Origin of the sequence: Archangium sp. (assembly GCF_036277355.1) — a bacterium.
Taxonomy (GTDB): domain Bacteria; phylum Myxococcota; class Myxococcia; order Myxococcales; family Myxococcaceae; genus Archangium.
This window is the reverse complement of the sequence record NZ_DASUNC010000003.1, coordinates 1-49,303: the sequence shown is the minus strand read 5'-3', so window position 1 is coordinate 49,303 and position 49,303 is coordinate 1. Positions and strand designations below refer to the sequence as shown.

39 protein-coding genes are annotated in these 49,303 nt (G+C 69.7%); 18 read left to right on the top strand and 21 right to left on the bottom strand.

Features of this window, described 5'->3' with window-relative positions:
• Positions 1 to 97 precede the first annotated feature (97 nt).
• From VFZ09_RS00400 to chrA, 4 genes are all read right to left on the bottom strand, one after another.
• Positions 98 to 3,136 carry an ATP-binding protein gene (locus tag VFZ09_RS00400; protein ID WP_329725420.1) on the bottom strand — a complete coding sequence of 1,013 codons (3,039 nt, stop codon included), beginning with the start codon at positions 3,134 to 3,136 and terminating at the stop codon, positions 98 to 100.
• Entirely contained in the window at positions 3,133 to 3,747 is a 615-nt protein-coding gene (locus VFZ09_RS00395) for a DUF4194 domain-containing protein (RefSeq protein ID WP_329725419.1), read from the bottom strand. The genes VFZ09_RS00400 and VFZ09_RS00395 overlap by 4 nt, the downstream gene beginning before the upstream one ends.
• Entirely contained in the window at positions 3,744 to 5,180 is a 1,437-nt protein-coding gene (locus tag VFZ09_RS00390; RefSeq protein ID WP_329725418.1) for a DUF3375 domain-containing protein, read from the bottom strand. The genes VFZ09_RS00395 and VFZ09_RS00390 overlap by 4 nt, the downstream gene beginning before the upstream one ends.
• A gap of 231 nt (positions 5,181 to 5,411) precedes the next feature.
• Complete coding sequence (gene chrA / locus VFZ09_RS00385; RefSeq protein WP_329725417.1) at positions 5,412 to 6,560, bottom strand: chromate efflux transporter; 1,149 nt, start codon at positions 6,558 to 6,560, stop codon at positions 5,412 to 5,414.
• Positions 6,561 to 6,866: 306 nt separating this feature from the next.
• On the opposite strand from chrA, the gene VFZ09_RS00380 reads away from it, so the two are divergent.
• Positions 6,867 to 8,942 carry a M13 family metallopeptidase gene (locus VFZ09_RS00380; RefSeq protein ID WP_329725416.1) on the top strand — a complete coding sequence of 692 codons (2,076 nt, stop codon included), beginning with the start codon at positions 6,867 to 6,869 and terminating at the stop codon, positions 8,940 to 8,942.
• Between the two features lie 107 nt (positions 8,943 to 9,049).
• Positions 9,050 to 11,290: a prolyl oligopeptidase family serine peptidase gene (locus VFZ09_RS00375; protein WP_329725415.1), complete on the top strand. Its 2,241-nt coding sequence runs from the start codon at positions 9,050 to 9,052 to the stop codon at positions 11,288 to 11,290.
• Between the two features lie 8 nt (positions 11,291 to 11,298).
• On the opposite strand, the gene VFZ09_RS00370 is transcribed toward VFZ09_RS00375, so the two are convergent.
• The 4 genes from VFZ09_RS00370 to VFZ09_RS00355 all read right to left on the bottom strand — a co-directional run bounded on the left by VFZ09_RS00370 (position 11,299) and on the right by VFZ09_RS00355 (position 13,687).
• A complete protein-coding gene (locus VFZ09_RS00370) occupies positions 11,299 to 11,958 on the bottom strand; it encodes a hypothetical protein (RefSeq protein WP_329725414.1) in 660 nt (219 codons plus the stop codon).
• 49 nt (positions 11,959 to 12,007) lie between these two features.
• The gene (dps, locus tag VFZ09_RS00365) at positions 12,008 to 12,535 is read right to left on the bottom strand and encodes a DNA starvation/stationary phase protection protein Dps (RefSeq protein WP_329725413.1); all 528 of its coding nucleotides are present in this window, start codon (positions 12,533 to 12,535) and stop codon (positions 12,008 to 12,010) included.
• Positions 12,536 to 12,598: 63 nt separating this feature from the next.
• On the bottom strand, positions 12,599 to 13,126 hold the full coding sequence (locus VFZ09_RS00360; protein WP_329725412.1) for a carboxymuconolactone decarboxylase family protein: 528 nt from the start codon (positions 13,124 to 13,126) through the stop codon (positions 12,599 to 12,601).
• A gap of 6 nt (positions 13,127 to 13,132) precedes the next feature.
• A complete protein-coding gene (locus VFZ09_RS00355) occupies positions 13,133 to 13,687 on the bottom strand; it encodes a peroxiredoxin (RefSeq protein WP_329725411.1) in 555 nt (184 codons plus the stop codon).
• A gap of 225 nt (positions 13,688 to 13,912) precedes the next feature.
• Between VFZ09_RS00355 and VFZ09_RS00350 the strand changes: the two genes are divergently transcribed.
• On the top strand, positions 13,913 to 15,511 hold the full coding sequence (locus tag VFZ09_RS00350) for a sigma 54-interacting transcriptional regulator (RefSeq protein WP_329725410.1): 1,599 nt from the start codon (positions 13,913 to 13,915) through the stop codon (positions 15,509 to 15,511).
• Complete coding sequence (locus VFZ09_RS00345) at positions 15,508 to 16,347, top strand: DUF3014 domain-containing protein (RefSeq protein ID WP_329725409.1); 840 nt, start codon at positions 15,508 to 15,510, stop codon at positions 16,345 to 16,347. Before VFZ09_RS00350 ends, VFZ09_RS00345 begins: the two co-directional genes overlap by 4 nt.
• Before the next feature lie 9 nt (positions 16,348 to 16,356).
• On the opposite strand, the gene VFZ09_RS00340 is transcribed toward VFZ09_RS00345, so the two are convergent.
• The 5 genes from VFZ09_RS00340 to VFZ09_RS00320 all read right to left on the bottom strand — a co-directional run bounded on the left by VFZ09_RS00340 (position 16,357) and on the right by VFZ09_RS00320 (position 22,258).
• On the bottom strand, positions 16,357 to 17,163 hold the full coding sequence (locus tag VFZ09_RS00340) for a GNAT family N-acetyltransferase (RefSeq protein WP_329725408.1): 807 nt from the start codon (positions 17,161 to 17,163) through the stop codon (positions 16,357 to 16,359).
• 7 nt (positions 17,164 to 17,170) lie between these two features.
• Positions 17,171 to 19,609, bottom strand: coding sequence for a transglycosylase SLT domain-containing protein (locus VFZ09_RS00335; protein ID WP_329725407.1), 2,439 nt, complete (start codon positions 19,607 to 19,609; stop codon positions 17,171 to 17,173).
• A gap of 226 nt (positions 19,610 to 19,835) precedes the next feature.
• Positions 19,836 to 20,498 (bottom strand): hypothetical protein, encoded by a 663-nt coding sequence (locus VFZ09_RS00330; protein ID WP_329725406.1) that lies wholly within the window; start codon positions 20,496 to 20,498, stop codon positions 19,836 to 19,838.
• Between the two features lie 2 nt (positions 20,499 to 20,500).
• The gene (locus VFZ09_RS00325; protein WP_329725405.1) at positions 20,501 to 21,202 is read right to left on the bottom strand and encodes a DUF2339 domain-containing protein; all 702 of its coding nucleotides are present in this window, start codon (positions 21,200 to 21,202) and stop codon (positions 20,501 to 20,503) included.
• A 147-nt stretch (positions 21,203 to 21,349) separates the two neighbouring features.
• Positions 21,350 to 22,258: a type VI immunity family protein gene (locus VFZ09_RS00320; RefSeq protein WP_329725404.1), complete on the bottom strand. Its 909-nt coding sequence runs from the start codon at positions 22,256 to 22,258 to the stop codon at positions 21,350 to 21,352.
• Positions 22,259 to 23,039: 781 nt separating this feature from the next.
• Here VFZ09_RS00320 and VFZ09_RS00315 point away from each other — a divergent pair.
• A complete protein-coding gene (locus tag VFZ09_RS00315) occupies positions 23,040 to 24,152 on the top strand; it encodes an AAA family ATPase (protein WP_349257903.1) in 1,113 nt (370 codons plus the stop codon).
• Positions 24,153 to 24,234: 82 nt separating this feature from the next.
• On the opposite strand, the gene VFZ09_RS00310 is transcribed toward VFZ09_RS00315, so the two are convergent.
• The gene (locus VFZ09_RS00310; RefSeq protein WP_329725402.1) at positions 24,235 to 24,729 is read right to left on the bottom strand and encodes a hypothetical protein; all 495 of its coding nucleotides are present in this window, start codon (positions 24,727 to 24,729) and stop codon (positions 24,235 to 24,237) included.
• A gap of 204 nt (positions 24,730 to 24,933) precedes the next feature.
• On the opposite strand from VFZ09_RS00310, the gene VFZ09_RS00305 reads away from it, so the two are divergent.
• Complete coding sequence (locus VFZ09_RS00305) at positions 24,934 to 26,577, top strand: R3H domain-containing nucleic acid-binding protein (protein WP_329725401.1); 1,644 nt, start codon at positions 24,934 to 24,936, stop codon at positions 26,575 to 26,577.
• A 175-nt stretch (positions 26,578 to 26,752) separates the two neighbouring features.
• Here VFZ09_RS00305 and VFZ09_RS00300 read toward each other — a convergent pair whose 3' ends face one another.
• Together VFZ09_RS00300 and VFZ09_RS00295 are read right to left on the bottom strand one after the other, a co-directional pair.
• Positions 26,753 to 27,073 (bottom strand): hypothetical protein, encoded by a 321-nt coding sequence (locus VFZ09_RS00300; protein ID WP_329725400.1) that lies wholly within the window; start codon positions 27,071 to 27,073, stop codon positions 26,753 to 26,755.
• On the bottom strand, positions 27,070 to 29,373 hold the full coding sequence (locus VFZ09_RS00295; protein WP_329725399.1) for a nitric-oxide reductase large subunit: 2,304 nt from the start codon (positions 29,371 to 29,373) through the stop codon (positions 27,070 to 27,072). Before VFZ09_RS00295 ends, VFZ09_RS00300 begins: the two co-directional genes overlap by 4 nt.
• Positions 29,374 to 29,520: 147 nt before the next feature.
• Between VFZ09_RS00295 and VFZ09_RS00290 the strand changes: the two genes are divergently transcribed.
• From VFZ09_RS00290 to VFZ09_RS00260, 7 genes are all read left to right on the top strand, one after another.
• Positions 29,521 to 31,161: an AMP-binding protein gene (locus VFZ09_RS00290; RefSeq protein WP_329725398.1), complete on the top strand. Its 1,641-nt coding sequence runs from the start codon at positions 29,521 to 29,523 to the stop codon at positions 31,159 to 31,161.
• Positions 31,162 to 31,222: 61 nt separating this feature from the next.
• Positions 31,223 to 31,807 (top strand): DUF2378 family protein, encoded by a 585-nt coding sequence (locus VFZ09_RS00285; RefSeq protein ID WP_329725397.1) that lies wholly within the window; start codon positions 31,223 to 31,225, stop codon positions 31,805 to 31,807.
• Positions 31,808 to 31,817: 10 nt separating this feature from the next.
• Complete coding sequence (locus tag VFZ09_RS00280) at positions 31,818 to 32,891, top strand: NAD-dependent epimerase/dehydratase family protein (protein ID WP_329725396.1); 1,074 nt, start codon at positions 31,818 to 31,820, stop codon at positions 32,889 to 32,891.
• A gap of 22 nt (positions 32,892 to 32,913) precedes the next feature.
• Positions 32,914 to 33,993: an NAD-dependent epimerase/dehydratase family protein gene (locus tag VFZ09_RS00275; RefSeq protein WP_329725395.1), complete on the top strand. Its 1,080-nt coding sequence runs from the start codon at positions 32,914 to 32,916 to the stop codon at positions 33,991 to 33,993.
• A gap of 122 nt (positions 33,994 to 34,115) precedes the next feature.
• The gene (locus VFZ09_RS00270; RefSeq protein ID WP_329725394.1) at positions 34,116 to 35,381 is read left to right on the top strand and encodes a hypothetical protein; all 1,266 of its coding nucleotides are present in this window, start codon (positions 34,116 to 34,118) and stop codon (positions 35,379 to 35,381) included.
• 83 nt (positions 35,382 to 35,464) lie between these two features.
• Positions 35,465 to 35,992, top strand: coding sequence for a hypothetical protein (locus VFZ09_RS00265; RefSeq protein WP_329725393.1), 528 nt, complete (start codon positions 35,465 to 35,467; stop codon positions 35,990 to 35,992).
• A 23-nt stretch (positions 35,993 to 36,015) separates the two neighbouring features.
• Positions 36,016 to 36,402, top strand: a complete 387-nt coding sequence (locus VFZ09_RS00260) for a hypothetical protein (protein WP_329725392.1) — start codon at positions 36,016 to 36,018, stop codon at positions 36,400 to 36,402.
• Between the two features lie 38 nt (positions 36,403 to 36,440).
• On the opposite strand, the gene VFZ09_RS00255 is transcribed toward VFZ09_RS00260, so the two are convergent.
• Entirely contained in the window at positions 36,441 to 39,317 is a 2,877-nt protein-coding gene (locus VFZ09_RS00255; RefSeq protein ID WP_329725391.1) for a carboxypeptidase regulatory-like domain-containing protein, read from the bottom strand.
• 161 nt (positions 39,318 to 39,478) lie between these two features.
• On the opposite strand from VFZ09_RS00255, the gene VFZ09_RS00250 reads away from it, so the two are divergent.
• A complete protein-coding gene (locus VFZ09_RS00250) occupies positions 39,479 to 40,162 on the top strand; it encodes a GIN domain-containing protein (protein ID WP_329725390.1) in 684 nt (227 codons plus the stop codon).
• Positions 40,163 to 40,177: 15 nt separating this feature from the next.
• Here the strand turns inward: VFZ09_RS00250 and VFZ09_RS00245 are convergent, their stop codons facing one another.
• From VFZ09_RS00245 to VFZ09_RS00235, 3 genes are all read right to left on the bottom strand, one after another.
• Positions 40,178 to 41,518 (bottom strand): alkaline phosphatase family protein, encoded by a 1,341-nt coding sequence (locus VFZ09_RS00245; protein WP_329725389.1) that lies wholly within the window; start codon positions 41,516 to 41,518, stop codon positions 40,178 to 40,180.
• 4 nt (positions 41,519 to 41,522) lie between these two features.
• Positions 41,523 to 42,215: a hypothetical protein gene (locus VFZ09_RS00240; protein WP_329725388.1), complete on the bottom strand. Its 693-nt coding sequence runs from the start codon at positions 42,213 to 42,215 to the stop codon at positions 41,523 to 41,525.
• A gap of 156 nt (positions 42,216 to 42,371) precedes the next feature.
• On the bottom strand, positions 42,372 to 44,315 hold the full coding sequence (locus tag VFZ09_RS00235; RefSeq protein WP_329725387.1) for a serine protease: 1,944 nt from the start codon (positions 44,313 to 44,315) through the stop codon (positions 42,372 to 42,374).
• Positions 44,316 to 44,412: 97 nt separating this feature from the next.
• Here VFZ09_RS00235 and VFZ09_RS00230 point away from each other — a divergent pair, with 97 nt between their 5' ends.
• Both VFZ09_RS00230 and VFZ09_RS00225 read left to right on the top strand, forming a co-directional pair.
• A complete protein-coding gene (locus VFZ09_RS00230; RefSeq protein ID WP_329725386.1) occupies positions 44,413 to 44,901 on the top strand; it encodes a YqaA family protein in 489 nt (162 codons plus the stop codon).
• Positions 44,902 to 44,965: 64 nt separating this feature from the next.
• Positions 44,966 to 46,591 carry a pre-peptidase C-terminal domain-containing protein gene (locus VFZ09_RS00225; RefSeq protein ID WP_329725385.1) on the top strand — a complete coding sequence of 542 codons (1,626 nt, stop codon included), beginning with the start codon at positions 44,966 to 44,968 and terminating at the stop codon, positions 46,589 to 46,591.
• A gap of 54 nt (positions 46,592 to 46,645) precedes the next feature.
• On the opposite strand, the gene VFZ09_RS00220 is transcribed toward VFZ09_RS00225, so the two are convergent.
• Positions 46,646 to 47,821, bottom strand: coding sequence for an AI-2E family transporter (locus VFZ09_RS00220; protein WP_329725384.1), 1,176 nt, complete (start codon positions 47,819 to 47,821; stop codon positions 46,646 to 46,648).
• Positions 47,822 to 47,938: 117 nt separating this feature from the next.
• Here VFZ09_RS00220 and VFZ09_RS00215 point away from each other — a divergent pair, with 117 nt between their 5' ends.
• Together VFZ09_RS00215 and VFZ09_RS00210 are read left to right on the top strand one after the other, a co-directional pair.
• A complete protein-coding gene (locus tag VFZ09_RS00215; RefSeq protein WP_329725383.1) occupies positions 47,939 to 48,352 on the top strand; it encodes a DoxX family protein in 414 nt (137 codons plus the stop codon).
• A gap of 113 nt (positions 48,353 to 48,465) precedes the next feature.
• The coding region (locus VFZ09_RS00210; protein ID WP_329725382.1) for a 2Fe-2S iron-sulfur cluster-binding protein at positions 48,466 to 49,303 on the top strand (838 nt) is incomplete at its 3' end.

Below are 49,303 nucleotides of genomic sequence, written 5' to 3'. Positions count from 1 at the left end.
ACCCTTTCCAACCGTCCTGCTTGCTACCCGCGCCCCCGGGAGGGCCGACGTCTGTTCTGTGCTCGAAATCGCTCACAAGAGCCCCTGGTTCCTGCTCTCATGCATGAGTTGGGCCAGTTGTCATGAATATGATGGGCTCACGCCAGCGCTCGGAAGCCGAGAAGCCGAACCAATTGCGCACGTCCGTCACCCGGCGGGTCCACCGGGCATCCAGCTCCGCATGGCCCTCGCGCCCGCGGAAGCGCTCGATGATGCGCTTGACCTCGAGGAACTTCTTCTCCGAGTACGCATCGTCCTCCGAGCCCGTGAGCGCCCCTTCCGTGCAGGCGCGCAAATCCTGTTGGAACTCGCGCACGTCCGGGTCGGCGCTCGAAGCGGTCTCCAGGACGATGTATCGCCCCGGGTTGTAGTCGATGCCTTGGAGTGAGCGGTTGATGAGCTGGATGCGCTCGAGGATGTCCTGGCGCTCGCGATGAAGCTGGGCCTGGAAGTTGGCCACCTCGCGGATGGTGTTCTCGTTCAGCAGGCTCTTGAAGCGCGCCTCGAAGGCGGGCAGGCCGTCCTTGCGCAACGACTCCAGCATGCCGATGTATTCGCCCGCGGCCTCCAGCCGGGCGTCCACTTCCTGGGTGTCCAGCGGAAAGGCCGCCCGGTAGGCCTCCATGGCGGAGATGATGGCGTCACGCACCGTGGTGAGCTTCCGGTTCTCGGCATCGATGCGCTTCTGGAGTTCTTCGCGCACCTCCCGTTCGCGCTCGTCACAGGTCTCCACCTCGAGCGTATCGCTCCCCCACCTCTCCGCGTACAGGGCCGCGACACGCGGGTAGTGCGAGCGCAGGGGCTCGGGAGTCTGCTGCTGGAGCAGCTCGCACCTGGCCAGCTCCTTGCGTGCGCTCTCCTCGTGCGTTTCCAGCCGGCCTTGGAGCTTCTCCACCTCCTTGAGCTTCGTTTCCGTCCGCTTCAGCTCGCCCTCGAGCTTCTCGAGCTGGCGCTGGAGGACGCGCAGCTTGTTGGACCCGGACTCGAGCTCGCGCAGTTGCTCCTCCAGGCGCTGGAGGTTGGCGGCGACGGATGGCCAGTCCAGCTCGCGGAAGGAGTCGAAGACGGCGAGTTGGCTCAGCACCTCGCTCCGGCCTTGCAACGCCTTGCGCCGGGAGTCCAACGCCTGCCAGCGCTCGAGCACCTCGTGGATGTGTGTCTCCAGCTGACGCGCCCCGGCTTCCAGGACGGTCCGCTTCTGTTCGTTCGTCCAGCCGAGTACCCACTGGGAGCGGTCATCGAGCCGATGCCGGTCGTCCTTCTCGTGCCGCCCACCCGGGTTCTTCATCTGGCCCGTGGCGGTCAGCGCCTGACGCTCGCGCCGGAACTGCTCCAGGGTGTCGCAGCACACGTAGTCGAAGCGCCGCGCGAGCTCCGCCTCCAGCCACCGGTACATGCCCGAGTCCGGTTTGATGGAGAGCTTGCGGAGCAGCGATTGGGGATGAGGCGTGTGCGCCCGTGCCGCTGGCTCTTCGTGGACCCGGTAATAGACGAGCCGTCCGCCCAGGTGGGTGCGATTCACCCACTGCGTCACCTGCGGGTAATGCGCGTCCGGCACCAGGAGCGAGAGCCCGAAGGCGTGCAGCACGCGCTCGATGGCTCCCTGCCAGGCGTGTTCCTCCTCCCGCACTTGCAGGAGCTCGCCCGTGAAGGGCAGTGTGTCCACGGGAAGCTCGAGCCCGGCACACAGCCGCTCGCGCAGCTCCAACATGCGGTGGGGGAGGTTGGAGCGCCGCCGCCGCAGCGACTCGAGCTCGGCGGTGACCTCTTGATGTCTGCTCTTGAGGTCGCGCAGCTCGACCCCCAGGTCGGTCAGTGCGTTCTGGGTCTGGGAGAGCTCGCCTTCCGCTTGCTGGCGCAGCCTGGGGAGGTCGCGGCTATTGGCCAGGAAGCGCTCGACGTCCGTGGCCTCCGGCAGCCCCAACTCCCGGGCCATGCGTGCATACCGCTCGGCCTTCTGGCGGCGCTCCTCCTTCTCCCGGTGGTGCTGGGCCAGCTCCGCTTTCAGCGACTCGATGCGCTCGCCACCATTGGCCGCGATGTCCTGCTTGAGCCGGTCTCGCTCCCGGCCCTGGTGACCGCGCTCCTCGGTCAGCTGCTCGGCTTCAATCCGCGCGCTCTCGCGTCTGGCCTTCAGCTCCGCGAGCTGGACCTCGACGAGCCGGGCCTTCTGCTCGGAGAACCACGGGCGCAGCGCCTCGCGGCAGTTCCGGAGTACCTCCACTTCGGCCACCAGCGTGCCGTGGCGCTCACAGTCCCGCACCAGCGGCTCGAGCTGGCTGACCTGACGCTTGGCCTTGAGCACGGCTTCGTGCGCGCGGTGAAGGTGCTCGAAGTGGGCAATGAGTGCCTCCAGGCGCTGCTCGGTGGAGGACGGCTGCAACATGTGCTGGCGCACGAAGTCCGTGAGGTTTCCCACGGACTTCATCGACACGGTCTGATGGAAGAGCTCCAGCGCCTGCTCGTTCCCGATCGCGAAACGCCGCCGGAAGGCGGCCTGGTAGGGCGGGAACGTCTCGTGCACCTCACGGGTGAGCCCCTTGAGGCGCTTCTTCAGGGTTCCGAGGTCCGCTCCAAAGCCAGCGAAATGCTCGGCAATCGAGAGCCGTGCGTCCGCCACCACGAAGAGCCGCTGGGGCTGGCCCTCGGCTTCGCGCATCCAGAGCACCTGCGCCAGCGTGACGTGCTGCGCATACCCCTCGTTGTAGAAGTGGCCGAGCAGGACGGAGTAACTCGTCCCGTTGCGCAGGAAGATGGGGCGGGCGCCATGTCCTGTCTCACCCCGCTCGGACTTGTACTGTCCCAGCACATAGGAGCGCGGGGTGCGCTCGCGCGACTCCGCCCCCGCCGCCTTGTTGTAGGCGAGCTTCTGCGGGGGGACGAGCAACGTCACCAGCCCATCCACCAGGGTTGATTTGCCCGAGCCGATGTCGCCGGTCAGCAGCCCGTTGTCGCCACCGAGGTCCAGGTGCCACACCCGCTCGTGGAAGGTCCCCCAGTTGTAGACCTCGAAACGGTGGAGCCGGAAACCGCTCCGCTCGCTGGAGGTGTGGGAGTCGAACAGGTGGCCTTGCGTGATGGGAATTCCGGTGCTCATGACCTGTCTCCCCCTTCCTGCACGAGGTGGGCGTGGTAGTCCGCGAGCCGCTGTTGGAAGGTGTCCAGCCACTGCGCATCGACGAAAGCCTTGAGGATGCGGCGGACCTCGAGCGCATCGTCGGTGCCCCTCATCCGGCGAAGGAAGCCCAGCTCCACCACCTTGGCGATGTCCGCATCGAGCCGGTCCTCCAGACGCGCCTGATTGGTTCCGTCTGGCAGGAACAGACGCACCATCTCCAGGATGTCGTCGCGCCGGAGCACGAGCCGGCTGTCACCTCCTGTCGCGTCCGCCTCCGCCAGCTTCTTGCGCAGGAGCGCCAGGAGCAGGCTCACCCCGTAGCCCAGCTGCCGGCGTGGGACGAGGCGCGGCAGCTCCGGCTCGCCCTCCACGGCGGGCCGCTGGCGCAGGTAGGCGTAACCCTCGGCCTCGTCGAGCATCAACTGCAGACCCAACACCGTTACATGGTCACGCACGCGCGCCTGCAACTGGAGCAGCTCCTGCCAGAGGGAGGGATCGCTCTCCTGGTAGAGCACCCCCTTCATCAGGGAGACGAGCACATGGGAGAGGGAAGGGGCGGAGCCCGTGGGGTTCGAAGTGGGGAGCGTCATCGGTGGAATCGCACCAGGGGAAGGATGGCGCGGCGCACGTGGCCCCGCGCGTCCGTCCAGAAAAGGGTCTGTGAGGTGTCCTCCTCGACCGCGGCGCGCCGGTCCTCGGCGGCGAGACTCAGGTAGGCCACCAGCTCGGCGAGTCCGTGCTGGAGTGGGTGCTCCCGCACGAGCTCCGCGAGCGACACCTGCTCGCGGGCCTGGAGCGCGTGACGGACGTTTTCACGCAGCTGCGCCTTGTCGATGAAGGTCTGATGGAAGAGGGCCTCGGCGGGGACCTCCTCGCTTGCCTCGAGCACCGTGGCGTCCGCCATGCACGGCCGGAAGGGGGGCGAGAAGAGGGGCCGCTCCAGGGGCAACTCCACCGCGGGGGCGGGCTCATCCAGCTCCATGAAGGCGCGCTCGGGCGGGTGGGCCCGCACCGCGAGTGCATGGTGCTCGACGCCCCGTAACAGCTGCATGATGCGGCGGTTCTCCAGCCAGACACGGTCGTCGAGATAGCGTCTCAACTGCTCGGAGAGCCGCGCCACGGTGCGCTGGGTGTGCTCACCCGCCTCGAGCCAATCGAAGTGGATGCGCATCAACCGTGGGTCCGGGTGGAGCGCCTGGACCGCCGGCTGGGCAAACACCCGCTCGAGCTGGCGGGTGAGCTCTTCCTGGCGTGTGGGCGACATGAGGAAGTCCCAGAAGGCCCGGAAGCTGCGTCCCTCGGCCGAGCCACTGATGGTGTCGCGCTCGCCAAAAACCGTTTCCAGCAGCTCTCCCTTGGCGCCTTCCCAGGTCGCGACCCGCTCACGCAGGGAACGGTCATGGTCGACGAACCTGTGCTCCAGCTCGCGGAAGTCGGACAGCAGTCCGCGGGCGGTGTCCGCCATTTGTTGGAAGCGGTCCTTGAGGGCGGACTCGTCCATCAACTCCAGGTGCCCGGCGCGCAGGCGAGCCATCTCCTTCTCGAGCTCGCCTTTGCGGCGCTCCAGCTCCGCGAGCCGGGCCTGGGCGTCCAGCTCCGTTCCCTCCGTCATCTGCTCCAACAGGTGGAAGATGGTGAGCAGCCTCGATTCCGTTCCCACGAAGGCCCGTTGGTGGAGCTGAACGAGCCAGTCCATGGCGCGCACGGTCGCCGGAGTCAGGTCGAAGTGGGGCTCGTCCGTGTCAGGTGGGTAGAACTTGCGCAGCCAGCCCCGGCCGTCCGCCGCCCAATCATCGAGGTAGGCCCCTGCCGTCCGTGGAAAAGCCTCTTCCCCCCATCGCTCGCGCAGGGCATGCAGGTGGTCCTCGAGCCTCGTCACCAGCTCGCGTTGGGACAGTGCCCGCGCGTTGGCCTGGAGGAAGACGCCGTGGAGGAAGCTGATGATGAGCGGAGCGTGGTCCGCGACGAGCAGCCGCCAGGCGGGATGTTTCTGTCGCAGGGTCTCGAGCGTCGCGAAGTCCATGGCGTCTGCCTCGGACGCGGGGCAAGGACACCCGCGTGAGGCCGCTCAGGGTAGGAGCCAGGAAGTCACTTCCCAGGCATGGCTCCGCATGGAGAGCGTCTCTCATTGGTAATGAGGACAGGGTGCTTTGTCTGTACCACTCGAGGGGTAGACAGGAACCTGCCTGGTGGGGAGGCGAGCAGCTCTGGCCGGCGTCCCCGTGGTTCCGCGATAGCCGCGTCGCGTTGGCCATCAGCCCACCAGCAGCCCCACCAGCGCGCCACCCAGCACGAGCCACGCGGAGTTGACGCGGTAGCGGATGAGCAGCACGGCGCTGACGAGCGCGAGGCCCACCGTCCACACGTCCACCAGGGCCGCGCGCCCGAGCTGCCAGGTGACGGTGGCCATCAGCGCCAGGGAGGCCACGTTGACGCCGTCGAGGAACGCGCCCGCCACCCACGAGCGGCGCATCCGGGGCACCAGCGGTCCGCTCACCGCGACGAAGAAGAACGCGGGCAGGAAGATGCCCACCGTGGCCACCACCGCGCCCGGGGCGCCTCCCAGCACGTAGCCGATGAAGGTCGCCGTGGTGAAGACGGGCCCGGGCGTCACCTGGCCCACCGCCACCGCGTCCAGCAATTGCGCCTCGGTGAGCCAGCCCCAGCGCTCCACCAGGTCCGCGCGCAGGAAGGCCAGCAGCACGTAGCCACTGCCGTACAGGATGGAGCCCACCTTCAGGAAGAAGAGGAACAGGCCGCCGAGGCTGAAGCCCGGAGCCGCCGTCGCCGCCATCACTCCGCCCAGTGGCAGGCCCGGGAGCAGTGCCTTCACCGACGGGGGCGCCATGCCTCCGCCCTCGCGCCGCCGGGCCACCCACCGGCAGAGCGTCACGAAGCCCCCCGCCAGCAGCAACAGGAGCAGCTCGTTCACTCCCAGGACGCCCAACGCCACGCAGACCACGCCCACCGCCGCCAGCAGCTTCGTCTTCGCCGCCCCGCGTGTCAGTCCCCAGATGGCCTGCAGCACCACGGCGATGATGACGGGCTTCACGCCATACAGGACATGCCCCACCCGCGGCAGCTGCCCGAAGCGCGTGTACACCCAGCCAATGGCCGACACGATGAGGAACGCCGGCAGGATGAAGCACGTGCCCGCCACCACCAGCCCGCTCCAGCCCGCCCGCCGATGGCCGATGTGGATGGCCAGCTCGGTCGAGTTCGGCCCGGGAATGAGGTTGGCGGCTCCGAGCAGATCCAGGAACTCCTCGTGCGTGAGCCACTTCCGGCGCCGGACGACCTCGTCCTCCATCAGCGCGATGTGTGCCGCCGGGCCTCCGAAGGCCGTCGTCCCCAGCCGCAGGAAGAGCAGCGCCAGCTCCCTCAGTGCCCCCGCCTGGCTCACTTCCGCCGCTCCGCTCCGACGAGCAGCGTCGCGGGTGGAGCCTCGCTGGACAGAAGGCGATCGAAACGCATCGCGTCACACCCTCCCTTTCCGGCCGCTCTTCGCACGGATTTCCCTCGCTGTCGCGGCTCATTCGCGTCACGACGCTGCGTGTCGCCGGGTGCACCAGGGGCCGGTGGACGCCCGGAGCGCTGCTCGGGCAGCATGCGCGACCTGAAGGAGGAGCATCCAGGCAGCCATGGGAATTCCCAGCCGCTCCTGGGGTTACCTGCCTTCGTCTCACCCGATACCGCACAGCGAGAACGCATGAACAGCAAGAAGCCCCTCCGTCTTTCCTGGGCTCCCACGCTCGGGGCCTGCCTCCTCCTGGGATGCACGGCCACCTCGCGCACCACCCAGCCGGACGCGGCCGTCCAGGCCTCCACGCCCCGCGCCCTCGGCGTCGACACCCAGAACTTCGACCCCAGCGTGCGCCCGCAGGATGACTTCTTCCGCTACGTCAACGGCACGTGGCTGAAGACGGCGGAGATCCCCGCCGACAAGGCCCGCTACGGCTCCTTCATCGAGCTGCGCGACAAGAGCGAGGCCGCCCTGCGCGTCATCATCGAGGAGGCCGCCTCCACCCAGGGCAAGAAGCCCGGGACGGATCCGCAGAAGGTCGGTGACCTGTACCAGAGCTTCATGGACACCGAGCGCATCGAGTCGCTCGGCCTCCAGCCGGTGCGCGGGGACCTCGAGCGCATCTCCGCGCTCCAGGACAAGCAGGGGCTGCCCGAGCTGTTCGCCGCGCTCGCGCGCATGGGCGTGCAGACGCCGCTCACCGTGTACGTGAGCCAGGACGCCAAACAGGCCACGCGCTACATCGCGCAAGCCAACCAGAGTGGCCTGGGCCTGCCGGATCGCGACTACTACTTCAAGCAGGAGCCGCGCTTCGCCGAGACGCGCGCCGCGTACCTCACGTACATCGAGACGCTGCTGGGCCTGGCGGGGGAGAAGGACCCGGCTGGCGCGGCCAAGGCCGTCCTGGCGTTCGAGACGTCGCTCGCGGAGAAGCACTGGGACCGCGTGCGCAACCGTGATCGCGAGGCCACCTACAACCTCAAGAGCGTGGCCGAGCTGGATCAGCTCACCCCGGGCTTCTCCTGGTCGCGCTACCTCAAGGCCCTGGGGGCGGAGAAGACGCCGGGCGTCGTCGTGCGCCAGCCGGACTACTTCCAGGCCATGGACGCGGTGCTCGCCCAGACGCCGCTGCCCACGCTCAAGCAGTACCTCGCCTTCAAGCTGCTCGACGACATGGCGCCCCTGCTCAGCTCCAGGTTCGAGCAGGCCGAGTTCGTCTTCCGCGGCAAGACGCTCCAGGGCCTCCAGGAGAACCGCCCCCGCTGGAAGCGCGGCGTGGAGACGGTGGACGGCGCGCTGGGCGAGGTGCTCGGCAAGCTCTACGTGGAGCGCCACTTCAGCCCCGAGAGCAAGGCCCGCATGCAGCAGTTGGTGAAGAACCTGCGCGTCGCCTTCGAGAAGGGCATCGACCAGCTCGAGTGGATGAGCCCGGACACGAAGACCCAGGCCAAGGCCAAGCTGGCGAAGTTCAACGTGAAGATCGGCTACCCGGAGAAGTGGCGGGACTACTCCGCGCTCACCGTCAGCAAGGACGACCTGGTGGGCAACGTGAAGCGCGCCACCGAGTTCGAGGTCCGCCGCAACCTCGACAAGCTGGGCAAGCCCATCGACCGGCTCGAGTGGATCATGACGCCGCAGACGGTGAATGCCTACTACAGCTCGACGATGAACGAGATCGCCTTCCCGGCCGCCATCCTCCAGCCTCCCTTCTTCAATCCCGAGGCGGATGATGCCGTGAACTACGGCGCCATCGGCGGCGTCATCGGCCATGAGATCAGCCACGGCTTCGATGACCAGGGCAGCCGCTCCGACGGTGACGGCAACCTGCGCGATTGGTGGAGCGCCGAGGACAAGTCCGCCTTCCAGCAGCGCACCGGCATGCTGGCGGACCAGTACTCCGCCTTCACCCCGCTGCAGGGGATGAACCTCAACGGCAAGCTGACGCTGGGAGAGAACATCGGCGACCTGAGCGGCCTGACCGTGGCCTTCAAGGCCTACAAGCTGTCGCTGGGCGGCCAGGAGGCTCCGGCCATCGAGGGCTTCACGGGAGATCAGCGCTTCTTCCTCGGCTGGGCCCAGGTGTGGCGCACGCTGCACCGCGACGATGCCCTGCGGCAGCTGCTCCTCACGGACACGCACTCGCCCGGCGAGTACCGGGTGAACGGCGTGGTGCGCAACATGCCCGAGTTCTACTCCGCCTTCGGTGTGAAGGAGGGTGACGGCGTGTACCTGCCTCCCGAGAAGCGCGTGAAGGTCTGGTAGTTTTTCAGTGACGGCGTGCTCCCGGGGGCGCTTCCGACGCGGCGAGTCATGTGACTCGGTGTCTGTTTCGGAAATACGCCCCCGGGCTGATAGGTTCGCGCGCCACCATGAAACTCCGCGCTTTCTCCGCCGCCGCGTGTGCCCTCTGGCTCACGCACTGCAGCCATGCTCCCGCGCAGCTGGAGGCCCAGTCCCCCAGCGCGTCCCAGCCCTCCACCGCGCCCTCCGCTTCCAGCTCGGCGAGCGCTTCCTCCCAGGCCTCCTCGCGCCCGAGCTATCCCGCCGCGCGCAAGGACGACGTGGTGGACGACTACCACGGCACGAAGGTGGCCGATCCGTACCGCTGGCTGGAGAACCCCGACTCCCCCGAGTCCCGTCAGTGGATCGAGGCCCAGAACCAGCTCACCTTCGGCTATCTGGAGAAGCTCCCCCTCCGCGCTCAAATCAAGCAGCGGATGACCGAGCTGTGGGACTACGAGAAGTACGGCGTGCCCTGGCGTGAGGGCAATCGCTACTTCCTCTTCCGCAACAACGGCCTGCAGGCCCAGTCCGTGCTCTACACGGCCGACTCGCTCGCGGCCGAGCCCCGCGTCCTGATCGATCCGAACACGCTGTCCGCGGATGGCACGGTGGCCCTCTCGGGCCTCGACATCACCGAGGATGGCAACCTGATGGCGTACGGCGTGGCCTCCGCCGGCAGTGACTGGAAGGAGATCCGCGTGCGGGACGTGCGCACGGGCAAGGATCTGCCGGACATCATCAAGTGGGTGAAGTTCTCCGGCTCGTCCTGGACGAAGGACGGCAAGGGCTTCTTCTACAGCCGCTATGACGAGCCCAAGGCCGCCGAGGCCATGAGCGGCGCCAACTACTATCAGAAGCTCTATTTCCACAAGCTGGGCACGCCGCAGGCCGAGGACGTCCTCGTCTACGACCGCAAGGACCAGAAGGAGTGGGGCTTCGGCGGCTTCGTCACGGATGACGGGCGCTACCTGCTCATCAACGTCTCGCGCGGCACCGAGCCGAAGAACCTCGTCTTCTACAAGGACCTGAAGGACTCCAGGTCCCCGGTCGTCGAGCTGCTCAAGGACTGGGAGGCGGAGTACGAGTACGTCGGCAACGACGGCACGGTCTTCTGGTTCAAGACGGACCTGGACGCGCCGCGCGGCCGTGTCGTCGCCATCGACCTGCGCAAGCCGGAGCGCAAGAGCTGGAAGGAGATCATCCCCCAGGGCGAGGAGACGCTGGCGCACGTCAACCTCGTCAACAACCAGTTCATCGTCAGCGTGATGAAGGACGCGCACTCGCAGGTGAGGCTGTACTCGCTGGAGGGCAAGGCGAAGGGCGAGCTGGCGCTGCCCGGCCTGGGCACCACCTTCGGCTTCGGCGGCAAGCGCCAGGACACGGAGACCTTCTACGCCTACTCCAGCTACACCACGCCGACGACCATCTACCGCTATGACCTGAAGGCCGGCCAGACCCAGGTGTTCAAGGCGCCGCAGGTGAAGTTCGACCCGTCGCAGTACGAGACGACGCAGGTCTTCTACACGAGCAAGGATGGCACGCGCGTCCCCATGTTCCTCAGCCACAAGAAGGGGCTGAAGCTGGATGGGAACAACCCGACGCTGCTCTACGGCTACGGCGGCTTCAACGCCCCGATGACGCCGGGCTTCAGCGTGGCCAACCTGGTGTGGATGGAGCAGGGCGGTGTCTACGCCGTGGCCAACCTGCGCGGGGGTGGCGAGTACGGCCGCGAGTGGCACGAGGCCGGCACGAAGCTGAAGAAGCAGAACGTCTTCGACGACTTCATCGCCGCGGCCGAGTGGCTCATCGCCAACAAGTACACCTCGACCCCGCGTCTGGCCATCACCGGCCGCTCCAACGGTGGCCTCCTGATTGGCGCGGCGGTGACGCAGCGTCCGGACCTGTTCGGCGTGGCCCTGCCGGGCGTGGGCGTGATGGACATGCTGCGCTTCCACAAGTTCACCATCGGCTGGGCGTGGACGAGCGACTACGGCTCCTCGGAGAACCCGGAGGAGTTCAAGGCGATCCACACGTACTCGCCGCTGCACAACCTGAAGCCGGGCACGCGCTACCCGCCCATGCTCGTCCACACCGCGGACCATGATGACCGCGTGGTGCCGGGCCACAGCTTCAAGTTCACCGCGGCCGCCCAGGCGGCACAGGCCGGTGACGCCCCGGTGCTCATCCGCATCGAGACCAAGGCGGGCCATGGTGCCGGCAAGCCCACCGGGAAGATCATCGAGGAGTACACGGACCTGTGGGCCTTCACGCTGCAGCAGATGGGGCTGGGCGTGGGTCAGGCCGTCGCCGGTGACCAGGCGCGCTGAGCCGGGCGTCAGGCGGGCTTGCGGAGCACGTCCAGGGCCGCGACGAGCACGGGCGTGTAGTCGGTGAAGCCCTCGGGGGTCTTCCCTCCGGGGAGCAGCACCGCGCCCTTGCCGCCCACCGCGCCGAAGCGCACGCCGGGGGCCTCGAAGTACCCGCCATGGAAGGTGTCCTGGATGAGCTGGGCCTGCTGCTCGGGGTTCATCTTCGTCCAGGGCTTCCCCGCGCGCAGCGCCTTCACGTAGTCGTAGCCCTCGCCGAAGCTCTGGGCCCACAGCGACTCGGCCACGTAGCCGATGCCGCGGTGCTGGTACTGCCAGACGTGGGTGCTCTCGTGGACGAGCAGCCACGCCTTCGCCCTGTCCCCGCGCCACAGGGCGTCGTAGTCGATGGAGGGCAGGTGGAGCGTGTTGCCCAGCACGAAGGCCCGGCTCCCGTTGAGGCCCGCGATGAAGGGGGCCATCCGCACCAGGCGCATGGGCTTGTAGTCGAGGCCATCGCCGAACACCTCGCGCAGCAGCCGCACCTCCGCGTCACTCAGCGAGCGCTTGTCGCCGCCCGGAGCGGCCGCCTTGGCGTCCGCCGTTCCCACCGCGCGGAGGCCTGGCGCCTCCTGCTCCCGTCCCTCGGGAGGCACTGCCTGGGGACGGGGTGAATCCCGGCCTGACATGTCGAGGCTCCTCGCGTTGACCGCCGCGCGAAGGTTAGCCCGGCCCGCTTCAGCTCTCCAGCGAGGCGCGCAGGAACCAGGCGTGCTTCTCGAACTCGGTGATGATGCCGGTGAGCAGGTCCACCGTGTCCGTGTCCTGGTGCTGCTCGGCCACCTTGCGGCTGTCGCGCGCGCCCGTGAGGTAGGACTCGATGCGGTCGGCCAGCAGCCGCACGTGCTCCAGGTCCTTGGACGTGTCCTGCGGGTAGTCCGGCAGGCGGCTCGTCTTCGCCACGTGCCGGGCGGTGCCGTACGCCTTGCCTCCCAGCGTCACCGCGCGCTCGGCCACCGAGTCGTTGTGGGCCGCCAGGCTCACCGCGAACGTCTCGAAGAGCGGGTGGAGCGCCGCGAACTGCGGGCCCTTGATGTTCCAGTGGGCGACCTTGATTTGACTGTGCAGATCCAGACCATCGGCCAGCCGCTCGTTGAGGGTGGCGGAGACGGCGGAGCGGGTCTGCTCGGAGAGGGGGCTCGGGCTGCGGTACATGCGTTCGTTCCTTTCGTGTGTGTTTGAAGAGAGAGATGCGCGGGCCCGCAAAGTGACGCGCCCCCCGGTGTTGCCACCGGAGGGCGTGTCTGATGTCAGCGTGAAGCGGAACGCCTACGACTCGAGGCCCACCGCCGCCGCGTGGACGACCGCGGCGATGCGGACCGCGTCGTGCACCTGGTCCTCGGAGAGGCCGCCCTCGATGACGACCTTCTCGTGCGACTGGACGCACGTCTCGCAGCCGTTGATGGCGCTCACCGCCAGGCAGACGAGCTCGAAGTCCACCTTGGTGGTGAGGACCTGCACCAGCCGGTTCATCCGCAGGCCGGCCCGCTTGGAGGAGTAGGACTCCTTCCCCACCATGTGGCGGAACCGGTAGTAGACGTTGTTCATCCCCATCAACGAGGCCGCGGCGCGCGCGTCCTCGATGACAGGCTCGGCCTTCTCGCCCAGCGCCTGACGGGCCTCGTGCAGCATGGCCTCCTTCAGCCGCTCATTGCGAGCCGCGAAGGCGCTGCCCACCGCCACCCCCCAGCGCTGCTCGGGGGTGAGGCTGTTGTTCTCCAGTACCGCCTGGAGGTTCAGCCGGGTGTCCCGGTGGGCATCCGTCAACTCACCCCGAACGACTTCGAGCGACGCCATGACGCCTTACCCCGCCTTCGCCAGCTTCTTGGTGAGGGTCTCCTCGCCCTTCTGCCAGTTGCAGGGGCACAGCTCGTCCGTCTGGAACGCGTCCAGCGTGCGCAGCGTCTCGGAGACGTTACGGCCCACCGACAGGTCGTTCACCGACACGTGCCGGATGATGCCCTGGGGGTCGATGATGAAGGTCGCGCGCAGCGCCACGCCCGCGTCCTTGTGCAGGATGCCCAGGCCCGCGCTCAGCTCGCGCTTGATGTCCGCCAGCATCGGGAAGGGCAGGTTCTTCAGGTCCGGGTGGTGCGTGCGCCACGCGTGGTGCACGTACTCGCTGTCGGTGCTCAGGCCCAGCACCTGCGCGTTACGGTCCTGGAAGTCCTTCTCGCGCTTGCCGAACTCGGCGATCTCGGTGGGGCAGATGAAGGTGAAGTCCTTGGGCCAGGAGAAGAGCACCAGCCACTTGCCCTTGTAGCTGTCCTGGTTGATCTCCTTGAACTCCTTGCCCTTCTCCAGGCTCACGACGGAGGTGAGGTTGAACGCGGGGATCTTGTCGCCAACGGTCAGCATGTGATTCGACTCCTTGGGGGTTGAGGCCTGCCTGCTGGCAGACCGGACAGGGTTTCTTCGCGTACTACCGAGAGCAGCGTCCGTGCCAGGGAAACTCCACCTGTGATTCCAAAGGGTTGACTCCTCCCCAGTCCCTGGACGACGCCGCCGGACCGGTGCATACCGAAATATCGGTGCCCGGCGCCACTGACATTTCGGTGGCGCCCCGGTTATCTACAAGGACGCATGGCGGATGACATCGTTTCTGTGACGCGAAGTGGATTGCGGCAGGAGGCCCGGGACCTGGTCGAGCTGGCGGCCTCGGAGGAGGCCGTGGCGGAGCTGCTGCGCCGGGGCCTGGACTGGCTCACCCGGGTGGTGCGCTTCGATCTGGCCACGCTCTTCTTGTTGCGAGAAGGAAAGCTGGTGGCGGTGGCGGCACGGGGGCCATTGGCCTCGGACAAGGTGCGGCGCCACGAGCTGAAGCTGACGGACTTCCCCACGCTGCGCCATGCGCTGGAGACGCGCCGGGCCCGGGCCTTCACGCACGAGGACCACGCGCACGGGGATGGAGATCCGTTCGACGGGGTGTTGGACCTGCCGCCCGGGCACTCGTGCATGGTGGTGCCGCTGTGCGCGGGGGAGAGCTGCTACGGCCTGCTGACGTTGGACCGGACGGAGTGCGAGACGTACCCGCGGGAGCTGGTGGAGCTGGTGGAGGTGTACGGGCAGATGCTGGCCACCACGCTGCAGGAGACGCAGCAGAAGAGCACCCTGGAGCGGCTGCACCGGCGGGAGCACGAGCACGCGCGGCTGCTGGAGGCGCAGCTGGGCGGGGACGAGGTGGGGGTGCTGGAGACGTCGCGCAGCGCGGCGGTGCGCGAGCTGGCGCGGCGGGCGCGGCAGGTGGCGGAGACGGAGACACCGGTGCTGCTGCTGGGCGAGACGGGCACGGGCAAGGAGCGGCTGGCGCGGGCGGTGCACCGCTGGAGCCCCCGGGCCGAGGCGCCCTTCGTGACGCTCAACTGCGCGGCCATCCCCGCGGGCCTGCTGGAGAGCGAGCTGTTCGGCCACGTGAAGGGGGCCTTCACCGGCGCCATGCGGGACAGGGCCGGGCGCTTCCAGATGGCGCACGGGGGCACGCTCTTCCTGGACGAGGTGGGGGAGCTGCCCGTGGAGCTGCAGGCCAAGCTGCTGCGCGCCCTGCAGGAGAAGACCTTCGAGCCGGTGGGCAGTGACAGGACGGTGCGCGCGGACGTGCGGATTCTGGCGGCCACGCACGTGGACCTGCAGCAGGCCATCGCCCAGCGGCGCTTCCGGGAGGACCTGTACTACCGGCTGAGCGTCTTCCCGCTGCGGCTGCCCCCGCTGCGCGAGCGGCTGGAGGACCTGCCCCAGCTGTGCGCCGCCCTCCTGGAGGAGCAGGCCCGGCGCACCGGCCGGCGCGGGGTGAAGGTGACGGCGGAGGGCATTGCCCGCCTGGCGGCGTACGACTGGCCGGGCAACATCCGCGAGCTGGCCAACGCGCTGGAGCGCGCCACCATCCTGTCGCGCAAGCCGGAGCTGGGGGCCGAGGCGTTCGATCTGCCCCTGCGCGCACCGGGGGCGAAGGTGGCCGTGGAGGCGCCGCCGCTGGTGGAGGGCTCGGTGCCCACGCTGGAGCAGGTGCAGCGCCAGCACATCCTGCGTGTGCTGACGTTGACGCAGGGCCGCATCTACGGCCCGGGCGGCGCGGCGGCGTTGTTGGGTCTCAAACCCTCCACCCTGCAGAGCCGGATGAAGAAGCTGGGCATCACCCGGCTGGAGCAGTACGTCGCGGTGACACCCGAACCGGAGGAGTCATGAGCGATCCGCAGCAGCCCCAGGGGACACCCACCGGCGCACCGGTGCCCGGTCCCTCGCGCAAGCCCATCGTGTTGGCCATGGCCGCCCTCGCCGTGCTGGGCGCGGGCCTCCTGTGGTTCGCCCTGCGCGACAAGCCCCGGCTTCCGGAGTCCGTCGCCCCGTCTTCCCCGCCCGTGGCCGCGGCCCCTGCGCCCGACGCGCAGCCGGCGGCGCCCACCCCGCCCACGGTGCCCCTGCCTCCGCTGGGCCAGAGTGATGCCCGCGTGCGCGAGCTCGTGGGCCCCCTGTCTCCCATCCCCGAGCTGGCGAAGTGGCTCGCCTCCACCGAGGACCTCGTCCGGCGCTTCACCACGGCCGCCGGCAACATCGCCGAGGGCGAGAGTCCCCGCGCCGCGCTCTCCTTCATGGCGCCCGTGGGCACCTTCCAGGTCGTCGAGCGCGAGGGCCACACCTTCATCGCCCCCGAGAGCTACGCCCGCTATGACGGGGTGTCGCGGGTCGTCGGCTCGCTCGACACGCAGGCCAGTGTGAGGGCGTACCAGACGCTCGAGCCGCTCATCGACACGGCCTACAAGGAGATCAGCCGCCCCGGCCAGCGCTTCGAGCAGACGCTCGCCAATGCCATCCAGCGGCTGCTCGACACGCCGGTGCCCGAGGGCGAGCTGGAGGTGGTGGACACGCCCGGGGTGAACTATGCCTACGCGGCCCCGGAGCTGGAGCAGCTCAGCGCCGCGCAGAAGCACCTGCTGCGCATGGGGCCGGCCAATGCCCGCGCCATCCAGACGAAGCTGCGGGAGTTGCAGGGCGCGCTCGCGCTGCCCCGCGCCAGCCGCTGACGCTCCGGCTCACCGGCTCCGCGCGGGCTCCGCCATGTAGAAGTGGAAGCGCGTCACGGGCCGGTAGCCCATGCGGCGGTACACGGGCAGGCCCGCCGGGGTGGCGTGCAGCACCGTGCGGTGAATCCCCCAGGCGCGCTCCGCCTCGGCGAGCGCGTGGCGCATGACGGCCTCGGCACAGCCGAGCTGCCGGTGCGAGGGCAGGGTGGCCACCATGGAGATGTAGGCCACGCCGTCCACCCGGATGACGGCCGCGCCGGTGGCGGCCTCTCCGGAGCGGTAGCCGACGAAGCCCTTGCCGTCCCCCTGGAAGAGGCCCGGCACGTCGAAGGTCTCGCGCCCCGTGGGAATCGGCATGTCGTAGCAGCGGGAGTTGACGTCGGCGAGGTCGCACCGCCCCCGGGAGTCCTTCGCCTGGCGGAGCTCCATCACCGGCTGGGGCCGCAGGGAGGGCACGAGGCGCTCGGCCACCATGCCGGTGGCCACCATGGACAGCTTCAACCCGTGGGGGGCGAGCAGCTCCCCGGCCCGCTCCCGCAGCCGGGGCGGCACCTGGTCCTCGCACAGGGCGAGCATCCAGCCCCGTCCCTTGGGGGCCAGGTGCCGGGCGGCGGTGGTGGCCGCCCGCTCCAGGGCCTCCTCCGTCTCCACCGGGGCGGGGAGGAAGGCCGCGTTCATCATCGGCCAGGAGACGTTGCTCGACGCGATGCTCACCTCGGGCAGGTCGAGCACTTCTCCGGCGACGCTGTTCCTGGCGAAGAAGCGCCAGGAACCGTACAGCTGGGTGTTGGACTCGTGGATTTCGTCGTGGGACATGCCGGGCTCAGCGAGAGCCCGCATTATTGGAGCCGCGATCCCCGAAGGCCAGCGTGGTCATCTTGTCCGACGCGTAGAGCAGCTGGTAGGCCGAGGCGCTGCCCAGCACCCGCTTCACGTAGAGGCGTGTCTCCTCCACGGGAATCTGCTCCACCCACTCGTCCAGCTCGGCGCCGGGGTAGCGCGACAGCCAGCGGTCCACCGCGCCCGGGCCGGCGTTGTAGCTGGCCACCGCGTAGGCCGGGTTGCCCGAGAAGCGGCGCTGCAGGCTGCCCAGGTACGCCGAGCCCAGGCGGATGTTCTCCCGGGGCTCGAGCAGCGCGGCGGGCGTGGCCAGCGGCACGTTGAGCTGGCGCGCCACCGCGAAGGCCGTGGCCGGCATGAGCTGGGCCAGACCCAGTGCACCCGTGGGCGAGCGCGCGTTCGGGTTGAAGGCGCTCTCCTCGCGGATGAGGGCCTGCATCAGGTCCGGGTTCACCCGCGCCGCCCGGCTGTGCTGCACCACCAGGTTGCGGAAGGCGTGCGGATAGGCCGCCGCGTAGATGAGGCGCGTCTCGGCCTCGGTGGGCGCCGCCAGTCCCTCCCGGCGCAGCGCCCAGGCGATGGAGCGCGCGTACCGCTCGTAGCCGGAGGCGTGGAGGATGTGGAAGAGCAGCCGGATGGACTCCTCGCTGCGGCCCTTGCGGTCCACCGCCAGCAGCTCCGAGGCCGCCTCGCGGTGCTCCAGCTTCAGCAGCTCGATGCCGGTGACGAAGTGCGGATCCTCCGCGAGGTTGCCCGCGTCCAGGGGCCACACGCTCATGGCGCCCGCGGGGCTGCGCAGCCGCTCGTCCACGGCGCGGGCCCGCTCCGGAGCCTCCACCGCCAGGCGCGAGCGCGCCATCAGCCCGTACCACGTGGCCGCTCCCTCGGCCGCCACGCGCTCCATCAGCACGTTGGCCTCCTCGGCGCGGCCCAGCGTCCGCAGCGTGCGCGAGCGCCAGTAGCGGGCGCGCTGCACCGACTCGTGCGTGGAGCCCTTGCCCCGGAGCTCTTCAATCCGCGAGAGGGCCTCGAGCGCCGCGTCCTGCTGGCCCTCGGCGCGATACACCCAATAGCGCTGGAAGAGGGCCTCGGCCGCGAAGTTCCCATCCGGGTGGTGGGAGATGAGCTGATCCAACGCGGCCATGGCCGCCGCCTTGTTGCCGCGGTCCAGTGCCTTGTGCGCCGCGTAGAAGAGCGCGTCATCCGCGTACGGGTGCTGGGGGTAGTCCTGCGCCAGCTTCAGGTAGGTGGGGATGGAGCTGTCCGGCTCCACCACCGACTCCGAGTAGCCCAGCACGTAGAGGGCGCGCGGGCGCAGCGCCTCGTCCTGGCACTGCTCGACGACGGGCCGCAGCGCGCGGATGGCCAGCGAGTGCTTGCGCTCCTTGCGCAGCGCCGTGCCGTAGGCGAAGTGCGCGCGGCAGGCGAGCGGATCCGGCAGCTCCATCTTCGGGAGCATCTTCTCCAGCATGTCCAGCGCTTCGCGGTTGTGGTGCAGGGAGAGCAGCGTCTCCGCGCGCGCCACCTTCCACTTGGGCACGTAGGGCAGGTCCCTCAGGCCCCGGATGGCCGCGGGCACCTGCTTGGAGAAGGGGTGGAGCGCCCAGACGGCGAGGTGCGCCCGGTGCTCGCCGTTGTAGTCGGCCTGGTAGCGCGCCAGCCGGGCGATGGTCAGCCACGCCTCGGCCTGCCGGGGATTGTTCGGCTTGGGCGTGTCCGTCTGGACGATGGGCGTGAGCGCCGCCACGGCCCCGGCGTAGTCCCGCTTCTTCTTCTCGAGGATGGACGCCATGCCGAAGCGCGCCTCCTCATAGCGCCGCGCGCCGGGAGACACGGCCCCGTAGTGGGTGACGGCCTCCGTCCACTTGCGCATCCGCTCGTAGGCCTTCGCGGCCTCGAAGTGGCAGTAGTCGCGCAGGGGCGGGTGGATTTCCGCCAGCGCCGAGAGCTCCTCGGCCGCCGTGGCCCACTGGCCCATGCGCAGCGCGCTCATCGCCCGGAGGTAGCGCACCGGCGGCGTGGCCTCCTCCGTCTCCAGCAACTGGCGCGCGGTGCGGTAGCGGCCCCCGTCATAGGCGTCCTTCGCCTTCGCCAGCAGGCCCTCGGCGAAGTAGGACTTGAGGTCCGCGAGCTCGAACCTGCGCACCCAGCGGCGCTCTCCGGGCGCCACGGGCTCGGTGGGCCCGATGGTGAACTCGGGCTCCGCCTCCTCGTCTTCACTGTCCAGCGAGGAGGGAAGCTGATGCTTGGAGGAAGCGCTCTCGGCGAGGTTGGAGATGTCTCCCGCCGGAGGCTGTTGTTGCTGCTGCTGGGCCTCGGCCCGGGCAGCGGGCGCCACCCAGAGGGCCGCCACGAGCGGCCAGCTCAGCAGCCGGTTCGTGTACCGCAGGAGGCCTCGGAGCGTCGCGTGTTCCAGTCCCACACCCATTCCCCTTGTTCGAGGCACGCACCGCGCGTGAGCACCACGAGATAGGAATGGTGCAATGGGACCGGGAGTGTGGGAGCACGGCGCCTTGCTCGCCTGCGTTGTCTCGTGCACGGCACACATGCACGCCAGGGAGCAGGCGGGCGAGCTACGCGACACCGCGTGCGGGTGGCTCGCCCGCTCTCAAAACCTGGGAGCGGTGCTTCTCATGGCGCGTGAGTCTTCACGGCCGGCGCAGTGTCACCTCGTCGGCGTTGGCGCTCTCGGGCCAGCGGGAGAGCCGCGGCGTGCGCCCCGGCGCGTCGCACAGCTCCAGCCGGCGGCCTCCCGGGTGGAGGAAGTAGAGCGAGCGCGGCGCGCGGAAGGACGCGGGCAGGGCCGGGTCCTCGGTGGGCTTCATCAGGCGGCCCACGCGCCACGTGCGCACGACCGGCTTCTCGCGCAAGTGGTGGTGCACGGACACCACCACCTGCTCCACACCCTCCATCGTCCAGTCCAGCGCGAGCTGCGTCCCGGCGAGCCGCTTCTCGTCGAGCAGCGGGAAGGAGCGGCCGCCCGCATACGCCACGGCGTCCACCTTCGCGCCGCGCAGGTCTCCGAGGAAGCCGAGCTCCAGCCGGCGTCCGTCGCGGGGCACCCGGAAGGCGTAGGCCATGCGGCCCGGGCGCTCCGAGTCCGCGCCGGTGTACGCGGTGGCGTCCTGCTCGAGGAGGAGCGCGGGCTCGCCGGAGCGGAACCAGTCCACGTCCGCCGGGGCGGCGAGCGCCGGGGTTTCCTCGGGCAGCACCACGCGCTTCCACCCCGCCGTCTGGTCCGAGGGGACGAAGCAGCGGCCTTCGGGTGTGCCCGTGGCGAGCATCATCACGAGTGCGGCGAGGGGGGGCATGGTCACGCGCTCCGGGCCGTGCGGGGAGTGGACAGCCACGCGCCGCCGAGCATGAGCGCGCCCGCACCGGCGAAGCAGGCGACGCGCAGCGTGCCGCTCAGGTGCGTGGTGTCGTAGGCGAGCGCCTTGCCGAGGGCCACGGCGATGAAGGCGAAGCCCGCGTCGCGGATGACGCTCTCGCCGCGCAGGCGGCCGTACACCACGAGCCCCACGCCCGCGCCGAGCCAGCCGAGGGTGAGCACCAGCCGGCGGCCGAGGTCATCGGCGGCGAAGCCCAGGGTGAAGAAGTGGAAGTAGAAGGCCCACGAGGCGGCGAGCACCGCGGCCGTCAGCCCATACCAGAGGAGGCAGGCCTGCACCTTGTCCTCGCGCGCCTCGGTGCGGCGCCAGGTGCGCGCCACGGTGACGGCCGAGGCGAGGACGGTGAGGCCCAGGCCCGCGAGCAGCAGCCCGGACTTCGTGGCCGCGTACCAGAGGCCTCCCGAGAGGCCGGTGAGGAGCAGGGCGATGGGGCCGACGAGCGGGCGATGGCGGGGCACCTCGGCGAGGGCCAGCATGGCGGCGAGCACCGCGGCCACCGCGAGCAGCAACTCGTGCGGCACCTGCAGGTCGCGCCACAGGAACACGCCCGCGAGCCCCATCATCCCCGCGCCCGCCACAGCGAGTACCCGCACATCCCACTTCGTCGACATCGTTGCGTTCATGCGTTCGGACCCTCCGGGGTGAGGGTCCTCTGCACCGCGCGCGCCAACCGTGGCGCCCTGCGTCATGCAGAGGGAAGAGGAGGGCGCGGTGTGTAGCGGCTGTGCAACGGAGCACACAGGCTCCGGGCGACAGTGTGCAGCGGGCCGTCAGTCGAGGAAGCGGCGTTGCCAGCGACGCATGTCCTCCTCGCTGAAGCCGTCCAGGATGCAGCGGTTCATGTACAGCCAGGGCTCCAGGACGCGCGCCAGTTCGCGGTAGGCGGGCAGTGTGTGGCCCTGTTCCGTGTCGCCCGCTTCAGGCCATTTCCCCAGCGTCACCAGCACCTGCTCTCCATCGAGCTCCTGTACGGTGGTGTCAGGCGAATGCAGGCGTTCACGCAGGCCCGCGGCGCCTCCCAGTTCTCCCAGCACGGGTGGGCCCAGGAAGTTCAGCCAGTGCACCCCGTCCACCCGCGTACCGATGGCACTGGCGGAGGAGCGCGCTCCTGGGATGTCCATGCCGGGGTGGAGGAAGGCCAGGTCACGGATGGGGCGCGTGGCACCGAGGATGGTATCCGGGAAGTGGAAGCAGAGCCCCGCGTGGCCAGAGTTGAAGGGCAGCACTGCCGCCAACTCCAGTGCCAGTTCCTTGACGCGCCCCGGACCATGTTCCTCAAGGTATTCCGTGGGAAGATAGAAGGACACCTGACTCGCGGGAGCGCCTTGGTAGACCTCGAGCAGAAGCCCGTCATAGAGGATCTCGTACCCCAGGTTTTCACTGGCTGACTTTTGCAGCCAGAGGTAGGTGGCGGGTTCTTCGAGCATCTCCCGTCGAATGTATGCCCAGCCCTTGTCATCGAGTTCATCCCAGTCGCCGCTATAGGGATCGGCGTACCAACCCAGCGTTTGGAGTCCTACCGCACGGCGGTAGGCGTCCATGGCTCGCATCACGTGTTGCACCACCTCCTGGTGAGAGCGCTTCATGTAGAAGGTGATGCTCACGCTCTCCCGGATGCACAGGAGTTGTTTCTCCCCAACGCTCCTGTCGATTCGTATGCGCGGGTAGTGCTTGCTCATCGCTTGACTCCACCAGGAGTGACGGGACTGGGCGCGCCCTTTCGGTCAAGAAGCAGCTCCTTGTACATCTCTCGCTGGTCCTTCGGAAAATGCGGGTGGCCCTTGGCGTATTTCCCCCAGGAAGGAGGGTTGGTTGACTCTTCAGTCCAAGCTGGAGCCACTCCTCTACCTGCGCGGGATCAATCCATCGCCACAATCCAGTGGAAGGGTCCTTCTGGTAGGTGGGCTCCACGCTGACGTTGTCCGAAAAGCGTTCCGCGAACGCTGCCTTGACGCAGTCGAGCGCCAGCTTGTGTTTCCTGGCCCCGAGTTCCATGGCCCGCGTCATCTGGGTCTTGCCCTCCTGGCGGACGACCTGGCGGCACTGCTCGAAGGTGGGCTCCCGTCCCTGTAACTCCTCGTCCTCCTTGTTGACCCGTTCGTTCGCGGCCTGGGCGCACTGAGTCAGCGTCCGTTCGACGAACTGGATATCCGTCTCCTGCAGCATCATCGTCACATGGGTGGCGGTGCGGGCAGCGTCCACGGCACGAGACACCCAGGGGATGATGGCCTCCTCGCCCGGCTTCGTGATGTAGCAGGAGGGGTTGCGCAGACAGCCGTTCGTCGCCGAGTCCACCGTCTGCGCGTAGGCGCCCGGTGCGCGGGGATTCATTCCGGCATATCCCGGTAGCAGCACGAGCAGGACGGGGAGTCCGAACAAGGGTGGGGCAGTGAACCGGGTGGACACGTCGTGGTCTCCTGTGTTGACGGCGGTGAAGTCCCCATGAGAGCAGAGTCCGCCATGCCCATCACCCAGCTCGAGGTCTCCGGGTACCGCTCGGTGCGCCAGCTCGTGCTCCCCGTGGGGCCGCTCACCGTCATCGTGGGGCCCAACGGCAGCGGGAAGACCAACCTCTACCGCTCGCTCTACCTGTTGTCCGCCGCCGCAGATGGCCGGCTCGCCCAGGCACTCGCGGAGGAGGGCGGTGTGCCCAGCGTGCTGTGGGCCGGCTCGCGCGACAAGAAGCCCGTGCGCATGACCGTGGGCGTCACCCTGGATGACCTCGCCTACGAGCTCAGCCTCGGCCCCGTGCCGCCCGCCGCGGGCAAGGACCGCGAGTCCCCGAGCCTCTTCAACCTGGACCCCGAGGTGAAGGAGGAGCACCTGTGGACCGTGGAGTCCAAGCGCCGCGCCGTGTTGATGGAGCGCAAGGACCGCACCGCCTTCCTGCGCGACTCGGAGGGCAACCGCACCACCTTCCCCATGCAGCTGTGGGCCGGCGAGTCGGTGATGGCGCAGCTCTCCGAACCGCACCGCTTCCCGCGCCTCGCCGAGTTGCAGCGCGCGCTGCGCATGTGGCGCTTCTACCACCACTTCCGCACCGACCCCGAGGCGCCCCAGCGCTCGCCCCAGGTGGGCGTGCGCACGCCCGTGCTGGCGCATGACGGCAGGGACCTGGCCGCCGCGCTGCAGACCATCATCGAGATCGGCGACGCCGAGGGCCTGGAGCGCGCCCTCGAGGACGCCTTCCCGGGCTCGCGCGTGGAGATCCAGGCGCCGCAGGGCCGCTTCAGCCTCTTCCTCCACCAGCCCGGGCTGCTGCGCCCACTGGCGGCTCGCGAGCTGTCGGATGGCACGCTGCGCTACCTGTGTCTGCTGGCCGCGCTGCTGAGCCCGAGGCCTCCCGCCTTCCTCGCGCTCAACGAGCCGGAGACGAGCCTGCACCCGGACCTGCTCGAGCCCCTGGGCCGGCTCATCGTGGACGCCTCCATGCACAGCCAGGTCTGGGTGACGACCCATGCGGAGCCCCTGGCCCAGGCCATCGCGAAGCGCTCGCGCGCGGAGCCGGTGCGGCTGACAAAGGAGCTCGGCGCCACGGTGGTGGAGGGGGGGACGGCGCCCGGGGACGCATAGGCTCCCCTCCTGGCGGCGCCGTCAATGCATCGCCTTCCCGGGGCCAGGGGCCCCAGAGACCGCCAGGAGGGGGCTCACGCGCTCACGTGCCCTGGATGTCCGGCGTGTCCGTCATCCGGGCCTGGGAGGACTCCACGCCCGTGTCCTCCCCGGTGTGCTCCATCTCCATGCGCAGGCCGCTCAGGAAACCCTCCCGGTCCCTCGCGTCCATCGCGCCGAGCACCCGGGAGGCGAGCATCCGCATCACGCTGAGCTGGGCGTTGAAGGGGAGCTCGAAGACCTGGTCGATGAGCTTCGTCACCGTGTCCCCGGTGTTGGGCTGGGCCGTGGCCGTCGTGTCCGGGGACATGCCCATGTTCATCCCCATGCCCGTGTCCATGCCGGTGTGCCGCTTCACCGTCTCCGTCCCGTTGCCGAAGCCGTGAACCGGAACACCGCGGATGCCCGGCTCCATGTGCATGTGCTGCTGCTGGGACATCTCCATCGCGGCGGCCTCGCGGATGCTCATGTGGCCCTTGCGCTTGTCGGGGTGGTTCTCGGTCGTGGGGGTGATGATGTCCTTGTCGTCCTGCGTCATGGGGTCGCTCCTCGGGGGGTGGATGCTGGGGCCGGTGGTCTCCAGTCATGCCCCTGGCTCTGAGCTATGCAGGCCCCGGGGGCGTACCCAGTCACGAGAGAGCGGCGCTCCCCTCGAATGCCCGCTAGCATCGGGTGCTCCGTTGCCCCCCGGCCGCCAGACCACGTGCAACCCGGCTCGGAAGGATTCACCTTTAGACACGTCATGAGCCCACGCGACGCCATTGCCGTTCCTGATGACGACTTCCAGCTCCTCGTGGGCGTGCTGCCCGAGCCGCTGAAGGCCGCGGTCCGGGACCTGCCTCCCGGGGAGGTGCTCGAGGTGGTGATGGACCTCGGCCGCCCGCCCGAGGCCCGGCTCACCGGCCGGGTGGTGCGCCTGTCCGAGTCCCCCATCACCCGCGAGGACCTGGCGCATGTGCTCTCGCAGGTGGGCACCGTGAGCGAGGACAACCGCGCCGGCATCGAGCGCACCCTCCACCGCGTCTCCGCCATCCGCAACCGGCAGGGCAAGGTGGTGGGCCTCACGCTGCGCGTGGGCCGCGCCATCTTCGGCACCATCGACATGCTCAAGGATCTCATCGCCTCGGGCCTGAACATCCTGCTGCTCGGCCGGCCCGGCGTGGGCAAGACGACCAAGCTGCGCGAGGTGGCCCGCGTCCTCGCCGATGACCTGGGCAAGCGCGTCATGGTGGTGGACACCTCCAACGAGATTGGGGGCGACGGGGACATCCCCCACCCGGGCATCGGCGGCGCGCGCCGCATGCAGGTGTCGCGGCCGGACCGGCAGCACGACGTGATGATCGAGGCGGTGGAGAACCACATGCCCGAGGCCATCATCGTCGATGAGATCGGCACCTCGGCCGAGGCCTCCGCGGCCCGCACCATCGCCGAGCGCGGCGTGCAACTGGTGGCCACGGCCCACGGCAACACGCTGGAGAACCTGGTGCTCAACCCCACGCTGTCGGACCTCGTGGGCGGCGTGCACACCGTCACGCTCAGCGACGAGGAGGCCCGGCGGCGCCACACGCAGAAGACGATCAACGAGCGCCGCGCGCCGCCCACCTTCGACGTGGTGGTGGAGATGGTGAGCCGCGACGAGGTGCTGGTGCACCGCGACACCGCCCAGTCGGTGGACCGGCTGCTGGCGGGGGAGAACGTGGGCGGCGAGCGGCGCCAGCTCGTCGAGGGCCAGGTGGAGGTGAAGGAGGAGCCGCAGTCCGTGGCCCCGTTGCCGGTCCGGTCCTCCGAGGCTCCCGCTCCCGCCGCGTCCCGGGCGGCCGCTCGCAGGGGCGGTGGAGCCCAGCCCGGCCTGCGCCAGGGCACCACGCGCGTCTACGCCCACGCGGCCAGCCGGGACTTGCTCGAGCGGGTGCTGCGGGACCTGGGCCCGGACGCGCGGGTGGTGGGCCGGTTGGAGAACGCGGACGTCATCCTCACGCTGCGCTCGCGCGCCAATGACCCGAAGCTGCGGAAGGCCGCGGAGAAGACGGGGGCGCGCGTGCTGGCCATCAAGCGCAACAGCTCGTCGGAGATGCGGCGGGTGCTGCGCGACGTCTTCCTCATCGCCGAGGGCGTGGACGAGGACCAGGTGCGCGAGGCGGTGGCCGAGGCCGAGCACGCCATCCAGCGCGTGCTGAGCGAGAGCGTGGTGGTCCCCCTGGCCCCGAGGCCGCCCCGGCTGCGCAAGCTGCAGCACCGGCTCGTCTCGCGCTACCACCTGGAGACGGTGAGCCACGGCAGCGAGCCCCAGCGCCACCTCATCATCTACCCGCTGGGCGCGCTGGTGGACATCCCCCGGGATCAGCAGGAGATGGAAGGCGAGGAGGGCGTGGAGGGCCTGGCCTGAGGCCGCGGTCCCCACACGCCCTCCCGGGTGCCACGGGCTCTCAGCTGCCCATGTACGGCTGAGCGTCCCGGTTCTCCCGCGGCTGCTCGTCACGCGACCGCGAGGCTTCCCGCGTCATGGGCCTGTCCCGCGGCTCGCACCTCCGGCAAGGGGGCGTCCGAAGCGGGGCGCCCGGCTAACCCTCCCCGCGGGACGAGGCCTCCGCCCACCGCTCGACCCAGGTGCGCCGCGCCACCCAGGCCACCACCAGGGACACCCCTCCGAGCAGCCCCAACTCCAGGCCCTCGGGGTGCCGCACCGCGCAGGCGCCGACGAGCAGTCCGGCCAGCAACACCAGGAGCGTGGACAGTCCATGGTGGAAGCGGGCGACGTCCGTGCGCGGCCAGGAGTCATCTTCCGCACGGGCCTTCCGCCCCATGGCCACCAGTCCCCGGGCCACGGCCAGCAGGAAGAGCGCGTAACCGCAGCCCCACAGCACCTCGGAGTGGAGGCTCATGGTTGCCCCTCCGCGGGCCCGGCCTCGCCGTCCACCCGGGTGAAGAGCGGGGCGAGCTCCGGACCCGCCTTTTCCGTGTGCGGCACCCGGTGGCGCACGCCCCGCCAGCACAACAGCACCAGGGGCAGCACGCCGCCGGCGATGAAGAGCGCATCCCCGGGCAGCCGCATCCACTCGAGCAGCTCCACGCGCTCGCTGGTGAGGAAGTCCAGTTGGCGCGCCTCGTGGTAGCCGTGGCTGACGGACTCGTGCAGCTGCAGCACGCCCAGCGGGAAGAGCGTGGCGAACACCATCCACGCCAGCCCGAGGTTGAGGGACCAGAAGCTGAGCCGTGCGGCGCGCTCGGACCAGCGCTCCTCGGGGATGAGGTAGCGCAGGGCGAAGAGCGCCAGCGCCACGGCCAGCATGCCGTAGACGCCCATCATCGCCGCGTGGCCGTGGTTGGAGGTGAGCGCGGTGCCAATCTCGTAATACGACACGATGGGCAGGTTGATGAGGAAGCCGAAGATACCGGCGCCCAGGAAGTTCCAGAAGCCCACCGACACGAGGAAGAGGATGGCCCACCGGTGGGGGAAGGGCGCCTGGGACTTCGCGTCCTGCTCGCGGCCGAGCCGCAGGAAGCTCCACGCCTCCACGGTGAGGAAGGTGAGGGGGATGACCTCGGCGGCGGAGAAGAAGGCGCCCAGGGCCATGTGCTCCGCCGGGGTGCCGGAGAAGTACAGGTGGTGCATGGTGCCGATGACGCCGCCGGCCGAGTACAGGATGATGTCCAGGTAGATGACGCGCAGGGCCACGCGCTCGGACACCACGCCCAGCAGCACGAAGATGTAGGCCACCATGAGGGTGGTGAAGAGCTCCAGGAAGTCCTCCACCCACAGGTGCACCACCCAGAAGCGCCAGAACTCGGTGAGGGTGAAGTGCGAGCCGGGCCGGGCCAGCAGGCCCACCGCGTAGAAGGCGGGGATGGCCAGCGCCGAGTAGAAGAAGAGCCACGGCATGTTGGCGGCGCTCTCGGTGCGCAGCCGGCGCCGCAGCACGCGCCACAGCAGCACCACCCAGAACAGCAGCCCCAAAGACAGCAGCACCTGCCAGAAGCGCCCGAGGTCCAGGTACTCGAAGCCCTGGTTGCCGAACCACACGCTGGTGGTCCACCCGTGGATGCCGGCGAGTTCCCCCGCCATGCTCCCGAACACCACCACCGCGAGCGCCCCCAGCAGCGCGTAGGCGAGCCAGTGCTGTCCGCGCGGCTCGTGGCCCGCCACCAGGGGCGCCAGGAAGATGCCGGCGGCCAGGTACGAGGTGGCCACCCACAACAGGGCGAGCTGCACGTGCCAGGTGCGCGCGAGGTTGAAGGGGAGGAGGGTGGCCAGGTTGAAGCCGAAGAAGCTGGCCAGCTCGGCGCGGTAGTGCTGCGTGGCGCCGCCCAGCAGTGCTTGCATCAGGAAGAGCACCGCCATCACCAGGAAGAACCACGCGCACGCGCGCTGGGACGCGGTGAGGCGCACCTCGCTGGGGCGGCGGAAGGACACCGTGCGCTGCTCGTGGCCGTGCCAGCCGAGGAAGTTCCACCGCCCGAAGGCGGCCATCAGCAGGCCGATGCCGCCCAGCAGCGCGATGAGCGACAGCACGCTCCACACCACCATGGGGCCCGTGGGGCCGTTGCCCACGCGCGGCTCCGGGGGCCAGTTGTTGGTGTACGTGTAGTCCTTGCCCGGCCGCAGGGTGGAGGCCGTCCACGCCGTCCAGGCGAAGAAGGCGGTGAGCCGCCGGGTGTCCGCCTCGTCCGTGATGGCGCCCGGCCGCAGCCCCATCGCCGTCGTCGGCTGCGAGAAGGTGGCGTGGTAGTGCTTCGCCAGCGCCTCGAAGGCCCCGGCCTGCTCCGCCGTGAGGACGAGCGTGCCGGTGTCCGGCGCGTACCGGTTCTCCTTGAAGTCCTTCACCGTGCGCGCCGCCGCCGCCGCGTCCTCCTGCCCGCCGAGCCGCTCGCGCACGAGGAGGGCCGAGCGGCGCAGGTAGTCCGCCGTGTAGTCCGGCCCCAGGTAGGCGCCGTGGCCGTACACCGAGCCGTACTGCATCAGCCCGTTGCGCAGGAAGATCTCCTGTCCGGCCAGGATGTCCTCCCGGGTGTAGACGCTCCTGCCGTCCGGGGTGACGGTCCGCTCGGGGATGGGCGCGCTGTCCGTATGCGCCCGGTACGCGAGCAGCCCCAGGACGAAGAAGCCGAAGAGCGTCACCAGGGCGGCGGCCTGCACCCAACCCCTGGACAGGAGGAACTCGCGTCGTCGCGGCTCGGCGTTCATCCTCACTCCTTGGTATGCCTCGGGTCTGGAGTGCCGTGCTCCCGGATCGACGCGGCCCGGGCAAGCACGGACGCGCAAAAGTTGCGCGCTACATCCACCAGGGAACGGAGGCTTGCCGGAGGTGCCGACTCGCGAACATCATCGGCCATGTCCTCTCCTTCCTACGTCCACGGAACCAGCACCACCCCGCTGCTCGGGGAGACCATCGGCCACAACCTGCGCCGCACCGTCGAGCGGTACGGAGATCGCGAGGCGCTCGTCGTCGTCTCCCAGGGCTACCGCGCCACGTGGCGCCAGCTCTGGGACGAGACGACGAAGGTGGCCCTGGGCCTGCTGGCCTTCGGCGTGGAGAAGGGGGACCGGGTGGGCCTCTGGTCTCCCAACCGCTTCGAGTGGGTGGTGACGCAGTTCGCCGCGGCCCGCATCGGCGCCATCCTCGTGAACCTCAACCCCGCCTACAAGACGGCGGAGCTGGAGTACGCGCTCAACCAGTCCGGCACCAGCGTGCTGCTGCTCTCGCGCGGCTTCCGCCAGACGGACTACCGCAAGATGTTGGAGGAGGTGCGCCCGCGCTGCCCCCAGCTGCGCGTCTCGCTCGTCCTGGACGATGACTGGAAGCTGCTGCTGGACAACGGCACCCGCGTGAGCGAGCGCATGCTCACGGACCGCGAGGCCACGCTCCAGTTCGATGACCCCATCAACATCCAGTACACGTCCGGCACCACGGGCTTCCCCAAGGGCGCCACGCTCAGCCACCACAACGTCCTCAACAACGGCTTCTTCGTGGGCGAGGCGCTGCGGCTGGGGGCGGAGGACCGCGTCTGCATCCCCGTGCCCTTCTACCACTGCTTCGGCATGGTGATGGGCAACCTGGCCTGTGCCTCCCATGGCTCCACGATGGTGATTCCGGGCGAGGCGTTCGAGCCGCTCGCGGTGCTGCAGGCGGTGGGCGCCGAGCGCTGCACCGCGCTCTACGGCGTGCCCACCATGTTCATCGCCGAGCTGGACCATCCGCGCTTCGGCGAGTTCGACCTCTCCACGCTGCGCACCGGCATCATGGCCGGCTCGCCGTGTCCCATCGAGGTGATGAAGAACGTGCAGTCGCGCATGCACATGCGCGAGGTCACCATCTGCTACGGCATGACGGAGACCTCGCCCGTGTCCACGCAGAGCGGGTTGAATGATCCGCTGGACAAGCGCGTGGGCACCGTGGGCCGCGTGCACCCGCACGTGGAGGTGAAGATCATCGACGCGGCCACGGGCGCGGTGGTGCCCCGGGGCTCGCCCGGCGAGCTGTGCACGCGCGGCTACAGCGTGATGCTCGGCTACTGGAACAACCCCGAGGCCACCCGCACCTCCATCGACGCGGCCGGTTGGATGCACACCGGCGACCTCGCCACCATGGACGAGGACGGCTACGTGAAGATCGTCGGCCGCATCAAGGACATGATCATCCGCGGCGGCGAGAACGTGTACCCGCGGGAGATCGAGGAGTTCCTCCACACGCACCCCGCCGTCAGCGAGGCCCAGGTCATCGGCGTGCCCAGCGAGAAGTACGGCGAGGAGGTGATGGCCTGGGTGAAGCCCAGGCCCGGCGCCACCCTCACCCAGGAGGAGCTGGTCCGCTACTGCACCGGCCGCATCTCCACCTTCAAGATTCCCCGCTTCTGGAAGTTCGTGGACGAGTTCCCGATGACGGTCACTGGAAAAATCCAGAAATTCCGGATGCGGGAGGTGGCGGTGGTGGAGTTGGGTCTCCAGGGCGCGGCGGCAATCCGTACTGCCTGACACGTTTTGCGCTCTTTTGCGCTCTAATGGGGCTCCCCGTCCCCCCGGAGCTCCCCCCACCGTGTCCTCCCCCCCCGCCCCCGGACTGGAGCAGCTTCTCATCCTGGCCACGCCCATGGATACGTGCCGTGGCCTGTTCTTCAACGGGGTCTTCGAGGCGGCGCGCTCGCTCGGCGGCGAGGAGGTCCGGGCCCGGTGCCTCATGGCGGCCGCAGGGAAGAAGTACGTCGACTTCTTCAGCTACCCGGTGGCGGACTTCCTCAAGACCATCTTCACCGCCGCGGAGCTGCTGGGCGGACAGGGCGGGCGGGGCATGGTGCTGCGCCAGCTCGGGCGGCGGGCCACGGCGGACTTCCTCCACTCCACCGTGGGCAAGACGATGATGGCGCTGGCCGGGACGGATCCGCAGAAGCTGCTCGCGAGCTTCCCCAGCGCCTACCGGGCCTCGCTGAGCTATGGCGATCGCGCCGTGGAGCGGCTCGGGGAGAGGCAGGCGCGGCTGATGGCGCGCCGGGACTTCCTGCCGCTGGAGTACAACGAAGGCGTCCTCCACGCCGCCATGGAGCAGTCCACGGCCCGCGAGCTGGTGGTGCGGGGACGCCAGCTGGCACCGCTCGACGTCGACTACGACATCCGCTGGATGTGAAGGTGAAGACGTGAGCACACGGCGAATCCTGGTGACCGGTGGAGCGGGCTTCGTCGGCTCGACGCTCGCCCTGTCCTTCAAGCGCGACGAGCCCGGGGCCGAGGTCATCGCCTTCGACAACCTGCGCCGGCGCGGCAGCGAGGTGACGCTCTCGCGTCTGCGCGCGGGCGGCGTGTCCTTCGTGCACGGGGACGTGCGCAACCGCGAGGACCTGGAGGCGGTGGGCGCGGTGGACCTGTTGGTGGAGTGCTCGGCCGAGCCCAGCGTGCACGCCGGGTATGACGGCAGCCCGGACTACCTCGTCCACACCAACCTGCTGGGCCTCATCCACTGCCTGGAGCACCTGCGCCGCACCGGGGGCGACCTGGTGTTCCTGTCCACCAGCCGCGTCTACCCCATCGCCGGGCTGCGGGCCCTGCCGCTGGTGCCCGAGGGCGAGCGGCTGGTGATTCCCGAGGGCGCCTCGGGTCCGGGCTGGTCGCGCGCCGGCATCGACGAGCACTTCCCGCTGGAGGGCGGGCGCTCGCTCTACGGGGCCACCAAGCTGAGCGGTGAGCTGATGATCCGCGAGTACGTGGAGATGTACGGCATGAAGGCCGTCATCAACCGGTGCGGCGTGCTGGCGGGCCCGTGGCAGATGGGGAAGGTGGACCAGGGCTTCACCGTGTTGTGGGTGGCCCGGCACGTCTATGGCGGGGAGCTGGCCTACATGGGCTTCGGCGGCGAGGGGCGGCAGGTGCGGGACATCCTGCACGTGGATGACCTCTATGACCTGGTGCGGCTCCAGGCGGCCGACCTGGGGCGGCACAATGGCGCCGTCTACAACGTGGGCGGAGGCCCCGAGGTCAGCGTGTCCCTGCGGGAGCTGACCCGGTGGTGCGAGCAGGTGAGCGGCAGGAGCGTGCCCCTCACTCGCCGTCCGGAGACGCGCCCGGCGGACATTCCCTATTATGTGAGTGACTGCTCCCGGGTGCGGGAGGCCACGGGCTGGAAGCCCACCCGTCCGGCCGGCCGCATCGTCGAGGACATCCACCGCTGGTTGATCGAACACCGAGCCGCCCTGGAACCCATCCTCGGCGCGTGAGCAGGGAAGAGGAATCACAGGCATGTCCATCGCCATCGTCACCGGCTCCGCGGGGCTCATCGGGTCCGAGTCCGTCCGCTTCCTGGCGGAGAAGGGACTCACCGTCGTCGGGGTAGACAACGATCTGCGCAAGAGCTTCTTCGGGGAGGAGGCCAGCACGGACTGGAACCGCCGCCGGTTGGAGAAGGAGGTGCGCGGCTACACCCACCTCTCCGCGGACATCCGCGACGAGGCGGCCATGGAGGCCCTGTTCGCGAAGCATGGCCGGGACATCGCGCTGATCATCCACTGCGCCGCGCAGCCCAGTCACGACTGGGCGGCCAAGGCTCCGCTGGTGGACTTCACGGTCAACGCCAACGGCACGCTGGTGCTGCTGGAGAAGACGCGGCGGCACTGCCCCGACGCGGTGTTCATCTACCTCTCCACCAACAAGGTGTACGGCGACACGCCCAACCGCCTGCCGCTGCGGGAGACGGAGACGCGCTGGGAGCTGGACACGAGCCACCCCTACGCCGAGCACGGCATCGACGAGAGCATGAGCATCGACGGCAGCATGCACTCGTTGTTCGGCGTGTCGAAGGTGTCGGCGGACCTGATGGTGCAGGAGTACGGCCGCTATTTCGGCATGCGGACGGCGTGCTTCCGCGGCGGGTGCCTCACGGGCCCTGGCCACTCGGGCGCGCAGCTCCACGGCTTCCTGTCCTACCTGGTCCGCTGCGGGGTGACGGGCTCGCCCTACACGGTGTTCGGCTACAAGGCCAGGCAGGTGCGCGACAACATCCACTCCCACGACCTGGTCAGCGCCCTGTGGCACTTCTTCCAGAAGCCGCGCGTGGCCGAGGTCTACAACATGGGCGGCAGCCGTTTCTCCAACTGCTCCATGCTGGAGGCCATCGCGCTCACCGAGAAGATCTCCGGCCGGAAGATGAACTGGACGTACGTGGACGAGAACCGCGCTGGGGATCACATCTGGTGGATCAGCGACGTGCGCCGCTTCCAGAGCCACTACCCGGAGTGGAAGTACGAGTACGGCCTGGAGCGCACACTGCGGGAGATCCACGACGCCATGCTGGAGCGCGCCGCCCGGGCCCGGAGCGCCTGAGAAGAGAAGGAGCGCCCGTCCGGCTCCCCGCCCTGATACACCCGCGCCGCGCGACATAATCCCACCCCCCCACCCGTTGCGTGGAGAGGGGGGTCCGGGCCCGCGGGAGACGAGAGGACGACATGGGTGTGAAGCTGCTGCTGGCAGGCTGGTACGGAGGTGAGGATCTCTTCTCGGCACCCGAAGCGCCCCGGCCCTGGCTGCGGCGGGTGGAGCGGTGGGTGCGCGAAGCGGCGGAGGAGCAGCTGGAGAGCTCGCGCACGGTGGAGGGCCCCAAGGGACCCATCCTGTTCCTGAGCCTGCACCCGGCCGCCGAGGAGGTGGCGCTCGTCGCCGCCGGGCAGGGGCGGGTGGTGGTCCTGGCCAATACCTCCATGGTGGGGCCGGGCTACCACCGCTACCTGTGCGATCTGCTCCATGCCCTGGGGGATGCGCTCCGCATCGACTGGGCGGACCCGGCGCTCACGGTGGCGGGAGTGGGAGATCCCACGGGGTATTTCCACACCGGGGACCCGAGTGACATCGCGCCTCGCATGCTCGCATGGCTGGGGAGCATGGCGGGCCGGGTGCTGGACTTCCGGAGACATGGCCATTCGGGGGCCACGCTGTCGCTGCGTCCCGGGCACGGTTTCGAGCACCCCGGGGCGCTGCTGACGCCCATGGGCCCGCGCGACGAGGCGTGGCTGCGCGCCGTGCACGAGGATCCGCTGCGCGGCCGGGACATCTTCCCGTGGTGGGAGCCCGGCCAGGGCGCCGCGGCGAAGCTGGGCCGCGCGTTGAGCCTCATCTGGACGGAGATGGTGTGGCGGCCGCCGTTGCTCGAGGAGGAGCGCCACCGTTTCCGCGAGGTGGCCCGGTTGTTGGAGTCCGCGTGGCGGGAGGCGCCGGAGCTGTCCTATCCCTGGCGCGAGTGGCAGCAGGTGCTGGGGTATCTCGGCGTGGGCGGCACGCTGGCGGAGGAGGTCTCCCGCCGCGCGGTCGAGGCGCCCGTGGGTCCGCTCATCGGCTACCGGAGAGGCGCGGTGCAGGTGACGTTGCCGGAGGGCTGGGAGATTCGCATTCCCGGTTCGCTCGCCGAGCAGCGCCTGGCGGATGGGAGCTGGGTGGCGCGAGATCACAGACGCAGCGTGCGCTTCGTGCCATTGCAGGATGATGTGCAAGGGATTGCGCCAGGCCCCGGAGAGTCACTGCCCTACGAGTTCCAGCACCAGGGCGAGCGGGTGAGTGGACGGGCCACGCTGCACATGGAGCCGGGGGAGTGCCGGCTCACCGCGCTGTGCGAGGCGGGGGCGCACCGTGCATTGTGTGTCGTCAGCTTCGACGACCCGGAGGAGCAGGACTGGGCGCTGGGCACCTGGCGCTCGCTGGACCACGCCGCCGCGGCGTGATGCCGTCCGCGTGGTGGACGTTCTTCACCGGCCTTTGATGCTTGGCTCCGAGGAGGAGCCATGGCAGAGAGCGTGGCTACTTCATGCTCACCGGCGAACCGACGACGCTCGACTCCATGAGAATCCGCAGTTCTGGTCACACGATGCACTGGATTGCCCTGACGATGGTCATGGGGGTGGTCAGCACCGGGTGTGCCCATACACAGCTACATCCTCGAGAGACTGAAACCTACGTCATCTCCGAGGAGATGAGCGGAACTGGCGGCTCTGGTGGGCATGATTGTGATGCGGAGCAAATCGAGTGCTTCGATAGGTGCTGGAACTCACCACCGCCTCAGACGAGCATCAAGAGGGGCTCTGGAAAACACAACGAGGCTTGTTCGGAGAAGTGCCTCGAGGAGTACATGGAGTGCGTCAAGGAGCAGGAGCAGTGGGAGGAGGAGAGAAAGAAGAAGGAACTCCACTTCCTGGATGTGGCTACCGCGCTCTCCTGGCTTCGAAGCCACAAGACGGAACTCGTGATTGGAACCGTCGTTGTCGCTGGCGGCGTTTCTTTTGTCATCGCCATGGGTGGACCCGGCATGCTTCTTCTGGTTCCTCTTGCCCTCTGAGTTCGCGAAAGGTTGGAACATCAATGGCAAACGTTACGGATTTCAATCTGGATGCGGTCATTCAGGCCGTGGACTCAGCGGGCAAGGCCTGTCCGGCGGGCTCAACGGAGGAAGAGGCGCTGCGGATCGCGGCCATCTCGTTGCTGTACGTCCGCCACCTCAAGAAGGTCGATGATTTCCGACGGTACTATGCGGAGTTCTTCGACCCCTCGTTTCAGGTCAAGGTCGCCCATACGTTCGCGACGAGGGACGAAGCGGATGCATGGCTTGCCAGTGGAAAGGCAATCGACGGTGAACGTGTCAGAATCGCTGGACAGGGTTTCCTGGTCGTTCAGTTGCCGAAGGGATTGAAGTTCCTCCGCAATCCTCTACCGGAGGAACTGGGCCCTCCCAGGTCCGAGTCGCCGTAAGTGCAGACGGTGCCTTATTCGCTCTCCCGCGTACCCGTTCACTTCGCCCGGGTGAGCGTGAGGGTCTGCGTCCGGCCGTCCCGGCGGAGCGTGAGTGTGCACGGGCTCCCAGGGGCTCCCAGCTCGCGCTGGCGGGCCTCGCCGGGGTCGAGCACCGTGGCGCCGTCAATCGCCTTCACCACGTCTCCCACCCGCAGCTCCCCCGTCTCCGCGCCCTCGGCGATCCAGCTGATGGTGACGTCGTTGCCGCTCATGCCGAAGGTGAGCCCCAGCCGCCCGGGCTCCACCCGCGTCGGGCCCAGGCGCCAGTCACCCAACTCCTTCGTCTTCCCGGCGGTGATCGTCACCTCTCTCTCCACGAGCGCGTGGCCCCGGCTCCAGGCGGTGACGCGGTGCGCCCCGGGGGCGAGGTCGTCGACCTGGAAGCGCCCGTCCTCGCCCGTCGTCGGTGAGCGGAGCCCGTCCACATCCACATAGGCCTGGCCGATGGGCATGCCCGTCTTCGCGTCCAGCAACCGCCCCGTGAGGCTGCCTCCGGCATCCACGACCACCTCGACCCGGGCCGTGCCTCCCGGGGTGGCCGTCGTCTCGGCCTTGCCGGCGCGGCCGTCCGGCAGCGTGGCGGTGATGGCCAGCCGGGACGCGAAGACATCCTCCACGACGAACTGGTCCCCGGTGAACTCGAGCTGTTGCTGCGTGAGGTAGTCCTCATCCTCGGTCCTCAGCGCCGTCACCAGCAGCTTGAAGCCGTTGACGGCGCGGCCTCCCGCCGAGCGCACCGAGCCGGTCAGCCGCGCACCCGGCTCCAACTGGAGGGTGACCGCCGTCCGCGTCGAGGGCACCGAGAGCAGATCCCCCCGCCGTCCGCCATTCGTCGCCCACAGGTGCAGCGCGTCGCTCCCCACTCCATCCACCACCAGCGTCGCCCTTCCGGACTCGTCGCTCAGCTGCTCGGCCAGGATGTTCGACCTTCCCGCCTCGCTGCCCATGACGGTGGCGCGCACGCTGGGCGCTCCGTTGGGCTCGAGCACCGTGACCACGATGGGCTTCTTCGCCGCGTGCAGCTCCAACTCGACGTGCTGTGACTGGCCCGCCTTCAGCTCGACGACCCGCTCCTGGCTCTCGCTCTGGGCGCTGGCGTCCGTCATCCACGCGCTGAGCTGGTAGCGGCCCGCTCCCACCTTCATCGACCACGTGCCATCGGCGGAGGCCGGAGCTTCGAGTCCCTCGAAGCGGGGCGCACCGACCCGCTGGGCGAAGACCGTGACCGGCTTCGCCGGCAATCCGCCACCGGCCATGCGCACGGTCCCCTCGAGCACGCCCTCATCGGAAAGCTGGAGCCGCACCCGTGCCGTCTTGCCGGGCTCGACCTTGACGGGCTCGCGGGTATTCACCGCGCTGCCCGCGCGTACCGCGGCCACGTACACGTCTCCTGGTGGCATGTCCTCGAGGACGAACGCCCCCGTGGCATCGGTCACCGTCGCGACGGCTCCCTCCAGCGCGCCCCACCTGCGCTGGGGAGTCACCTGCACGCCCGCGACGGGCTTCTTCTCCCCATCCACCACGGTGCCCTCGATGCGGCCGTTGGCCTCCAGCTCGGCGAGCAGCTCGAAGCGCTGTCCCTCCAGCGCGGTGAGGCCCCTGCGGGAGAGCGTCTTGAATCCCCGGGCCCGCACCGTCACGTCATACGCACCCGGAGCGAGTCCGTTCACCTCGAAGTGCCCATCCGCCCCGGAGCTGGCCTGGGCGATGTCGCCGCGGTCCCCGTGTGGGCCGAGGACGATGGCCGCATCGGCGACGGGCTGGCCCGAGTCCTTGCGCCGCACCACGCCCACGATGGCGGTGGGAGACCCCAGCCGGATGCGCAGGTCCCTGAGCGTCATTCCCGCCGCCACCACGAGCCGGCCAGCGGCCGCGCCCGTCTTGTCTCCCTGGCGCGCCGAGAGCTGGTAGGTGCCCGGGGGAACGTCGAGCGAGAAGCCGCCTCCGGCTCCCGTCACGCCCGCCACGGCCTCGTCGGCGCCGAAGGCACTCACGCTGGCGCCAATGGCCGGCGTGCCATCTGCACGCTCGACGAAGCCCTCGAGGAATGCCGAGCCCTCCAGCTCGACCGAGACACCCGAGGACGGCACGTGCACGCGCGCCAGCCGCTTGGGAGCGTGGCCCGGGGCCCGGGCATCGAGCTGGTAGTCCCCCCGCGTCAGGCCCTCGAAGCGGAAGTTCCCGCGTGCATCGCTCACCGCCGAGAGACGCTCCTCCTCGGGCGCCGAGGCTCGGGAGTAGAAGCCTCCGGAGAGTCTCGGGGTGAGGGTGAGCTCCACGAGCGGCACCGGGTCGCGCGAGGTCCGCTCCACGGTGGAGCCCTCGAGGCCCTGGCCCGCGTCGAGCGTCAGCCGGACCGTCGTGCTCGCCTCTCCCCGGGGGCGGGTGACCTCGGCTCTCGCTGGCGCGAGGCCCTCGGTGCGGGCCGAGACGAGGTAGTTGCCCGCGCGGGCGGGGAGCACGGCCACTCCCGCCTCATTCGTGAGCCCGGTGCCCGCCAGACGCCAGGCGGGCTGGCCCGTGGTGGGCTCGTGCGCTCCGCGCAGGTACAGCGTCACGCGAGCGCCCTGACGCGGGCCCGTGGGCGAGAGGACCTCGACACGCAGGGTGCCTTCCTCCTCTCGCATGGGCTCGGCGACGGGGGGCGTCGTGCCGTCCATCGTGGCGCTCGTGTCCGGCCCACGCTGTCCGGTGCCATCCGGGGGGCCGGCCCTCTGTCCCGTGAGGCTCTTGCCCTGTATCGAGTCCCGCCCGGTGGTGGCGTGTCCTTCCCGGGCGGACGCCGCATCCGGCGCCGACGCGCCGCGCCAGACGAGGCCGAGCGCGAGCAGGAGCGTGGCTACACCCATCAGGACGAGTACCGTTCGTTTCATGCCCATTCCGTGGAAATGACCGCGCATCGGACAACGCGGGGCGCGCCGGGTTCCACGCCAAGGCGGAATTTTTCGCCGGGCCCGGTGACAACTCCTGACCGCCACGGTGTTTCAGCGTGCGGAGGCCGGCGTCACCGGTCAGAACTCCTGGGGGTCAGACGATGAAGAGCGTGTCTCGTGGGTTGTGGGTGGGGATGTCGTTGCTGGTGGCGGTGATGGGCTGTGGCCTCGGGCCGCAGGTGCAGGGCAGCGGCACTCTGGTGCAGGAGGAGCGGCAGGTGCCCGAGTTCGTGTCGCTCGACGTGGAGGACGGCATCGAGTCCGTGGTGGTGGTGGACCCCAGCCAGCCCCGGAAGGTGCGCGTGGTGGGGGACGACAACCTGGTGCGGCTGATGCGGACGGACGTGGTGGGGACGGGGACTCTCTCCGTCCACTTCCGCATGGAGGACGTGGGGAGCTGGCGCTCCTCCAATCCCCTGCGGGTGGACGTGAGCGGCAGCATCGGCGCTCCCTTCACCCTGGAGGCGAGCGGAGGGGGTTCTGTGAAGGTGCGAGGCCTCGACACCGGGTTGTTCTCGCAGGACGTGAGCGGTGGGGCGGACGTGACGGTGGAGGGGCGCGCCACCCGGGTGGAGAGCACGATGTCCGGGGGGAGCGTGCTTCGGGCGCGCGATTTTTCCGTGGAAGAGGCGGCGCTCATCTCCAGCGGTGGTGGCTCCACGGAGATCCGGGTCTCCAATGCGCTGCGCGTGGAGGCCTCCGGTGGAGGCGCGGTGCGCATCATTGGCCGGCCCACGGTGCTCCAGGAGGACCTCAGCGGCGGCTCGACGCTCCGCTTCGAGTAGCCGCCGAGGCTCCCTTCAGGGCACGAGGGGTGCTCCGACCAGGTCCGGGTATTTGGCCGAGGTCGCGATGGGCCCCTCGTGCTGGAGCAGCTCGCGGGCCGCCTCCTGGAAGGCGCGCTCGTTGGGCGCCAGGGGCTTGCGCTTCATCGCGGGCATGGGCGGAACGGGCCGTGCCGCCCGGTGGGGAACGGGCCGCTGGGCCGGTGTATCCGCGAGCGCCTCGGACAGGCTGCGGATGCCCTGGGCCCGGCGGTGGCTGACCGAGGCCGAGTAGTCCTCGGGGCCCGAGCCGAACTTCTCGGCGAGCAGCTGCAGGATGGACGTGTGGTCGAGGTTGCCGTGGAAGGCCTTGCCCGGCTGCACCCAGGGGGACACGAGCAGCCCGGGCACCCGGGGTCCGGTCGTCCTGAAGGGCTCCGTGAAGAGCGCTCCCGGCGCGGGCGGTTGCTCGATGGGCAGCGGCGGCACGTGGTCGAAGAAGCCGCCGTGCTCGTCATAGGTGTGGATGAACAGCGTCCGGGCCCACTTCGCCGGGTTGCTCGTGAGCGTCGTGTACACCCGGTGCAGCAGCGCCTCGCCATGGTCCACCCGGGCGAGCGGATGGTTGCAGTTGGGCGGCGCGTCCGACCAGAAGAAGTCGAAGTAGCGCGGCTCCAGGAAGATGACCTGCGGCGCCTGGTCCGGCGGCTCGTGCTGGATGTCGTGCGCGAGCTCGCTCATGGGGCGGTACTTCATCCCCACCAGCTCGTGGAAGCGCCCGAACAGCAGGAAGAAGGGCGGCCCGTCATGGTAGACGCGCCACCGGACGCCGTGCTGGTTCAGCCAGTCGAAGACGTGCTCGCGGTGGGGAATCAGCCGGGAGCCCGTGTCCTCGATGAGCGTGGTGCCCGTGAAGGCCATGCAGCGGTTGGGCTGCGTGTCCGAGGGCAGGGGCGTGAACCAGCGATCGCACACGCAGTACTCCCGCGCCAGGAAGGACGTCATCCAGGCGCCGTTCGAATCGAAGTACCCCATGGGGGGCGGGTGCTCGGCCTGGTGCTGGGTGTATTGGAAGTAGGAATCCACGAAGCCCGACATGCGGAACTTCTTGCCGCTGGGGCTCCGGGCCATCTGCACGTCCACCAGGTGCCGGCTGTGCGGTGGATCCCGGATGACCGAGGCCTCGTCGGTGATGCGGAAGGGCCGGTAGACGCGGTTCTGGAAGACGTTGGCGTAGCGCGCGTTGGTGTCGGGGTTGCGCAGCCCGTCCACGTCCGACTGCGGGTTCTCCAGCGACAGGTGCCCGAGCATGTGATCGAACGACCTGTTCTCCAGCATCAGGATGACGATCGTCTGGATTTGATGGAGCGCGGCCATGGTGTCACCTCGGGCAGGAGAGCTGGAGTTTGATGAGCAGCCGGCCATCCACCGACTCGAGCGCGTCCTCGCAGCTCTCGCCCTCGTCGAGCGGGACGCGCAGCCGCCAGAGGCCCTGGGCCGGCTGTCCTTCGAAGCCTGGCGCGTTCGCGCCTTCGGCCACCGTCTCGGACGCCTCGCCCTTGAGGATGACCAGCGTGCGCGCGTTCATGTTCGTCACCCGCCCGATGCGCACGTTGGGCGAGATGTCCTTGCCGTCCAGCTGGAATGTGGACTCCAGGGCTCCTGTCTGCGTCGAGCAGGTGAAGCGGCCCTGGCCCTCGGCGTCGACGATGCCGTACTTGAGGTCCTTCGGAGGGGAGAGCACCTCGCTCTCCGTCATCTCCTTCTTCAACCCGAAGACGCGGGAGACCTGCAGGCGGAAGGTGGTGGGCCCGCTGACGGTGACCGTCTGCTGGCCCGAGTCGTCCTTGCTGCCGAGCTTCGCCACCGCGGGGTTGGACTCGAGGCGGACGGGCCCGTTCGTCTCCCAGCGCAGGGTGACCTCGTCACCGGGGCAGGCCACCGGAGGCGACGTGGTGAACCGGTGGATGTGGGGCTTGGGGCAGCCGCCCAGCAGCACCGCGAACAGGACGCTCACCAGGAGTCCGGCCGGGCGGCCTTGTGGCCCGCTCCAGGGGCCCTGGGTCGATCTCACGCTCATACCTCCCCCCGTGCCCACCCGCTCGGGTGGGTGGCTGTCGCGCCATGAAGTGAAGGCGCCCCTTGAGGATGAGGGATGGCGCCTCGGTTGTGATGGGCCACCGGCCGCGACTCTCCTGTACCTGACAGGAGAGGAGGCAGGCACCCGGGTCTACTGGAGGGTGTAGACCACCGTGCCGGAGCAGCCGCGATTGCCGGCGCAGCCCGCGCGGAGCTGGTACGTGCCGTCCGCGGGGACGGTGTAGCTCAGGTGCGAGAGCGAGCCGCACGCGTTGTCGTTGGCGGCCACCAGGGCGCCGGTGGAGGTGTAGAGCCGCAGGTACGTGTCGCCGCTGCCGGATGCGCCCGCAAGGGTGCAGGTGCCGAAGGTGAGGATCTGTCCCGCGGCCGCCGTCACGTCGCGGGTGGTGGTGTTGCGGGTGGCGTTGTTGGTGCTGCTGGCGGTGTAGGTGAACGAGCCGGTGAGGGGGCCGGGCGGCGGGGTGCCGGCGGTGATCTTCCACACCACGGTGCCGCCGCAGCCGCCGCTGGAGTAGCAGCCGGCGCGGACCTCGTAGGTACCGCCCTTGCCCGCGGGCACGGTGTACTTGAAGTACGACGAGCGGCCGCCACAGGCGTCGTCATTGGAAGCCGCCTGCGCGCCCGCGCCATCGTACAGGCGCAGGTATGTGTCCCCCGTGGCGGTGGCGCCCGTGAGGCTGCAGGTGCCCACCTCCACCACGTCCCCCGCGTTGAAGGTGAGGCTCTTGTTCACCGTGTTCTGCTGGGCGCTGTGGGTGTTGGTGGCGCTGTAGGTGAAGGACTGGACGGGCGGCGGAGGCGGCGGGGGCTCGCTGTTGGCGCCCCACGGGTCCGGGCACGTGGCGCCGCGGAGGGCGCACGCCGGCAGGCTGCTGCCCAGGTGGGTGATGATCTCCTGGATGGGCACGCCGCGGTTGGGGCAGTTGGCGCAGTGGTGCAGCGACACCACCTGGTGGTCCGCGTAGCCAATCACCGGCGAGCCCGAGGAGCCTCCCTGCGTGTCCGCGTAGTACCCCACGTCGTTGGGGCCCCCGCTCTGGCAGGCCGGCTCGGTGAGGCTGTACACCTCGGCGTAGCCGGAGGCGTCGGCCGTGGCGCTGGAGGTGACGGCGATCTTCTTGCCGTACGCCGCCGGGTGTTGGGGAACGTAGATGCGCTCGTCCACCACCGCGCCGGTGGCGCGCAGCTGGAGGAAGCCGTAGGTGCTGGTGGGGTTGGTGGGCAGCTGCACCAGCGTGTAGTCGCGCGGGGCGTCCGTCTTCACCAGCGTGGCGCCGGTGGCCACCACCGTGCCCGGGCACGCGCCCCAGGAGCTACAGCTGGTGGCGCAGGTGGCCCCCTCGGCCATGAACTCGTAGGTGGTGTTGCGCGCGTCCGTGTCCGAGGCGATGCAGTGGTTGTTCGTCAGCAGGTGGCCCTGGTTGCCCACGAGCCACCCGGTGCAGGCGCTGGAGCCGTTGATGAGCAGGCGCGCCACCGCCCGGCCGTGGTTGTAGAGCTGCGGCTCGCTGCTCTCGTAGCACCGCGCCCAACCGGAGTCGTCCGCGCCGCACAGGGCCTCGGCCTGCAGGCCGTTCGTCCCCAGCTCCCGTGCGGTGTAGCCGCGCGCGTACTTGTCGATGCGGTAGCCGTACGGGTTGAGCACGCCCCGGCGCTCCACCCCGGCGCCGTGCAGCTCGATGATGGCGGTGTCTCCGGGAATGGGGATGCCCCAGAAGCCATCGCGTGCGCCCGGGTGCGTGGCGTCGTAGCGCCAGGAGCGCGAGCCATCCGGTGCACGGACGAGGACGTAGTCCCCCTCCGCGAGCTCGAGCGTGGCGAAGTGCGGGGCGATGTACGAAGCCCCGGGGTGGGTGAGCGTGCCGGTGTGGAGGGCCCCGGTGGCCGCGGGCCGCTCCACCGCCGCGTACGGGTGCGGCGACTCGAGGCGGAGCACCACCTCCTCGCCCACCTTCTGGCTGCCTTGTGACGCGGGGGAGGCCTCGCACACCGGTCCGCTCCCGGGCGACGCGGCCCATGCGGTGGCGCCGAGCGCGAGGCCCAGGGCGAGACCTGCCAGTCGGACGTTCTTCATCGGGACTCCGGAGTTGGGGGGATGGGCCGGAAGGTAGGAACGGGCAGGCAGGCATCCATCCCTCCCGGGAGTCCGACGTCCTAAAGTAGGCGCCACGATGCCGGATGCGTCCACGCTGGCCGATTGGGGACTGCCGGGGCTCTTCCTCGTGGCGATGGTGGCCGGCTCGGTGCTGCCCGCGCCCTCCGAGGCGGTGCTGGCCGCGCTCGTCTATGGCGGGGTGCCCCCGGTGCCCGCCGTGGCCGTGGCCACCGTGGGCAATGTGCTCGGCGCCCTCACCCTCTATGTCCTGGGCCGCTGGGTGGCGCGCGGAGGGGGGGGCCCGGTGGGCCGCTGGGTGCAGCGCCGCCGGGAGCGCGAGGGCCCCCGTCTGGCCCGGGCCCAGGAGCGGCTGGCCACCTGGGGCGCCCCGGTGCTCGCCCTCGCCTGGGTGCCCGTGGTGGGGGACGTCTTCGTGCTCGCCGCCGGCCTCGTGGGCGTGCGCTGGGCGCCCTTCGTCGGCTTCGTCACAGTGGGCAAGGGGCTTCGCTACCTCTTTGTCGCGCTGTCCGCCCTCGCAGCGTCCACCACTGGAATTTCACCGTGAGACTGCGATGATGGGGCCGCGGTCTTCCCCAGCGCCCGTGTCTCGCGGGCAGGAAGTGTTTTCCATGCGACAGCTGACCCCCTCCTCGAAGCGCTCGGGCCTGGGCCCCTGGCTTCTGGTTCCACTGCTCACCCTGGTCCTCGCCGCGTGCGGTGAGGGCGCCGCCGTGGACCCGCGGGAGGAGTCCGCGAACGAGGAGATGTCCACCGGAGCGGCCCCGCTCGGGGAGTTCCGCCTGCGCCTGATGGCCGCCAACATCACCAGTGGCAACGCCCAGAGCTACGACCCCGGCCACGGCATCCGCATCTTCCAGGGCACCAGGCCGGACGTGGTGATGATCCAGGAGTTCAACTACACCTCCGGGAGCATCCGGAGCTTCGTGGACACCGCGTTCGGCACGAACTTCTACTACTACCGGGAGACGGGGGCGCAGATCCCCAACGGCGTCATCAGCCGCTACCCCATCCTCGCCGCGGGCGAGTGGACGGACACGCAGGTGTCCAACCGCGACTTCGCGTGGGCGCGCATCGACATCCCCGGCCCCAAGGATCTCTGGGTGGTGAGCGTGCACCTGCTCACCTCGGGCAGCGGCGTGCGCAACACCGAGGCCACCAACCTGGTCAACTACATCAAGGCCAACATCCCCACCGGGGACTATCTGGCCATCGGCGGTGACCTCAATACCGACACCCGCACCGAGCCCTGCTTCACCGCCTTCAGCCAGGTGGTGACCACCAGCGGCCCGTACCCGGCGGACAAGAACGGCAACGTCAACACCAACGCGGGCCGCACCAAGCCGTACGACCACGTGCTGGTGGACTCGGATCTGCGCGCCTACCAGACGGCCACCGTCATCGGCTCCAGCACCTTCAGCGCGGGCCTGGTGGTGGACACGCGCGTGTACTCGCCCCTCTCGGAGATCTCTCCGGCGCTGTCGGGGGACAGCGGCTCCACCAACATGCAGCACATGGCCATCATCAAGGACTTCCTCCTGCCGGGGGATGATGGGACGACGCCCGTGTCGAGCGTGACGGTGGGCGCGCCCAACGGCGGGGAGAGCTGGGTGGGGGGCAGCAGCCAGAGCATCACCTGGACGGCGAGCGGCGTGAGCAACGTGAAGCTCGAGTACACGCTGGACGGGAGCACGTGGAACCTCATCTCCGCGAGCACGCCGGCCTCGGCGGGCAGCTACAGCTGGGTGGTGCCGAACACGGCGGCCACGGCGGCGAAGGTGCGGGTGAGTGACGCGGCCAACGCCACCGTCCTCGACACCAGCGACGCGGCCTTCACCGTCACCGTCTCGACCACCCCGGGGCCCACGACCGCCATCACCGCGGAGACCGAGTCCAACGACACCGCGGCGACCGCCAGCGGCCGGGTGGGCGCGAACACCGCCGTGAGCGGGAGCCTCGCCACCAGCACGGACGTGGACTGGTTCAAGTTCACGGTGACCACGCCGGGCACCGTCACGGTGAAGCTGACCATGCCGGGCAGCGCGGACCTGGACTGGTACCTGTACACCGCGTCCGACCTGAACTTCTTCGAGGCGCGCGGCTACACCACGAGCAACCCGGAGGTGGGCACCTACGAGGCGCTCGCCGCCGGCACGTACTACGTGAAGGTGGTGGGGTACGCGGGCGCGACGAGCAGCTACTCGCTGCTGGTGACGGGGGCCGGCGTCCAGCCGTAGCCCTCCGCGGTACGCAGCGGGCTCCCGGGTGCGCCGCGGCCCCCGGGAGTCCCGTCAGTGGTGGGGGCTGTCCAGCAGGTGCTCATCCGAGTGGAGCCCGGCGGGCTCGAACTCCTCGCCCTCGGCCACGGTGGGCTGGTTGCGCGGGGGCGTGGCCGGGTCTCCGGGGCGGGGAGAGGGCCGGCCGTAGTCGCGCTCGTAGATGCGCAGCACGGCGAGGAAGAAGGCCACGATGACGGGCCCCAGCAGCAGGCCGATGGCGCCGAAGACGGCCAGGCCGCCGAGCAGCGAGAAGAAGACGATGGCGCCGTGCATGTGCATGCCGCGCCTGGCCAGCAGCGGCTTGACGACGTTGTCGGAGAGCCCCACCACGATGATGCCCCAGGCGGCCAGCACGATGGCGGCGATGGGGTGGCCGGTGGCGAGCAGCAGCAGGGCGGCGGCCACACACACCACGGCGGCGCCCACGGCCGGGATGAGGGCGAAGAAGAACGTCACCGCCGCGAAGAAGATGGGGACCGGCACGCCCGTGATGAGGTAGCCCACCAGGGCCGCCAGCGCCTGCACTCCCGCGGTGAGGAGGGTGGACACCAGCACGGACTTGGTGACGTTGCGGAACTCCATCAGCAGCTCCGTCGTCTGCCCGCGCTTGAGCGGCGACACGCTCTCCAGCCACGCGACGAGCTGCCTGCCCTGCACCAGCAGGAAGTAGAAGGCGATGAGCATCATCACCGTCTGGAAGACCACCGTACCGGTGGTCGCCACCACTCCGCCCACCGTCTGGGCCGCGCTGGTGCCCCGGGTGGTGAGCTGCTCCTGCAGGGTCTGCCACAGCCCGGCGCTCCGCGACTGGAAGGTGTCCAGCAGCCGCGAGGCGTGGTCCTTGAAGGGGCCGGGGACGTAGGCCACCAGTCCCTCCAGCCCCCGCTTCTCCACGATGTCGGTGATGAAGGCCACCCCCTTGGAGATTTCCGAGACCAGGAAGGCCGTGAGGCTGGCCAGGGGCGCGAGCACCGCCAGGATGACGCCCACGCAGATGAGGCCGGCGGACAGCCCGCTCTTGCCGCGCACATGCCGCGTCAGCCACCGGTGCAGGCCGTAGAGGGCTCCCGCGAGCACCGCGGCCAGGAAGAAGGCCTCGAAGAAGGGGGAGAAGACCCACAACACCAGGGCGATGGACAGCGCGATGAGCCCGATGAGGACCCTCCGGGCGCCTTGTTCAGTGGCCATGGCCGGACGATGGGGGTGCTCCCCGGTGGGCGGTAGGGGTGGGGGACGGCCGGTTGTCCGCGGGTGGAGGCCGCTCGGCTCTTGGGGAAGCAGGCAGGCCGGGTAGAGTGCCCGCCCATGCCGGCTCTCGACTCGAACCTCTTCCCCCTCTGGCTCGTCCAGGCGCTGTGCGCCCTCTTCCTCGCCATCACCTTCCTCCAGTCCGGACTGGACAAGGTCATCGACTGGAAGGGCAACCTGGGGTGGCTCACCGGACACTTCGCCAAGAGCCCCCTGCGCGGGGTGGTGCCGCCCATGCTGGCCACCCTCACCCTGCTGGAGCTCGCCGCGGGGGCCGTGAGCGCCGCCGGGCTGGGGGTGCTGGTGCTCTCCGGGGGCACCCGGGTGGCCATGTGGGGCGCGGCCCTCTCGGGGCTGTCCTTCGTGGCCCTCTTCTTCGGCCAGCGCATGGCCAAGGACTACGCGGGCGCCGGAGGCCTGGTGCCGTACTTCCTCGTCACCCTGGTGGCCCTGATGGTGCTCCGCGGGTGAAATGTCCGCCCCGTGGCACTCCCGGCCACTTGCAGGCCGGGGTTCCCGCGGGCGCGAGCCGTAGTAGTCTGGCCCCCCGGCCCTTCCTCACTGGAGGGGACCGGAGGAGGCCCATGGAACGCCTGCGCTTCTTCCTGAATGACAAGCCCGTCGAGGAGACGGGGCTCTCTCCCACCACCACGCTGCTGCGCTACCTGCGGGACCGGGTGCACCTGACCGGCACCAAGGAAGGTTGCGCCGAGGGCGACTGCGGGGCCTGCACCGTCGCCGTGCTGGAGCACGACAGCCAGGGCGCGCCCGCCCTGCGCGCGGTGAACGCGTGCCTGGTGCTGCTGCCCATGGTGCAGGGCAAGCGGGTGTACACGGTGGAGGCCCTCAAGGAGGGCGGCCAGTACCACGTGGTGCAGGAGACGCTGGCGCGCGAGCTGGGCTCCCAGTGCGGCTACTGCACCCCGGGCATCGCCATGGCCATGCTGGAGGCCTGCCACCGCCGGGACATGGACGAGCCCTGGAAGCTGGACGCGCAGATGTGCGGCAACCTCTGCCGCTGCACCGGCTACCGGCCCATCCGCGAGGCGGCCAACCAGGTGGCCGGCCTGCGCCCCCAGGACCGCTTCGCCCGGGCGCTCGCGGAGACGCGGCCCGAGCCCATGGCGCTGGCCTACGAGGCCGGGGCCCAGCGCTTCTTCACTCCCGGCTCCCTGGACGCCCTCTGGGACGTGCTGGACACGCACCCCGACGCGCGCTTCGTCATGGGCGGGACGGACCTGTCGCTGGAGGTGACGAAGCGCTACGCGGAGCCGCCGCTGTTGGTGTCGCTGGAGGCCCTGCCCGAGCTGCACGTGCTGGAGCCCCGGGGCGGCGGCCACCGCCTGGGCGCCACCGTGTGGCTGACGGACCTGGAGGACTACGCGCGCGTGGCGTGCCCGCCGCTGGAGCGGATGCTGCGCT

Coding starts and splice junctions, on each gene's coding strand:
- VFZ09_RS00400 (WP_329725420.1), bottom strand. CDS start 3,136: ATGAGCACCGGAATTCCCATCACGCAAGGCCACCTGTTCGACTCCCAC.
- VFZ09_RS00395 (WP_329725419.1), bottom strand. CDS start 3,747: ATGACGCTCCCCACTTCGAACCCCACGGGCTCCGCCCCTTCCCTCTCC.
- VFZ09_RS00390 (WP_329725418.1), bottom strand. CDS start 5,180: ATGGACTTCGCGACGCTCGAGACCCTGCGACAGAAACATCCCGCCTGG.
- VFZ09_RS00380 (WP_329725416.1), top strand. CDS start 6,867: ATGAACAGCAAGAAGCCCCTCCGTCTTTCCTGGGCTCCCACGCTCGGG.
- VFZ09_RS00375 (WP_329725415.1), top strand. CDS start 9,050: ATGAAACTCCGCGCTTTCTCCGCCGCCGCGTGTGCCCTCTGGCTCACG.
- VFZ09_RS00370 (WP_329725414.1), bottom strand. CDS start 11,958: ATGTCAGGCCGGGATTCACCCCGTCCCCAGGCAGTGCCTCCCGAGGGA.
- VFZ09_RS00360 (WP_329725412.1), bottom strand. CDS start 13,126: ATGGCGTCGCTCGAAGTCGTTCGGGGTGAGTTGACGGATGCCCACCGG.
- VFZ09_RS00355 (WP_329725411.1), bottom strand. CDS start 13,687: ATGCTGACCGTTGGCGACAAGATCCCCGCGTTCAACCTCACCTCCGTC.
- VFZ09_RS00350 (WP_329725410.1), top strand. CDS start 13,913: ATGGCGGATGACATCGTTTCTGTGACGCGAAGTGGATTGCGGCAGGAG.
- VFZ09_RS00345 (WP_329725409.1), top strand. CDS start 15,508: ATGAGCGATCCGCAGCAGCCCCAGGGGACACCCACCGGCGCACCGGTG.
- VFZ09_RS00340 (WP_329725408.1), bottom strand. CDS start 17,163: ATGTCCCACGACGAAATCCACGAGTCCAACACCCAGCTGTACGGTTCC.
- VFZ09_RS00330 (WP_329725406.1), bottom strand. CDS start 20,498: ATGCCCCCCCTCGCCGCACTCGTGATGATGCTCGCCACGGGCACACCC.
- VFZ09_RS00325 (WP_329725405.1), bottom strand. CDS start 21,202: ATGAACGCAACGATGTCGACGAAGTGGGATGTGCGGGTACTCGCTGTG.
- VFZ09_RS00320 (WP_329725404.1), bottom strand. CDS start 22,258: ATGAGCAAGCACTACCCGCGCATACGAATCGACAGGAGCGTTGGGGAG.
- VFZ09_RS00315 (WP_349257903.1), top strand. CDS start 23,040: ATGCCCATCACCCAGCTCGAGGTCTCCGGGTACCGCTCGGTGCGCCAG.
- VFZ09_RS00310 (WP_329725402.1), bottom strand. CDS start 24,729: ATGACGCAGGACGACAAGGACATCATCACCCCCACGACCGAGAACCAC.
- VFZ09_RS00305 (WP_329725401.1), top strand. CDS start 24,934: ATGAGCCCACGCGACGCCATTGCCGTTCCTGATGACGACTTCCAGCTC.
- VFZ09_RS00300 (WP_329725400.1), bottom strand. CDS start 27,073: ATGAGCCTCCACTCCGAGGTGCTGTGGGGCTGCGGTTACGCGCTCTTC.
- VFZ09_RS00295 (WP_329725399.1), bottom strand. CDS start 29,373: ATGAACGCCGAGCCGCGACGACGCGAGTTCCTCCTGTCCAGGGGTTGG.
- VFZ09_RS00290 (WP_329725398.1), top strand. CDS start 29,521: ATGTCCTCTCCTTCCTACGTCCACGGAACCAGCACCACCCCGCTGCTC.
- VFZ09_RS00275 (WP_329725395.1), top strand. CDS start 32,914: ATGTCCATCGCCATCGTCACCGGCTCCGCGGGGCTCATCGGGTCCGAG.
- VFZ09_RS00270 (WP_329725394.1), top strand. CDS start 34,116: ATGGGTGTGAAGCTGCTGCTGGCAGGCTGGTACGGAGGTGAGGATCTC.
- VFZ09_RS00265 (WP_329725393.1), top strand. CDS start 35,465: ATGCTCACCGGCGAACCGACGACGCTCGACTCCATGAGAATCCGCAGT.
- VFZ09_RS00260 (WP_329725392.1), top strand. CDS start 36,016: ATGGCAAACGTTACGGATTTCAATCTGGATGCGGTCATTCAGGCCGTG.
- VFZ09_RS00255 (WP_329725391.1), bottom strand. CDS start 39,317: ATGAAACGAACGGTACTCGTCCTGATGGGTGTAGCCACGCTCCTGCTC.
- VFZ09_RS00250 (WP_329725390.1), top strand. CDS start 39,479: ATGAAGAGCGTGTCTCGTGGGTTGTGGGTGGGGATGTCGTTGCTGGTG.
- VFZ09_RS00245 (WP_329725389.1), bottom strand. CDS start 41,518: ATGGCCGCGCTCCATCAAATCCAGACGATCGTCATCCTGATGCTGGAG.
- VFZ09_RS00235 (WP_329725387.1), bottom strand. CDS start 44,315: ATGAAGAACGTCCGACTGGCAGGTCTCGCCCTGGGCCTCGCGCTCGGC.
- VFZ09_RS00230 (WP_329725386.1), top strand. CDS start 44,413: ATGCCGGATGCGTCCACGCTGGCCGATTGGGGACTGCCGGGGCTCTTC.
- VFZ09_RS00225 (WP_329725385.1), top strand. CDS start 44,966: ATGCGACAGCTGACCCCCTCCTCGAAGCGCTCGGGCCTGGGCCCCTGG.
- VFZ09_RS00220 (WP_329725384.1), bottom strand. CDS start 47,821: ATGGCCACTGAACAAGGCGCCCGGAGGGTCCTCATCGGGCTCATCGCG.
- VFZ09_RS00215 (WP_329725383.1), top strand. CDS start 47,939: ATGCCGGCTCTCGACTCGAACCTCTTCCCCCTCTGGCTCGTCCAGGCG.